Origin of the sequence: Oceanicaulis sp. UBA2681 (assembly GCF_002354675.1) — a bacterium.
Lineage (GTDB): Bacteria > Pseudomonadota > Alphaproteobacteria > Caulobacterales > Maricaulaceae > Oceanicaulis > Oceanicaulis alexandrii.
The window spans coordinates 245208-301190 of record NZ_DEMB01000016.1; the positions used below are offsets into that span (position 1 = coordinate 245208).

Annotated in this window: 57 protein-coding genes and 1 other RNA gene (1 of these 58 cut by a window edge); 26 read left to right on the forward strand and 32 right to left on the reverse strand. The window is 62.8% G+C overall.

What is annotated here, in order from left to right:
* Positions 1-775: WbqC family protein (locus B3M53_RS12500; RefSeq protein ID WP_286800496.1), on the reverse strand; the 775-nt coding region annotated here is incomplete at its 3' end.
* A gap of 121 nt (positions 776-896) precedes the next feature.
* On the opposite strand from B3M53_RS12500, the gene B3M53_RS12505 reads away from it, so the two are divergent.
* From B3M53_RS12505 to B3M53_RS12525, 5 genes are all read left to right on the forward strand, one after another.
* Complete coding sequence (locus B3M53_RS12505; protein ID WP_273019315.1) at positions 897-2129, forward strand: N-acetyl sugar amidotransferase; 1233 nt, start codon at positions 897-899, stop codon at positions 2127-2129.
* Entirely contained in the window at positions 2126-3349 is a 1224-nt protein-coding gene (locus B3M53_RS12510) for a DUF4915 domain-containing protein (RefSeq protein ID WP_273019314.1), read from the forward strand. Before B3M53_RS12505 ends, B3M53_RS12510 begins: the two co-directional genes overlap by 4 nt.
* Positions 3350-3351: 2 nt before the next feature.
* Positions 3352-4077 (forward strand): pseudaminic acid cytidylyltransferase, encoded by a 726-nt coding sequence (gene pseF / locus B3M53_RS12515; RefSeq protein ID WP_160092314.1) that lies wholly within the window; start codon positions 3352-3354, stop codon positions 4075-4077.
* A gap of 80 nt (positions 4078-4157) precedes the next feature.
* The gene (locus B3M53_RS12520; RefSeq protein WP_273019313.1) at positions 4158-5000 is read left to right on the forward strand and encodes an AAA family ATPase; all 843 of its coding nucleotides are present in this window, start codon (positions 4158-4160) and stop codon (positions 4998-5000) included.
* A gap of 11 nt (positions 5001-5011) precedes the next feature.
* Positions 5012-6199, forward strand: coding sequence for a vWA domain-containing protein (locus B3M53_RS12525; protein ID WP_273019312.1), 1188 nt, complete (start codon positions 5012-5014; stop codon positions 6197-6199).
* Between the two features lie 71 nt (positions 6200-6270).
* Here the strand turns inward: B3M53_RS12525 and B3M53_RS12530 are convergent, their stop codons facing one another.
* Positions 6271-6894 (reverse strand): glutathione S-transferase family protein, encoded by a 624-nt coding sequence (locus tag B3M53_RS12530; protein WP_160092317.1) that lies wholly within the window; start codon positions 6892-6894, stop codon positions 6271-6273.
* Positions 6895-6996: 102 nt separating this feature from the next.
* Between B3M53_RS12530 and B3M53_RS12535 the strand changes: the two genes are divergently transcribed.
* Positions 6997-7341 carry a chorismate mutase gene (locus B3M53_RS12535; RefSeq protein WP_022700009.1) on the forward strand — a complete coding sequence of 115 codons (345 nt, stop codon included), beginning with the start codon at positions 6997-6999 and terminating at the stop codon, positions 7339-7341.
* Here B3M53_RS12535 and B3M53_RS12540 read toward each other — a convergent pair.
* A complete protein-coding gene (locus B3M53_RS12540) occupies positions 7338-7652 on the reverse strand; it encodes an Hpt domain-containing protein (protein ID WP_273019311.1) in 315 nt (104 codons plus the stop codon). The two genes, B3M53_RS12535 and B3M53_RS12540, sit on opposite strands and share 4 nt — an antisense overlap.
* A gap of 155 nt (positions 7653-7807) precedes the next feature.
* On the opposite strand from B3M53_RS12540, the gene B3M53_RS12545 reads away from it, so the two are divergent.
* The gene (locus B3M53_RS12545; RefSeq protein WP_028284487.1) at positions 7808-8068 is read left to right on the forward strand and encodes a CBU_0592 family membrane protein; all 261 of its coding nucleotides are present in this window, start codon (positions 7808-7810) and stop codon (positions 8066-8068) included.
* Positions 8069-8099: 31 nt separating this feature from the next.
* Positions 8100-8552, forward strand: coding sequence for a MaoC family dehydratase (locus tag B3M53_RS12550; protein WP_273019310.1), 453 nt, complete (start codon positions 8100-8102; stop codon positions 8550-8552).
* Positions 8553-8652: 100 nt separating this feature from the next.
* On the opposite strand, the gene B3M53_RS12555 is transcribed toward B3M53_RS12550, so the two are convergent.
* On the reverse strand, positions 8653-9147 hold the full coding sequence (locus tag B3M53_RS12555) for a MarR family winged helix-turn-helix transcriptional regulator (protein ID WP_022700013.1): 495 nt from the start codon (positions 9145-9147) through the stop codon (positions 8653-8655).
* A 2-nt stretch (positions 9148-9149) separates the two neighbouring features.
* Positions 9150-10217: a 4-hydroxyphenylpyruvate dioxygenase gene (gene hppD / locus B3M53_RS12560; protein ID WP_273019309.1), complete on the reverse strand. Its 1068-nt coding sequence runs from the start codon at positions 10215-10217 to the stop codon at positions 9150-9152.
* Between the two features lie 152 nt (positions 10218-10369).
* Here hppD and maiA point away from each other — a divergent pair, with 152 nt between their 5' ends.
* Positions 10370-11014, forward strand: coding sequence for a maleylacetoacetate isomerase (gene maiA, locus B3M53_RS12565; protein ID WP_273019308.1), 645 nt, complete (start codon positions 10370-10372; stop codon positions 11012-11014).
* Here the strand turns inward: maiA and B3M53_RS12570 are convergent.
* Together B3M53_RS12570 and B3M53_RS12575 are read right to left on the reverse strand one after the other, a co-directional pair.
* On the reverse strand, positions 11011-11406 hold the full coding sequence (locus B3M53_RS12570; protein WP_022700016.1) for a gamma-glutamylcyclotransferase family protein: 396 nt from the start codon (positions 11404-11406) through the stop codon (positions 11011-11013). The genes maiA and B3M53_RS12570 overlap by 4 nt on opposite strands.
* Positions 11406-12617: a DUF418 domain-containing protein gene (locus B3M53_RS12575; RefSeq protein WP_273019307.1), complete on the reverse strand. Its 1212-nt coding sequence runs from the start codon at positions 12615-12617 to the stop codon at positions 11406-11408. The genes B3M53_RS12570 and B3M53_RS12575 overlap by 1 nt, the downstream gene beginning before the upstream one ends.
* Positions 12618-12825: 208 nt before the next feature.
* On the opposite strand from B3M53_RS12575, the gene B3M53_RS12580 reads away from it, so the two are divergent.
* Together B3M53_RS12580 and B3M53_RS12585 are read left to right on the forward strand one after the other, a co-directional pair.
* Positions 12826-13146, forward strand: coding sequence for a hypothetical protein (locus tag B3M53_RS12580; RefSeq protein ID WP_022700018.1), 321 nt, complete (start codon positions 12826-12828; stop codon positions 13144-13146).
* Positions 13147-13273: 127 nt separating this feature from the next.
* Complete coding sequence (locus B3M53_RS12585) at positions 13274-15400, forward strand: hypothetical protein (protein WP_273019306.1); 2127 nt, start codon at positions 13274-13276, stop codon at positions 15398-15400.
* A 73-nt stretch (positions 15401-15473) separates the two neighbouring features.
* Here the strand turns inward: B3M53_RS12585 and B3M53_RS12590 are convergent, their stop codons facing one another.
* From B3M53_RS12590 to B3M53_RS12610, 5 genes are read right to left on the reverse strand one after another with little or no spacing between them, the layout of a single operon-like run.
* Positions 15474-16109 (reverse strand): ABC-type transport auxiliary lipoprotein family protein, encoded by a 636-nt coding sequence (locus B3M53_RS12590; protein ID WP_022700020.1) that lies wholly within the window; start codon positions 16107-16109, stop codon positions 15474-15476.
* Entirely contained in the window at positions 16106-17062 is a 957-nt protein-coding gene (locus tag B3M53_RS12595; protein ID WP_273019305.1) for an MlaD family protein, read from the reverse strand. The genes B3M53_RS12590 and B3M53_RS12595 overlap by 4 nt, the downstream gene beginning before the upstream one ends.
* Before the next feature lie 9 nt (positions 17063-17071).
* Positions 17072-17848: an ABC transporter ATP-binding protein gene (locus B3M53_RS12600; RefSeq protein ID WP_273019304.1), complete on the reverse strand. Its 777-nt coding sequence runs from the start codon at positions 17846-17848 to the stop codon at positions 17072-17074.
* Complete coding sequence (locus tag B3M53_RS12605; RefSeq protein WP_273019303.1) at positions 17845-18999, reverse strand: MlaE family lipid ABC transporter permease subunit; 1155 nt, start codon at positions 18997-18999, stop codon at positions 17845-17847. Before B3M53_RS12605 ends, B3M53_RS12600 begins: the two co-directional genes overlap by 4 nt.
* A 49-nt stretch (positions 19000-19048) precedes the next feature.
* Positions 19049-20227, reverse strand: coding sequence for an MFS transporter (locus tag B3M53_RS12610; protein WP_022700024.1), 1179 nt, complete (start codon positions 20225-20227; stop codon positions 19049-19051).
* A 108-nt stretch (positions 20228-20335) separates the two neighbouring features.
* On the opposite strand from B3M53_RS12610, the gene B3M53_RS12615 reads away from it, so the two are divergent.
* The 3 genes from B3M53_RS12615 to B3M53_RS12625 are packed head-to-tail and all read left to right on the forward strand — an operon-like array spanning position 20336 to position 23456.
* Positions 20336-21637, forward strand: a complete 1302-nt coding sequence (locus tag B3M53_RS12615) for a glycosyltransferase family 4 protein (RefSeq protein WP_273019302.1) — start codon at positions 20336-20338, stop codon at positions 21635-21637.
* The gene (locus tag B3M53_RS12620) at positions 21634-22356 is read left to right on the forward strand and encodes a class I SAM-dependent methyltransferase (protein ID WP_273019301.1); all 723 of its coding nucleotides are present in this window, start codon (positions 21634-21636) and stop codon (positions 22354-22356) included. The genes B3M53_RS12615 and B3M53_RS12620 overlap by 4 nt, the downstream gene beginning before the upstream one ends.
* A complete protein-coding gene (locus B3M53_RS12625; protein WP_273019300.1) occupies positions 22353-23456 on the forward strand; it encodes a hypothetical protein in 1104 nt (367 codons plus the stop codon). The genes B3M53_RS12620 and B3M53_RS12625 overlap by 4 nt, the downstream gene beginning before the upstream one ends.
* Here B3M53_RS12625 and B3M53_RS12630 read toward each other — a convergent pair.
* Both B3M53_RS12630 and B3M53_RS12635 read right to left on the reverse strand, forming a co-directional pair.
* A complete protein-coding gene (locus tag B3M53_RS12630) occupies positions 23425-24057 on the reverse strand; it encodes a class I SAM-dependent methyltransferase (RefSeq protein ID WP_273019299.1) in 633 nt (210 codons plus the stop codon). The genes B3M53_RS12625 and B3M53_RS12630 overlap by 32 nt on opposite strands.
* On the reverse strand, positions 24057-24695 hold the full coding sequence (locus tag B3M53_RS12635; RefSeq protein ID WP_273019298.1) for a hypothetical protein: 639 nt from the start codon (positions 24693-24695) through the stop codon (positions 24057-24059). The genes B3M53_RS12630 and B3M53_RS12635 overlap by 1 nt, the downstream gene beginning before the upstream one ends.
* A 125-nt stretch (positions 24696-24820) precedes the next feature.
* Here B3M53_RS12635 and pip point away from each other — a divergent pair, with 125 nt between their 5' ends.
* On the forward strand, positions 24821-25795 hold the full coding sequence (gene pip, locus B3M53_RS12640) for a prolyl aminopeptidase (protein WP_273019297.1): 975 nt from the start codon (positions 24821-24823) through the stop codon (positions 25793-25795).
* 80 nt (positions 25796-25875) lie between these two features.
* Here the strand turns inward: pip and B3M53_RS12645 are convergent, their stop codons facing one another.
* The 14 genes from B3M53_RS12645 to B3M53_RS12710 all read right to left on the reverse strand — a co-directional run bounded on the left by B3M53_RS12645 (position 25876) and on the right by B3M53_RS12710 (position 40861).
* A complete protein-coding gene (locus tag B3M53_RS12645; RefSeq protein WP_160092334.1) occupies positions 25876-27231 on the reverse strand; it encodes a sodium-dependent transporter in 1356 nt (451 codons plus the stop codon).
* A gap of 126 nt (positions 27232-27357) precedes the next feature.
* Complete coding sequence (gene rodA / locus B3M53_RS12650) at positions 27358-28503, reverse strand: rod shape-determining protein RodA (protein WP_022700032.1); 1146 nt, start codon at positions 28501-28503, stop codon at positions 27358-27360.
* A gap of 3 nt (positions 28504-28506) precedes the next feature.
* A complete protein-coding gene (gene mrdA, locus B3M53_RS12655) occupies positions 28507-30384 on the reverse strand; it encodes a penicillin-binding protein 2 (protein WP_160092335.1) in 1878 nt (625 codons plus the stop codon).
* Between the two features lie 27 nt (positions 30385-30411).
* Positions 30412-30921 carry a hypothetical protein gene (locus B3M53_RS12660; RefSeq protein ID WP_022700034.1) on the reverse strand — a complete coding sequence of 170 codons (510 nt, stop codon included), beginning with the start codon at positions 30919-30921 and terminating at the stop codon, positions 30412-30414.
* Positions 30921-31766 carry a rod shape-determining protein MreC gene (gene mreC / locus B3M53_RS12665; RefSeq protein WP_022700035.1) on the reverse strand — a complete coding sequence of 282 codons (846 nt, stop codon included), beginning with the start codon at positions 31764-31766 and terminating at the stop codon, positions 30921-30923. The genes B3M53_RS12660 and mreC overlap by 1 nt, the downstream gene beginning before the upstream one ends.
* Before the next feature lie 77 nt (positions 31767-31843).
* Complete coding sequence (locus B3M53_RS12670; protein WP_009801441.1) at positions 31844-32884, reverse strand: rod shape-determining protein; 1041 nt, start codon at positions 32882-32884, stop codon at positions 31844-31846.
* Positions 32885-32940: 56 nt separating this feature from the next.
* Entirely contained in the window at positions 32941-33732 is a 792-nt protein-coding gene (locus B3M53_RS12675) for a TVP38/TMEM64 family protein (protein WP_051143364.1), read from the reverse strand.
* 127 nt (positions 33733-33859) lie between these two features.
* On the reverse strand, positions 33860-34849 hold the full coding sequence (ilvC, locus tag B3M53_RS12680; RefSeq protein ID WP_028284491.1) for a ketol-acid reductoisomerase: 990 nt from the start codon (positions 34847-34849) through the stop codon (positions 33860-33862).
* Positions 34849-35793 (reverse strand): tRNA (adenosine(37)-N6)-dimethylallyltransferase MiaA, encoded by a 945-nt coding sequence (gene miaA / locus B3M53_RS12685; RefSeq protein WP_273019296.1) that lies wholly within the window; start codon positions 35791-35793, stop codon positions 34849-34851. Before miaA ends, ilvC begins: the two co-directional genes overlap by 1 nt.
* 9 nt (positions 35794-35802) lie before the next feature.
* Positions 35803-37209: a Do family serine endopeptidase gene (locus B3M53_RS12690; protein WP_273019295.1), complete on the reverse strand. Its 1407-nt coding sequence runs from the start codon at positions 37207-37209 to the stop codon at positions 35803-35805.
* 160 nt (positions 37210-37369) lie between these two features.
* Positions 37370-38251: a protease modulator HflC gene (gene hflC / locus B3M53_RS12695; protein WP_022700040.1), complete on the reverse strand. Its 882-nt coding sequence runs from the start codon at positions 38249-38251 to the stop codon at positions 37370-37372.
* Positions 38252-38254: 3 nt separating this feature from the next.
* Positions 38255-39421 (reverse strand): FtsH protease activity modulator HflK, encoded by a 1167-nt coding sequence (hflK, locus tag B3M53_RS12700; protein ID WP_022700041.1) that lies wholly within the window; start codon positions 39419-39421, stop codon positions 38255-38257.
* 102 nt (positions 39422-39523) lie between these two features.
* The gene (locus tag B3M53_RS12705; protein WP_273019294.1) at positions 39524-40045 is read right to left on the reverse strand and encodes a dihydrofolate reductase; all 522 of its coding nucleotides are present in this window, start codon (positions 40043-40045) and stop codon (positions 39524-39526) included.
* 3 nt (positions 40046-40048) lie between these two features.
* The gene (locus B3M53_RS12710) at positions 40049-40861 is read right to left on the reverse strand and encodes a thymidylate synthase (protein WP_273019352.1); all 813 of its coding nucleotides are present in this window, start codon (positions 40859-40861) and stop codon (positions 40049-40051) included.
* A gap of 188 nt (positions 40862-41049) precedes the next feature.
* On the opposite strand from B3M53_RS12710, the gene B3M53_RS12715 reads away from it, so the two are divergent.
* Positions 41050-43305: a heavy metal translocating P-type ATPase gene (locus tag B3M53_RS12715; RefSeq protein ID WP_273019293.1), complete on the forward strand. Its 2256-nt coding sequence runs from the start codon at positions 41050-41052 to the stop codon at positions 43303-43305.
* Between the two features lie 93 nt (positions 43306-43398).
* Complete coding sequence (locus tag B3M53_RS12720; RefSeq protein WP_022700046.1) at positions 43399-43776, forward strand: VOC family protein; 378 nt, start codon at positions 43399-43401, stop codon at positions 43774-43776.
* Here the strand turns inward: B3M53_RS12720 and B3M53_RS12725 are convergent.
* Positions 43760-44347, reverse strand: a complete 588-nt coding sequence (locus B3M53_RS12725; RefSeq protein WP_273019292.1) for a hypothetical protein — start codon at positions 44345-44347, stop codon at positions 43760-43762. The genes B3M53_RS12720 and B3M53_RS12725 overlap by 17 nt on opposite strands.
* Entirely contained in the window at positions 44344-44676 is a 333-nt protein-coding gene (locus tag B3M53_RS12730) for a PadR family transcriptional regulator (RefSeq protein ID WP_022700048.1), read from the reverse strand. Before B3M53_RS12730 ends, B3M53_RS12725 begins: the two co-directional genes overlap by 4 nt.
* A 111-nt stretch (positions 44677-44787) precedes the next feature.
* Here B3M53_RS12730 and B3M53_RS12735 point away from each other — a divergent pair, with 111 nt between their 5' ends.
* The 3 genes from B3M53_RS12735 to B3M53_RS12745 all read left to right on the forward strand — a co-directional run bounded on the left by B3M53_RS12735 (position 44788) and on the right by B3M53_RS12745 (position 47475).
* On the forward strand, positions 44788-45522 hold the full coding sequence (locus tag B3M53_RS12735; RefSeq protein ID WP_273019291.1) for a DUF6624 domain-containing protein: 735 nt from the start codon (positions 44788-44790) through the stop codon (positions 45520-45522).
* 24 nt (positions 45523-45546) lie between these two features.
* Positions 45547-45904, forward strand: a transfer-messenger RNA (tmRNA) gene (gene ssrA / locus B3M53_RS12740).
* 140 nt (positions 45905-46044) lie between these two features.
* A complete protein-coding gene (locus B3M53_RS12745) occupies positions 46045-47475 on the forward strand; it encodes a methyl-accepting chemotaxis protein (protein WP_273019290.1) in 1431 nt (476 codons plus the stop codon).
* Here B3M53_RS12745 and B3M53_RS12750 read toward each other — a convergent pair.
* Complete coding sequence (locus tag B3M53_RS12750; RefSeq protein ID WP_286800507.1) at positions 47472-48980, reverse strand: ATP-binding protein; 1509 nt, start codon at positions 48978-48980, stop codon at positions 47472-47474. The two genes, B3M53_RS12745 and B3M53_RS12750, sit on opposite strands and share 4 nt — an antisense overlap.
* A gap of 362 nt (positions 48981-49342) precedes the next feature.
* Between B3M53_RS12750 and B3M53_RS12755 the strand changes: the two genes are divergently transcribed.
* From B3M53_RS12755 to B3M53_RS12780, 6 genes are all read left to right on the forward strand, one after another.
* A complete protein-coding gene (locus B3M53_RS12755; RefSeq protein ID WP_286800508.1) occupies positions 49343-49951 on the forward strand; it encodes an SspB family protein in 609 nt (202 codons plus the stop codon).
* Positions 49948-50391 carry a PaaI family thioesterase gene (locus B3M53_RS12760; RefSeq protein ID WP_273019287.1) on the forward strand — a complete coding sequence of 148 codons (444 nt, stop codon included), beginning with the start codon at positions 49948-49950 and terminating at the stop codon, positions 50389-50391. Before B3M53_RS12755 ends, B3M53_RS12760 begins: the two co-directional genes overlap by 4 nt.
* Entirely contained in the window at positions 50384-51595 is a 1212-nt protein-coding gene (locus B3M53_RS12765; RefSeq protein ID WP_273019286.1) for an MFS transporter, read from the forward strand. The genes B3M53_RS12760 and B3M53_RS12765 overlap by 8 nt, the downstream gene beginning before the upstream one ends.
* 122 nt (positions 51596-51717) lie before the next feature.
* Positions 51718-53391 carry a methyl-accepting chemotaxis protein gene (locus tag B3M53_RS12770; protein WP_022700055.1) on the forward strand — a complete coding sequence of 558 codons (1674 nt, stop codon included), beginning with the start codon at positions 51718-51720 and terminating at the stop codon, positions 53389-53391.
* A 185-nt stretch (positions 53392-53576) separates the two neighbouring features.
* Complete coding sequence (locus B3M53_RS12775) at positions 53577-54230, forward strand: hypothetical protein (RefSeq protein ID WP_022700056.1); 654 nt, start codon at positions 53577-53579, stop codon at positions 54228-54230.
* 178 nt (positions 54231-54408) lie between these two features.
* On the forward strand, positions 54409-55620 hold the full coding sequence (locus tag B3M53_RS12780) for a hypothetical protein (protein ID WP_273019285.1): 1212 nt from the start codon (positions 54409-54411) through the stop codon (positions 55618-55620).
* Between the two features lie 54 nt (positions 55621-55674).
* Here B3M53_RS12780 and B3M53_RS12785 read toward each other — a convergent pair whose 3' ends face one another.
* On the reverse strand, positions 55675-55983 hold the 3' portion of the coding sequence (locus tag B3M53_RS12785; RefSeq protein WP_022700058.1) for a RusA family crossover junction endodeoxyribonuclease. The gene runs 51 nt beyond the window's last position; the window shows 309 of its 360 coding nt (coding positions 52-360); its start codon lies beyond the right edge, outside the window; it ends in the stop codon at positions 55675-55677.

A 55983-nucleotide genomic window follows, 5' to 3' on the forward strand; every position in this document is an offset into this window, starting at 1 on the left:
CTGATGGAGGCCCCGGCTCTGCGCTCCGCTTGGCCGGGGTTTCAATCTCACCTGCCAGCGCCGCCTGCGCCACTTCCAGATCACGCGTCATCTCTCCACAGCTTCGCACCAGCCTGGCCGTGTCCGGCCCCAGATTGAACAGCGCGTCGACGATGGAGAGATTGGGCAGGAAGGCCTTGCCTTGCGTGTATTGCGGCGGTGTGAAGGCCTGCCAGTAATGGGTGACGCCCTGCGCTGAAAACCCCGCCTCATCCACATAGCTTGCCGCCCCAACATTGGAGATATAGGCGTCAGCGCCCGCGGCCTGACACAGCGAGATCAACCGGTCCTGGCTCTCGCCCTCATGGACCAGCTCCGCGCTATCAAGGATCTGCGCCTCAAGCTCCAGCACCGCGCAAAAGTGCCGGATTAGCGCGCAATTGAGGTCTGAGAGATTGGCGTAGTCCGCTTCGATCAAGGCTTCGATGGCCGGGAAGTACGCCTCAAAGTGAGGCCGCTTGCCATAGACCTGTTTCAGCGTCGTCAGATGCTTCTTGCGCCAGGGTTCGCCTGCGATTTCGGTCTGTCGGATCGTTCGGCTGAGATCGCCGGATTTTCTGACCGGCACCGACAGGAAGATCGCCTCCTTGCCATTGCGCACCCGGTTTCTTTGCTGCCAGCTATGACGCTGGAACTGCACGTCCGGCAGCAAGACGAACACATCGCTGAGGGCGATCTTGTTAAACAGGATCAGCCCCGGCAGGTAGACCGGCTGGTGGGCGCTCAATATCCGCAATGGACGGCCTTTCCCCTCAATGGTGCGCAGCTTGGGCTAAACTTAACGATTGAGGCGTTTTGTTACCCTTAAGCCCGGCGGTGATTCGTCATCGCTGACGCCCCAGCCTGAGGGAAGCGCCATGAGTGTCCAGTTCTGCAAGACCTGTTTTTATCCCAGCTCGTCAGCGGCGCCGCTGACCTTTGATGAAAAGGGAATGTGCTCGGGCTGCCGTGTGGCGGGCCAGACGGTGGACATCGACTGGGACGAGCGCTGGACGATGCTCGAAGAGCTGGTGGCAGATTACCGCAATCCTAAAGGTTATGACTGCGTCATCCCCGTGGGCGGCGGCAAGGACAGCTTTTACCAGACCCATCTGGCGGTCAAAAAGCTGGGCCTGCGTCCGCTTCTGGTCACCTATCACGGCAACAATTTCCTGCCCGAGGGCGAGTATAATCTCCAGCTGATGCGCGAGGCGTTCGACGCCGATCACATCATCTATCGCCCCGGCCTTGAGACCCTGATCAAGATGAACCTTTTAGGGTTCAAGCTGCATGGCGACATGAACTGGCACAACCATGCCGGCATCAAGACCTACCCGATTAAACAGGCCGTTCTGCATGACATTCCCTTGATGTTGTGGGGTGATCATGGCTGGGTGGATCTGGGGGGCATGTTCTCGTATTCGGACTTCCCCGAATTCACCGCCAAGACCCGCAAGGAGCATGACCTGCACGGGCTGGACTGGGATGATTTCACCGATGAGGGGCTGGAGCGTCATGGCCGCCCGGACCTTAAAATGGGCCTGACCGAGAAAGAGCTCTCTTTCGCCATGTACCCGTCCGACGAGGAGATCGACCGGGTCGGCGTGCGCGGCGTGTATCTGGGCTTTTACGAGAAATGGAACGGCAACAAATGCGCCGCCGTGGCCGAGGAAGAGTACGGCTGGAAGAAAGCCGAATACCCGTTCGAGCGCACCTATCGAAAGATCTCCAATCTCGACGACATGCACGAGAACGGAATTCACGACTATCTCAAATTCATCAAGTTCGGCTATGGCCGCGCCACCGATCACGCCAGCCAGGACGTGCGTCTGGGAGTGATGGATTACAAGACCGGGCTCGAAATGGTCAAAAAGCATGACCACGTCAAACCGCGCCGCGATCTTGAGCGCTGGCTCAAATATGTGGACATGACCGAGGCCGAGTTCGACCAGATCTGCGACACCTTCCGCGATCCGCGCGTCTGGCGCATCGAGAACGACCAATGGGTCAAGGATGACGTCTGGGGCGGATCGTCGAGCTATGGCCCGGTCTATCTTGATAAAAACGATCCGCGCCGCGAGCAGTATCTGGTCAAGGGCAAGCAAGTATGAGCCGGACGACCACAGCCGAATTCACGACCTTCGCCGATGTGAACATGCGCGGCCGGGGCCGACCCATCGTGCTGGCGGGCGCGGGCAATATCGCCGACAAGACCCTGCGCCGGATCAAGGGCGTGACCGGGATCGTCGACAACAATCCCAATCTTGCAGGCGAAACTCAGGCCGGGCTGACCATTGCGCGCCCAGACAGCCTGAAAGACGCCGCGCTCCGCCCGTTCGTGGTGATCTGCACGACGTCATTTGTGGAAGTCGGCGAGCAACTGGCGAGCTTTGGCCTTATCCCAGGTCAGGATTTTGTCGTCAGCCCGGTGCTCAATGATCTGCGCATCATCGCGGAGATGGAGAGCCTTCAAGAGACGGTGCTGTTCACCTGCGGTCTGCCGCCTCTGGAGGACCCCGAAGCCGGCGGCGGGCTTTACGAGCTTCAGATCTCCGGCGCGAAACACAGCTTCCGCAAGGTCTTCAAGGGCAATTTTCATGGCCTGCGCCCCCATGGCGAGCACTTCATCGCCATTGATGACGAGCGCGGCCTGATCATTTTTGACCGCGACTACAATATCCTGAAAAGCTTCGCCCTGCCCCAGGGCGCGCGCTGTCACGGGGTGAGCTGGTCCGAGGAGAAGCGGCAGTATTTTATCGCCTGCTCCTATCTCGACGCGATCCTCGTCTATTCCGAACTGGGCGAGGAGGTCGACCGCATACCGATCAGCCCCAAACAGGCGCGTACAGGATCGGCGCAGCATCATTGCAACGACATTCTGGTGCTGGGCGACAGCGTCTACCTGTCGATGTTCTCCGCCACTGGAAACTGGAAACGCGACGTGTTTGACGGCGTTGTGCTGGAATATGACCTGGCGGACAGAAGCTGGGTCGGACCCGTGATTTCAGACCTGTGGATGCCGCATTCCATCGACTTTGTGGACGGCTCGCTGGTGGTGCTTGATTCCCTGCGCGGGCGCCTTCTGAAGAACAACGCCCAGAGCGTGGGGCAGTTTCCGGGCTTCGCTCGCGGCCTCGCCCATGACGGCGCGCGCTTCTTCATCGGCCAGAGCCGGAACCGCAATTATTCCGCCGCCATGGGCGTCAGCCAGAACATCGCCATCGACACCGCCATCACCGTGTTTGATGAGCACACCAAGGTGTCCAAGAGCTTCCACCTGCCCTCCACGGTGTCGGAGATTCACGGCATTGCGCTCAACACGAAGCGCTGATCATGAAGATCGCGGTCATCCCGGCGCGCGGCGGCTCCAAACGGATCCCGCGCAAGAATGTGCGCCCTTTTCACGGCCAACCCATGATCAGCTGGCCGATCGCGGCGGCTCTGGAAACGGGCCTGTTTGATCATGTGATCGTCAGCACCGATGACGATGAAATCGCGCAAGTCGCGGAGGCAGCCGGCGCAACGGCGCCCTTCCGCCGCCCGCCAGAGCTGGCGGATGATTTCACCGGCGTCATCCCCGTCATCGCCCACGCCATGCAAGAGATGCAGCGGATCACGGGCCAGAGCGCCGAGCTTGTCTGCGCCATTTACGCCACCGCGCCCTTCCTCAGCGCCGCCGACATCACGCGCGGCCATGACGCCCTGATCGAGGCCCCGCAGCAGGAGTATGCGATCTCGGTGACGCCCTTCGCGTTTCCCGTGCAGCGCGCGCTGAAAGCCGTTCACAGTGAATCCGGGCCCGGCCTGGCGCCGATGTATCCAGAATTCATCGGCTCAAGATCGCAGGATCTGGAAGAGGCGTTTCACGATGCTGCGCAGTTTTTCTGGTGTCGACCCAATGCTTTAAAAGAGGAGGCTCCGGTCTTCTCCCCCCGCGCCATACCCATAATGATCGCGCCTGAACGCGTTCAGGATATCGATACCCCATATGACTGGGACCGCGCCGAGCTTATGTTCGCAGCACTGCGCAAGGATGACGGGCGGAACGCGCAGCGTTAGAGTGCGTGTAAACAGGACGGCAACCGGGTGCTGGGGGGCGCCCGAACGATACAGAACACAAAACAGGGAAAACACCCGACATGCGTTTTGAAGGCACGAAGGATTACGTGGCCACCGACGAGTTGGCCGCCGCGGTGAACGCCGCCATCATTCTCGAACGTCCGCTGCTGGTGAAGGGCGAGCCCGGCACCGGCAAGACCGAGCTGGCGCGCCAGGTCGCGACCTCTCTGGGGGCGCCGCTGATCGAGTGGCACATCAAGTCCACCACCAAGGCGCATCAGGGGCTGTATGAATACGACGCCGTGGCGCGCCTGCGCGATTCCCAGCTGGGCAATGACAAGGTCAACGACGTCAAAAACTATATCCGCAAGGGCAAGCTGTGGGAGGCGTTCGACGCCGATGTGCGCCCTGTCCTGCTGATCGACGAGATCGACAAGGCCGATATCGAATTCCCCAACGACCTCCTGCAAGAGCTCGACCGGATGGAGTTCTATGTCTACGAGACGGGCGAGACGATCAAAGCCGAACAACGCCCGATCGTGATCATCTCGTCGAACAATGAAAAAGAACTGCCGGACGCCTTCCTGCGCCGCTGCTTCTTCCACTTCATCGCCTTCCCCGACGAGGAAACGATGGAGCAGATCGTCAATGTCCACTTCCCCGGCATCAAATCCGAGCTGCTGGCCGAAGCGCTGGAGATGTTCTTTGAGGTGCGCAGCGCGCCGGGCCTGAAGAAGAAGCCCTCCACCTCCGAGCTGCTGGACTGGCTGAAGCTCCTTTTGGCTGAAGACATCGATCCCGCCATCCTGCGCGAGCGCGACACCCGCAAGCTGATCCCGCCGCTGCACGGCGCGCTTTTGAAGAACGAGCAGGATGTTCAGCTGTTTGAACGCCTCGCCTTCATGACCCGGAGAGAAGGCTAGGAGCCGAGCGCATGGCCCTTTTCCATCGCTTCTTCACCGATCTGCGCGCGGCGAAAATCCCGGTGTCCACCCGGGAATACCTCACCCTGCTTGAAGCCCTGAAAAAGGGCGCGATCGAGCAGGAGGTGGACAGCTTCTATGCCGTCAGCCGCGCGGCGCTGGTCAAGGACGAGCGCAATTTTGACAAGTTCGACAAGGTCTTCGCTCATCATTTCGAAGGCATTGAAGCGCTTGGCGATCTGTTCAAATCCGACGAGGTTCCCGAAGACTGGCTGAAAGCCCAGATGCAGCGTCATCTCACCAAGGAGGAGATGGAGGCGCTGCAGGAGATGGATTTCGACCAGCTCATGAAGACGCTGCAGGACCGGCTCAAAGAGCAGGAAAAGCGCCATGAGGGCGGCAATAAATGGATCGGCACAGGCGGCACCAGCCCCTATGGCAATTCAGGCTGGAGCCCGAATGGCGTCCGCATTGGCGGCAAGTCGAAGAACAAGAAAGCCAGCAAGGTCTGGGAGAACCGCCGCTTTAAGGATCTTGATTCAGAACGCGAGCTGGGCACCCGAAACCTGAAGGTCGCGCTGCGTCGTCTGCGCCAGTTCGCCCGTGACGGGGCGGAAGAAGAGCTTGATCTCGACGGCACCATCCGCGCCACCGCCAACAAGGGCTATCTGGACGTCCAGATGCGCCCCGAGCGCCGCAACGCGGTGAAGGTCCTGGTGTTCTTTGATGTGGGCGGGTCCATGGACCCCTATATCGATCTGACCGAGCGCCTGTTCTCGGCCGCGCGGGGCGTGTTCAAGAATCTTGAGTATTTCTACTTCCACAACTGCATCTATGAAGGCGTGTGGAAGTCCAATCTGCGCCGCCGCACCGAGACCCAGTCCATGTGGGACGTGCTGCACAAATACCCCAGCGACTACAAGGTGGTGATCGTGGGCGACGCGGCCATGTCCCCCTCCGAGATCACCCATCCCGGCGGCTCGGTCGAGCACTGGAACGAGGAAGCCGGCGGGGTCTGGCTGCGGCGTTTGAAAGAAACCTATCCGCATCTGGTCTGGCTGAACCCGACGCCCGAGGGCTGGTGGCCGCACACCTATTCGGTGCAGCTGGTGCGCGAGATCATCGGCGAGGAGCGCATGTTCTCCCTGACCCTGACAGGCGTGGACAAGGCGATGAAGGAACTGGCCAAGCGGCGCTAAACGCTCGTGGCTGAGTATGAAAAAAGGGCGGCCGAAGGGGCGCCCTTTTGTCTTGGACTTCTCAGCCTGCGCTACTCCGGGTCGCCATGGACCGCGGCCTGGCCGTGCTCGATGCCCAGCGCGCTCTCCACCCGGCGCACCCAGCCGTTCACGGCGGGAAACTCTGACAGATCAAACCCGCCCTCATCGGCGACGCGCGTATAGGCGACCAGCGCGATGTCGGCGGCAGTCATGTCTTCGCCGACCATGAAGCTTTGCGACAGCAGATTCATCTCCATCACCCCCAGGGCGCGGCGTCCCTTGGCGTAGAGGTCCGGGTCGAGATCCGCCTCGCTCGCGCCCTTGAAGCGCAAGGCGCTGCGGCGTACGGCGATATAGGGTTCATGAGAATATTGCTCCCAGAACAGCCATTGCATCATCACCGCGCGCTGGAACGGGTCGGACGGGATCAGGTCCGTGCCTTCAAGAAGGTACAACAAGATCGCATTGGACTGGGCCAGCGTGCGCCCGTCCGCCATGCGCAGGACCGGAACCTGACCTGCAGGATTCAGCGCCAGGAACGAGTCGCTGCGGGTCTCGCCGCCGAAGATGTCCACTTCCACCCAGTCATGAGGCGCCTGTGCGACTTTCGCCGCCCAAAGGGTCTTCAGACAATTGCCGCTTTCGATATTGCCGTAGAGGGTGACGGGCTGCATAGCGCTCTCCTGCAAACTTTCAGCGAGTTTTAGCTGCACCCGGCCGCGATGCAATGCGAGACAGGGGTTTGGAGCCGGGAAACTTCAGCCTATAACGCCGCCATGTCATCTAAAACGCCTGACCATTTTGATCTCGAAGATCTCAACGCTCGCACGGCTCCAGAGGCCTGCGAGACCATGGCGGACGTGCGCGATGGCGTGGACCGGATGGATCGCGCCCTTGTCGCGCTGATCACCGAACGCACGCGCTATATGCAAGCCGCCGCACGCATCAAGCCCAGCCGGGATGTGGTGCGCGATGAAGCGCGGATTGAGGATGTTGTGAGCAAGGTGCTCAAGAGCGCCGAAACCACAGGCCTGCCCGCCACGATCGCCGAGCCGGTCTGGCGTGAGCTGGTCGAGCAATCCATCGCTTACGAATTCAGGGTCTGGGACAAGACGCGCTAGCCGCGCACCGCCGCCATGGCGTCTCGCGCCCGTTCGGACGCCGTCTTCACCGCCTGCAGCGCTTCAGCATCGGGATAGCACGCCTCCGCCTTGGCGCAGGCCTCACCCAGCTCCATCGCGCCAACGCCGCGCGCGGCGCCCTTCAGGGTGTGGACCGCCGTGCGCCAGTCTTCATCAGACCGCGCGGCTTTCATCAGGCTGATGCAGGCGTCGATCTGATCGGACAACAATCCGAACAATTCTGTCTCCAGCGCCGCATCGCCAGCGGTGTACTGCTCCAGATGATCTCGGTCCAAAACGGGCGCGCTCATGGGCGTCAAAGCCTCCGTATCTCGAAGCCCCCAGCCTTAGAGCCCGCACCTTAACAGACCTTCACGCAGCCAGGCGACTTGTCCGTATGCTTAAGGAGACGTAGGGCTTGGCCTCAGACCTACCAGCCCCAACAATGCAGGGACGCAACGACTCCATGATGCTGTCAGACGTGATCGGGCTCACAGGCGTCGCCTGCGTGCTCTCCGCCTTCTTCCTCCTTCAGATCGAGAAAGTCCGCAGCGACGGGTTGGGCTATTTGCTGCTTAATCTGTGCGGCGCCTTGCTCTTGCTCGTCTCCTTGATGGTGACGTTCAATCTGGCGAGCTTCGTTATTGAAATATGCTGGCTTTCCATCTCGCTGTTCGGTCTGGCGAAATGGGTGATCCGTCGCCGCAAGGCGCGATCAGACGCTTGACCGTTAAGGCCTAAAGCGTTCAACTCGGACCATGAGCTTGCTAGACACATACAAGGCCCGTCTGGGCCAATCGCATTCGTCGGACTGGTTTGAGGTCACCCAGGATCAGGTCAACACCTTCGCGGACGTGACCCTGGATCACCAGTTCATCCATGTAGACCCTGAGCGCGCGAAAAACGAAAGCCCGTTCGGCGGCCCGATCGCCCACGGCTTTCTGACGCTGTCCATGCTCAGCCATTTCGCCGAGAAAGCCCTGCCGGCCTTCGAGTCGGGCGTGATCGGCATCAATTACGGCTTTGAGAAAGTGCGCTTTCTGACGCCGGTGCGTGTAGGATCAAAGATCCGCGGCACGTTCACTCTGGCCAATGTCATTGAACGCAAACCCGGCCAGCTTCAGCTGACCCAGGACGCCGTTGTAGAGATCGAGGGCTCTGACAGCCCGGCGCTGATCGCCCAATGGCTCAGCCTGGTGGTGGAAGGCTAGACGCCTTTTCAGCGAAAGTGGGAACCGGTTTCGCGGTTCGAAAAGGCGCCCAAGAATGCCCTAGAGCCGATTTGGTCGATCAAAGTCGACCGAAACGGCTCTAGCGCTCGAACGCCTGCCCCACTTCATCGAGTTGCGCTTCCAGCTTGTCGAGAAGGCTCATGAGCTGGTCGCGCTCTTCGTCTGAGAACGCAGCGAGTAGTTTTTGCTCGTAATCGAGCGCCAGGGGCGCCACGTCCGCGTAAATCGCCCGGCCTTCCGCCGTCAGTGAGACGTCGCTGGCGCGCCGGTCCTGCGCATTGCGAATACGAGTCACCAGGCCGCGTTCATCCAGAGCGCGGATCGCCCGGCTGACGCTGACCTTGTCCATGGCGGTGGCTTCACACACCGCTTGCGCGGTCAGAGCCGCGCCCTCGCCCAGCACCGCAATCACCCGCCATTCCCAGATCGTCAGTCCGAACCGGGCCTGATACGCCTTGGCGATCAGGCTGGACGCCTTGTTGGACGTCACCGACAGGCGATAAGGCACATAGGAGGGCAGGCGAAGGCTTCCGCCCTCGCCTGCATCCAAGGGTTTACGGGCGTCGTCGGCCAAAATTACTCGGCCGCCGGCTCGGTCTTGATCACGCCGCGGCGGATCTGATCAAGCTCGATGGATTCAAACAGGGCTTTGAAATTGCCCTCGCCGAAGCCTTCATTGCCCTTGCGCTGGATGATCTCGAAGAAGATCGGTCCGATATTGGTGGTGGTGAAGATCTGCAGCAGCAGGCCGTCGCCGGTTTCGGGATTGCCGTCCACCAGGATGTTGTTCTTCTTCAGACGCTCGAGATCTTCGCCATGGTTCGGCACGCGCTCATCGACCAGCTCGTAATAGGTCTCTGGCGTGCCCTGGAAGACGACGCCGTTCTTGCGCAGTTGCTCGACCGTCTCATAGATGTCCGGCGTGGTCAGGGCGATGTGCTGGATGCCTTCGCCATTATACTCACGCAGATATTCAGAGATCTGGGACTGATCATCCGAGCTTTCGTTCAGCGGGATTTTCAGCTTGCCGCACGGGCCGGTCATGGCGCGTGACAGAAGGCCGGTGTGCTGGCCCTTGATGTCGAAATAGCGGATTTCGCGGAAGTTGAAGACGTTCTCGTAAAAGCTCGCCCACTTGTTCATATTGCCGTTGATGACGTTGTGGGTCAGGTGATCGAGCACCTCAAGGCCCACGCCGCCCTTATCTTCGGCGCCTGCGATCGGCTCGAACAGATCATCATAGATCGTCTTGTCGCCATACGTGTCGACCAGATAAAGCGCCGAACCGCCAATGCCCTTGATGGCCGGGATCTCGTCGGTCCAGACGCCGTCGCCGAACGGTTCGGCGCCGCGCGCGATAGCGTCAGCATAGGCCGCCTTGGCGTCTTTGACCCGGAAAGCCATGGCGTTGGCGCTGGGGCCGTGTTCCTTGCGGAAGTCCGCCGCCTGGCCGGTTTCTTCCTTGTTCACCAGGAAGCTGATGTCACCTTGCTTGTAGCGGGTGATGTTCTTGGTCTTGTGCTTGGCGACAGCGGTGAAGCCGAGGCTCTTAAACAGCGCCTCGATTTTTTCCGGTTCCGGGCTCGTATACTCGACGAACTCAAAGCCGTCGGTGCCCAACGGGTTCTCAAACAGATCGGCCATGGGGGCGCTCCCTTAAATCAATCGTGATGCGCCGGCGGGCTTGATCAGCCGCTCTCCGGCGCGCATCGTCGTGTGGCGGAAGATAGTATCATTTGCAACTAAATTCACCCCCAATCTCAGCAGCCCCGCCTCAAACTCCGGAGAAATGTTTCATGAAACTCGTCCTGCACGGCTATTTTCGCTCCGGCACCAGCTATCGCACGCGTCTGGCGCTGAACTGGAAAGGCGTTGAGTATCAGTATGTCGCGGTGAACCTGGCCACGGGTGAGCAGCATTCAGACGCCTATAAATCGCTCAACCCCCAAGGCCTGGTCCCGGCGCTGGAAGTGGACGGACAGGTGCTGACCCAGTCCGTTTCGATCCTGGAATGGATTGAAGAGACCTTCCCCGAGCGGCCTTTGCTGCCTACCGCCCCCATTGAGCGCGCCCGCGTACGCGCCTTCGCGGCGGCCATCGGCTGTGACATTCATCCGCTGCAAAACCTGCGCATCCTGAAAAAGGCGCGCGAGTTGTCCGGCGATGACGCCGAGGCCGGCCCCGCCTGGGCGCGTCACTGGATCAGCGTGGGCTTTGATGCGCTGGAACAGCTGGCTGATCAGGCCGATGGCCAGAACGGCTTCGTTTTCGGCGACGGACCGACGCTGGCGGAGATTTACCTGCTGCCGCAAATGTTCAATGCGCGCCGGTTCGGCGTTGATCTGACACCCTATCCGCGACTGGTCGCAGCGGATGAAGCGGCGCGCGCGCTGCCCGAATTTGAACGCGCGGCGCCTGAAAACCAGCCCGACGCCGTCTAGTCGGTTTCGCGTTTGAACCAGTCTCCGCTGGGGATCAGGCGAGCGGTCTCAACGCCCAGCACCCAGATATAGACCCAAGCGTCCCGGTCCGGCTCGATGAGCCGGACCTTTTTTCGCACATACCGCGAGCGCGCCGGGTCTTCGGGCCAGTAATCCTCGAACGCATCCACCTTCGGCATGACCGAGGCGTCACGCACTTCAAAGAGTTCGCCGACCACCGAGCCCGCCCCGTCGACCAGCCCCGGATAGGCGCCCAGATCATAAAGCTGGCCGCGCAAGGTGCAGGGGCCGAGCGGGGCGAAGGCGTTTTCAAGCCCGAAGCGCGCAAAGCCGCTTTCTCCAGCCCGGAGCAGACCATAAACGGCGAACGCGTCGCCCGTTTGAACCTGCATCAGGCCTTGACCTTCATGATGGGCTGGAGCTGGCCATAGCTGAGGCTGCGCCACAGCCATTCAAACGGACCGAAGCGGAACACCTGCAGCCAGAGGACGGACACGATCAGCTGCACCGCCCAGATGACGACCACCAGCTGCGCCTGCTGAATACGCTCCAGCTCGCCGAACAGGCCAAGGCCAATTCCGCCCACGGTCAGGAACACCATCACGATCGACTGCGTGAGATAATTGGTAAACGCCATGCGCCCGGCCGCCGCGAACGGCGCGCGGATCAGCTTCAACCAGGGCGCCTTGCACGCCAGGTTGATCAACGCGGCATAGCCCAGGCTCACCAGAAGACTGCCGCCGTAATTTGTGGCGGTGTGAATCCACATCGTGTCCAGAGAAAAATCATGGTCGATGGCCACCTGACCGCCCCAGGCCACGATGGGCAAGCCGACGCCCAGCCCAACCGCTGCGGCGATGACGTAATGACGCACGCTCCAACGGCCCAGCAGAAAGCCGAGTTTATACAGCGCCATACCGAGCAGCATTACGCCGACGATCCGACCGCCGAAGAAAGCAAACATCAGGATATTGCCCAAGCCATTCAGGGCATTGGGAATACGGCTGGGCAAATAACCGCTCTGATAGGTGTTCACCAGCTCCGCCAGCTGCTCATCACTATACGCTATGCCCACATCCGTCGGGCCCATATCGGCCGGCAAAAGGGTGAAACTGGCGAAGATGGCGACCATCAGCAGCCCCGACAGGGCCACCCAGAACAGGCCCCAGCCGATCAGCTTGCCTGGCGACATGCGCCGGAAGAACACGATGATGAAGCCACCGATCGCATAAGTGACCAGGATGTCTCCAAACCACAGGCCGAACATGTGAATGAGGCCGATCACCAACAGCCAGGTCATGCGGGAGAAGTGCAGCTTGCGCGGAGCGTCTGGCTCTTCGCCCACCATCAGCAACATGCCGGCGCCGAACAGCGCGGAGAAAATGGTGATGAACTTCATCTCGAAAAAGACGTGCGAGATGTACCAGACCGTCAGATTGGCTCCGGTCAGATCCATGTGCGCCGGCGGGTACGCATAGGCGTTGGACGCCATGGTGAAAGCCTGCACATTCATCATCAGAATGCCCAGCACGGCGACCCCGCGCAGAACATCAAGGCTTTCAAAGCGATCCTTCGCGGCCACTGGCGCGGTATGCAGGCTCATGATGGTCCCCCAGTCCTGACAGCCCCCAATCTTAACAGGGCTTGAGTATTTGACAGGCTCGCCGCATTTCAGAAGCGGCGCAAGACTGTTATCAGTCCAGAGCCATCTAAACTTACCAAGAGTTCATGAAATTTCAGCGCAACCGACCTTGTCTCGGTCTCGCGTCAGGCGCATAAAAATTCTCGTTCGTCTTGCGCCAAGGCCCGTTATGTCGCTGCTCATCGATATCGCCCACATGATCCTCGCCGCCACCCTGTCCTTTCTGGGACTGGGGTATGAGCGCGAAGACGCTGCGCACGCCATCCAACTCGCTCCGCATCAGGTCGAGACCTTGTCCGGCGGCGCCTTGCTGACTCCGGCCACGTTTTCAGTGTCCGCTCAGAATACGCAATCGCTGTGCGCGCCGTCTCTGGTGATCGCACCGGCGGAGAGCGCGCCCGGCGCGCTTCCGGCGCACTCTACTCCGCAAATCATTATTCTTAACGATTGCGAAACCCTGTCTTTGCGGCGTGCGCTTCCCGCTCTTTGATCGACTCACACTCTGGCGTTACACACTAGGTCTGAACAAACAGGCCTGCAGTGCCGCGTGATTCTGTTAGGATAGTCGTTTCACGGCGATATCCGAACTGGATCAGCGCCAAACCAGACGAGACGTCATGGCTGCCAAGGATACAAAAGACGCTGAAAAGATTGAGGAAAGCGTGATCGCCGAACCGGCGGGCGGTGCGCTGGAAGCGATCCGCTCAACATCCCTCGCGCCTCAGATGACCGCGCCGCCTCCCAAAACAGAAGGCGGCGGCTGGCTGGCCTTTGGCGGGGCCGCGTTCGGGTTGTTGTGGTTTGGCGGCGCGGCGGCCTATCTCGCCGGATACACCGACCTGACAGCCCTGAGCCCTGCACAATTGGCGGGCCTGTCAGTCTTCGCGGCCGCTCCGGCGTTGCTGTTCGTGCTGGCGGGCCTTCTGGGACGTGAAGTGTCCCGCGCCGGCTCTCGCGCCCGCCATCTGGATGCGGCGGTCCTGCGCCTCGCCACGCCTACCGAACACGCCGAGGAAGACGCCTCGCGTCTGGCCGATGCGATCACCATGCAGGTCGATCGCGTCAACAAGGCGATGGAGAGCGCGCTGGCGCGGCTTGCGGCCATGGAAGAGGTGATCACCCACCATGCCGAAAGTCTGGAAGACGGCTCCAGCCGCGCCAAAGAGCGCGCCGAGCAGCTGACCCGCGCCCTGCGTGACGAACGCCTGCGCCTTAATGACGTGTCTGAAGGCCTCGATGACAAGGCGGCCATGATCGCCGCCGCCATACAGGACCAGTCCAAAATGGTCGCCGCCGCCGCCGAGCTGGCTGACGCCAAGGCGTCAGAGGGCGAACGCCTGATCCGGTCGGGCGCCGAGCGCCTGAGCGCCGCCGGCCAGGCCGCCGAAGAAGCCGGCGATCGGGTCGCCCTGTCGCTGGACGCGCGCGCCACCGAGCTGCGCGACTTCTCCGATATGCTGCGCAATCGCACCGACGGGCTGGAAGACGCCTATGTCAAACACCGCGACCGTCTGCAGGACGTGACTGAAACCCTGCGCAAGGAACAAGAGAAGATCGGCGCCGCGCTCGACTTCCACAAAGCCGAGCTGGAAACCATGACGCGCAAGGCGCGCGACGGGGCTGAAATCCTTGAAAGCACCGCCAAGAATTCCGGCGAAGTCTTCCTGGACGCCGTGGACAAGGCGTTGGGACAGGCCAAGGATTTGGCCAACTCCCTGTCTGAACGCAGCGAAGAAGCCGCCCGCGCCCAGGAACGTGCGCTCGACCGGATGCGCGACGCCGCCCGCGCCGCGCGCGAAGCCGCCGAGGAAGCCGGCGAGAGCCTGAAAAAACAGGCCGACGATGCTGAAGCCGCGCTGGAGCGGGTCAGCGAAAGCGGATTTGACGTGGCCCGCCGCTCGGACGACGCCTTCCAGGCGCGTCTGCGTGAAGCGGAAGACCTGACCGTCCGCGCCGAAAAAGCCGCCGAAGAGGCCGCCGAGGCGGTGCGCAAGCAATTGTCTGAAACGCTCGACGCCGCGCGACGCGAAAGCCGCCGGATCGAGGATGAGCTGTCAGGCCTGCGCAGCAAGCTCGACGATGCGCCCGACGCTGCGCGCAACGCCGCCAAGGCCATGCAACGCACGCTGGAAGATGGCCTGACCCAGCTCAATGAGACGGCGCAGACCGCTTCTGATCAGGCGCGCGATATCGACGCCCTGTTCCAGTCGCGCATCCGTCAGAACTATGAATTGCTCAGCGACTTCATCCTGCGCATGGGGTCTGTCGCTGGCGGCCACAAACCGCTGGACCTCAACATCAACGAATTGCCTGACCCGCTGAGCGGACGACGCAAGGATGAGGACGGGCCCAAAAGCGAGAAACCGGCGCGCAAGCGTACGGAAATCGCAAGCCGTGACGCTGAAAGGCGCGCCTCGGAAAACCGTGATGACGGCGAACGTGACGAAGACTGGGAAGCCTCCAAGATTGAAGAGCGCAAAGCCGAACGGGCGCGCCGCAAGGATGAAGGCAAGCCCGATCTGAAGGCCGTCCGGCCTGGCCGCTCTGACGACGATGAAGACGAGGCGGCGCTGAATGGCGATGACGAGGACCCGGTGCGCGACAGCATCCGTGACGGCGTCGAGAAAGCCCGCAAGGAAGCCAGCTGGCGCTGGCGCGATCTTCTGGCCAACATGGATTCAGACGAGACGCCCTCCGCGAACAAGGACGACCCCAAGCGCAATCGCCGCAATCGCGACAGCTAGGCGCGCCAAAGCCCGAACAAAAAAGGCCGGCCTCAGATGGGCCGGCCTTTTTTCATACGGTCAGGTGCTCTGGCTAACAGGGCGCCTCGGCGCAAACCACGCCAGACGTCCAGTTCGCCAGCGCATGAGCGGTTTCGTTGGAGGCCTGGCTGAAGGCTTCAATCAGCGCCGCCTGACGGTTGTCACTGGCCCGGACGCTGACATCAAAGCGGCGTGACGCCGCCAGAGCACGCTCCTCCCGATCAATCAGGCGGGCGACCATCCGCATCTGGATCAGCGGCGCCCGTCCATCGCCCTGATCATATTCGGCTTCAAACCGGCGCAATTCCAGTTGCAGGCGATAGCGCGCCTCCACCCCGTCTTCACTCCGAGCGGGGATCAGCTGCGGCGTCTCGCTGAGGAAGACATCCAGAATCCGGTCATGCACCAGCGTCGGCGCCGGCGACAGCCAGGCCGCGCCCGCCATATAGGCCAGCTCGCCATTGCGCAGCAGCGCCACCCGATCAACGGACAATCCGCGCGGGGCGCTGATCTGATCAATCAGTATGGTCTGCGCCTGGGCGGAAGGGGCCACTTCATCCGCCGTCAGACCGGTCAGACGATACAGCGACACCGGCTCGCTTTCCGGCAGCAAGGAGATGCAGCCCGGCGTCACCAGAAGGCTTGCAGCCCCAAGCGCGCCCAGCGCGACTTTCCCAAGAGTGCTCATCGCGGCACCTCCACTTCAGCGCCTTCAGGTTCGGCGATAAATCCGGCTGGATCAGACTCCAGCTCCAGCGCGACCCGCTCCAGCGTTGCGACCAGGGATCGCAAATCGCGCAGCGTTGCGGTCAGCTGGGTCAGCCCGTCTTCGGAAAACTCTTCAAGCCCCGGGCGGATCGCGACCAGCGCATCATAGGTCTCGACAGCGGTGCGATCGACTTCCTGCGCCGCGGCGGCGGTGTCCAGCGTCGCCGGCGTCAGGTCATCGACCACATAGCGTTCGGTGACCTGGGCGAATTGTTGCATGGCCTGAGCGGCGACAGACACGTCCGCGCCCGCCTGCTGCACACTGGTCAGCGCCGCACGCGCTTCGGTGATCAACAATTCGCGTTCTGCCAGATGGCCCGTGATCGTCTCGATATTGTTGAGCGTATTGGTCATGCTCTCGAGATTCTCATCGCTGAGCAGTCGACCGATCCGCACAAAGCTGAGCTGGGCGGATTCCAGGAGACTCTCGCCCCCTTCCACCAATTGCTCGATCTGGGCCTGTGTGGCGTAGATGCGCGGCGCGCGATCGCCGGGTCGGCTTTCAAGGCGCTCCGCATCGGGCGAGCCGGCCGAGATCTGGATATAGGACAGCCCTGTCAGGCCCTGAGGCTCGAGCTGGGCTTCGGAATCTGATTTCACCGGCGTTTCCACATTCACGCGAATACGCGCGATCACCTGACCGGGATTATCAGGATTGAGCCCCAGCTCAGTCACTTCACCGACCTGAATACCGTTGAAGCGGACCTCCGACGCCGGGCGCAAGCCCCTGACGGCGCCGTCAAAGACCACGTCATACTCGCGGAATTCACGGTCCAGCGCCGCGCCGGACAGCCAGAGTGACAACATCACCCCCGACACCGTCAGGAAAACGACGAAGAAACCGACAATGGCGTGATGCGCTTTGGTTTCCATAGCGTGCCTCTAGTCCTCAGCGGCTTGTCTTAACACGGCGCGTCCGCGTGGACCGCCAAAATATTCCTGTATCCAGGGATGCGGATTGCGGGTCAGTTCATCGAGCGGCGCATTGGCGATAATCGTCTTGTCGGCGATCACCGCAACGCGGTCGCAGATGGCGTGCAGGCTGTCGAGATCGTGGGTGATCATCACCACTGTCAGGTTCAACGTCTCTGACAATTCCTTGATCAGATCATCAAAGGCGCTGGCCCCGATCGGGTCGAGCCCGGCGGTGGGCTCGTCCAGAAACAGAATGTCCGGATCCAGCGACAGAGCCCGCGCCAACCCGGCGCGTTTTTTCATGCCGCCCGACAATTCCGCGGGAAACTTGCCGCCCGCCTCGCCCGACAATCCCACCAGGCCGATCTTGAGATCCGCCAGCTCCTTCATCAGGCTGACGGGCATGCGCACATGCTCGCGCATCGGCGCCATGACGTTTTCCTGCACTGTCAGCGAGGAGAACAGGGCGCCAGCCTGGAACAGGACTCCCCAGCGCTTTTCCAGCTCGAGCCGGTCCCGGCCCGACATTTTCGACATGGGCGCGTCGCGAAAAAGGATCTCTCCGCCATCAGGCTGTTTCAATCCCAAAATGGTGTTGATCAGCACGGATTTGCCCGAGCCTGAGCCGCCGACAACGCCCAGAGTCTCGCCCTGGCGGATCTCGAGATCGAGGTTGTCATGAACCACATGAGAGCCGAACTGGCTGCGCAGGCCGCGCACTTCGATCAAAGGCGCGTCGCTCATATATCGAGCTCCAGATACATCATGGCGAACAGCGCATCGATCACGATGACGGCGAAGATCGCCTGCACCACCGAGGTGGTCACACGCGCGCCCAGGCTCTCCACATCACCGCCCACCTGAAGCCCGTGGCGGCAGCCCACAATGGCGATCACCAGACCGAACACCGGCGCCTTGGACATGCCCACCAGGAAGTGTTTGAGATCGATGGTGTCGTGCATGCGGGTGAGGAAGAAATTGGGCGAGATGTCCAATGTCCACCAGCTGACCATCATGCCGCCCACCACCCCCGCCACCATGGCGGACAGGGTCAGAAGCGGCGCCATCAGCACACAGGCCAGAACCCGCGGCAGGACCAGAACCTCGTACGGATCGAGCCCCATCACCTTCATGGCGTCGATCTCTTGCTGCATCTTCATGGAGCCAATGGCGGCGGTGAAAGCGGAATCAGACCGCCCCGCCAGCAAGATCGCCGTAATCAGCACGCCAAATTCACGCAGGACCGCGATCCCCACCAGGTCGACGGTGAAAACCGAAGCGCCGAAGGTCTCCAGCAAGCTCGCGCCCATGAACGCCACGACGGCGCCGATGAAAAAGCTGAGCACGGTGATGATCGGCAGCGCGTCCACGCCCGCCGTTTCCATCAGATGAATGGTCGGCGTCCAGCGCATCTTGGTCGGATTGACCAGGACGCTGAGCCCGGTGGTGATGGTGCGCCCGAAAAAGGCGAAGGATTCAACGGTCTCCTTCAGGCCGTCCTCCACCCCGGCGCCGATCCGGGCGAAGGTGGCGACCACGCCGCGCGGCGTCTCCTCGGGGACCGGACAATCGGCGAGGCGCTCGCGCATTTCCCCCATCAGGCGGCGCGCCGTCTCGTGACTGCCGATAAAATGCCAGTCTGCATCCGGCTCGCCGCACCGGCTCAGCGTCCGGCCCAGCAGATAAGCGCCAGCCGTGTCGATCCGGCCCAGCTGGGTCAGATCAATCACCAGATCCTGCGGATCCGTCTCGGTTTCGATGCGCTTGAGTTGGCGGTTGAAACGGCCGACCGTCTCGATCAGCCAATCGCCGCGCGGCTCCAGCACCAGACGCGCGCCTTCATGGCGCGTGGTCAGCCCCGGCTGCTGACGCTCTGTTGCGATCGCTGCTGTCATCGTCCCCGCTTCCCCTGAGCTCCGAGGCTTAAATGGGAGTGTGGCTCCATTATGGCTGTGTTCGCGCGGTTTGCACGAGCCAGAATGCAAAGAGCAACCCCAGACCCGAGGGAATCGCCATCACTGCAAAGCCGCCTGCCCCATACGCGCTATAGGCGAATCCCGACGCATAGGCCGCCAGCGCCAGGATCAGACCGCCCGAGAAGGCGGAGTTGATCGCCTGCGCCATGGAGGCGAAGCGCTGCGGGCTGTTATCGGCGGCATAACGCAGAAAGCCCAGATAGGTGGCGCTGAAGCTGAAGGCGTGCAGGATCTGAAGCGGGAACAGCAGCCAGAGCGGTGGAGACAGGGCCAGCGCCAGCCAGCGCACAACGGAGACCGCGCCCCCCAGCATCAGAACGTTCGCAGGACTGACCCGACTCAGCAGACGGGCGGAAACGGCGAAAAACACGATCTCGGCCCCCACCCCGGTCGCCCAGAGCAGGCCCACCGCCCCCGCCGGCACGCCTTCCGCCCGCCAGGCCACGGCGGAAAAGCCGTAGTAAAATCCGTGCGCGCCCTGGATCAGCGCTGAGGCCGCAAAGGCCAGCGGCAAGCCGTTGGACAGCATGGCCGCGACCACGCCGGTCTTCGGCGCGGTGTCTGCGGCCGTTTCCGGCTTCAAACGGTTGCGCCCTTCAGGCAGCATCAGCGCGGTCAGCACCGCCAGAGCCGCGCCGATCAGCGTCCAGGCCAGGGCCGCCTCGCCGCCCAGCCAGCCGATCAGCCAGCCCGCGCCTACATTTCCGACGATGAACGTCGCCGACCCGAACGCGCGCGGCGGACCGAACGCGAAGCGGCGGCGGCTGGATTCCTGGATCGCGAAGGCGTCGATGATCGGCATGATGCCGGTGAAGGCGCCCCCGGCTATGCCCGCCAGGATGAGGATCGCCCACGGGTTGGTGGCGGGAATGAAAGCGGCGAACGCAAAAAACGACACCAGCGTATAAGACAGCACCGCCCAGCGTTTCTTTGGCGCGCGGTCCGCCAGCATGGCGCCCAGCGGCGCCGCGATGACCCGCCCCGCCATCGATGCCGCCGCCGCAGCGCCGATCATTTCCGGGCTGAGCCCCCGCCCCTCGTACCAGACCGGCATGTAGGGCAGGTATGCGCCGAACCCCAGATAGAACGCCCCGTAAAAGAGCGCGAAGCGAACAGGACGCGGGATCGAGGCGAGCACGGCGGACATGATCAGGGGCTTAGCGCGGCTAAGCGTGTGTGGAAAGCGCGTTTGACCGCACGGTGAACACTGTTTGCTCTTGGTTTCCGGCGCGGCTGGCGATAGCTTCCCGCCTTCATGAAAGACGCCGTCCTTGATCCGCCCCTGACTCGCTCCGCGCCCTTGCGTGTGCTGGTCTCCAGCTATCGCTCCGCCCCCCATGTGGGAGGGCAGGGCGTTTATGTGCGCGCCTTGTCGCGCGCCCTCGCCGATCAAGGCTGCGCCGTATCGGTGATCTCCGGCCCGCCCTATCCCGAACTTGATCCGGATGTCGAGCTGATCAAACTGCCCTCGCTGGACCTGTTCAGCGTCGACAACGCCTTTCTGACCTTGCGCTGGAACACGCTGCTTGATCGCGCGAACCGCACCGAATGGCTGTCGCACAATACCGGCGCCTTCGCCGAAATGGTCAGCTATTCCATGCGTCTGGAAGCGTGGGTCGCCGAGCATGGCGACCGGTTTGACGTGGTGCACGACAATCAGACGCTCGCCCTGCCGATGACGGGCGTGGACAGCTATCTGCCGGTGATCACCACCTTGCATCACCCTATCGCTATTGATCGCGATTTCGCGGTGGCGGGAGCGGCGAACTGGTGGCGGCGCGCCCTGACCCGGCGCTGGCATTCCTTTGTGGATCATCAGGCCAAGGCCGCGCGCGCCCTGCCGCGCTTTCTGGCGGTATCAGACGCTGCGCGGCAATCCTACGCCCAGCGATGCGGCGTCGATCCTGATCGGGTGCGCGTGGCGTTCAACGGGCTGGATCTGGACAGCTTCAAACCCGACCCCAGCGTCACGCGCGACGACGACCATGTTCTAGCGCTCGCCAGCGCAGATGTTCCCATCAAGGGGCTCGACGTGCTGATCGACGCCCTGGCGAAGCTCAAGGCGCGCGGCCGCACACCTCGCCTGACCGTGATCGGATCCTTGCGCGACGGCCCGACCAAACGCGCACTGAAAGACACCGGGCTGATCGACAGCGTCGACTTCGTCTCCGGCCTCAGCCTTGATGACATCGTGGCGCTCTATCGCAAGGCGACGGTCTTTGTCTCCGCCTCCCGCTTTGAAGGCTTCGGCTTTCCCGCCGCCGAAGCCATGGCGTGCGGCGCGCCGGTGATCGTGTCGCGCGGCGGCGCCTTGCCGGAAGTCGCGGGCGACGCCGGCCTTGTGACCGAGGTGGAAGATGCGGACGGTCTGGCGGATGCGCTGGAGCGTGTGCTGTCTGATCCGGCGCTGCGCCAGCAGATGAGCGCCGCGTGCGCAGCCCGCGCGCACAGCGCCTTTCGCTGGGACGAGCACGCTCGCGCCAGCCTGGACCTTTACGCCCAGGCGCTGGAAGAGCGCGGGCGCCTGCCTGACATAACGGAGCTTGCCGCCCAATGATGGTGACGCTGGACCTTGATGCGCTGGACCTTGAAGACGGCCAGCGCGTCCTCGACCTGGGCTGCGGGCGCGGCCGGCACAGCCATGCCTTTTACTGGCATGACAAGGCGCTGGACGTGACCATGCTCGATCTCAGCCTTGAAGACCTCAAGGGCGCGATCGACGGTTTCTTCGAACTGCCTCCGCCGCCTCAAAACCCGCCGCGCAGCGCGGTCTGGAGCGTGGGGGACGCCGGACGCCTGCCTTTTGCAAATCACAGCTTTGACGTGGTGATCTGTTCTGAAGTGCTCGAGCATCTGCCCGATGTGGACGCCGCGCTCGATGAGATCACCCGTATTGTGAAGCCCGGCGGGCGCTTCGCCCTGTCCGTGCCGCGCTATTGGCCGGAAAAGATCTGCTGGGCGCTGTCGGAAGGCTATCAGAACACGCCCGGCGGCCATGTGCGCATCTTCAAGGATCATGAGCTTCGCGACCGCGTCGCCCGTCGCGGTTATCGCCCCTATAAGCGCCATTGGGCGCACGCCCTGCATGCGCCCTATTGGTGGCTGCGCTGCGCCAAATGGGAGCGCCAGGAAGAGAGCCGGTCGGTCAACGCCTTCCGCAAGCTTCTGGAATGGGATTTGATGGAAAAACCGCGCCTGACGCGCTGGACCGAAGCGGCGTTGAACCCGGTGATGGGCAAATCCGTCGCACTGTATTTCCAGAAGGACGCGGCATGAGCCATCGCCCGCAATCCATAGGCGTGGACATCGCCGCCTGCGCAGACCGGATCGAGGATTTGCAACTCCGCGACGGCTCTATTCCATGGGTGGAGACGGGCGTCTGGGACCCCTGGAACCATGGCGAAAGCGCCATGGCGCTGGCGATCGCGGGCCGGGAAACCGCTGCCCATGCCGCGCTTGACGCGCTGGCCGAGCGCCAGCATGCCGACGGCTCCTGGCTCGGAGAGCTGGGCGCGGGCGTGCCCATGGATAAAGACGGCGAGCGGATCGCGCCGCCGGCTGATCCGGTCACCGCGCATGACACCAATTTCACCGGCTACGCCGCGGTCACGGTGCTGCGCAGCGCGCTGGCGCTCGACGAGCCGCGCCTGATTGCGCGTCATGCCGACATGATCAGCCGCGCGCTGGACTGGGTGGTCGATCACCAGACGCCCCATGGCGACGTGGTCTGGCGCAAGCCCGATGAGGGCCAGGCGCTGGAGGCGGTGGATTCGCTGAAAGCGGGCAACGCCTCGCTGTTTAAAAGTCTCGAATGCGGATTGCGCATCGCGGACGCGCTGGGCCGCAAACGCACCGACTGGGCCAGAGCGCGGCGTCAGATCGCGCACGCCTTCACCACCAAGCCGCACCGGTTTGACCGGCTGGGCGAAGACCGCTCGCGCTACGCCATGGACTGGTATTACCCGGTGCTGAGCGGCGTGGTGACGGGGCTGGAAGCCAAAGCGCACCTGCATGCCGGATGGGACCGGTTCGTGGTCGAGGATCTGGGATGCCGCTGCGTCACCGAAGAACCCTGGATCACCGCCGCGGAAACCGCCGAGCTGGCGTTGGCGTGTCTGAGTATCGGCGACACGGTCCGGGCGCAGAACCTTCTGGGCGCTTTGGCGCCCCTGGCCCGCGACGGCGACGGCTACTGGATGGGCTGGCAGTATGAGCTGGGTCAGGTCTGGCCCAAGGAACGCCCCAGCTGGACCGCTGGCGCGGTGATCCTGGCGGCGGACGCCCTGTATGGGCTTAGCGCCGGATCAGACCTTCTGATCCGGCATGCCCGGGCTGACGCCTGGCTTAAAGGCGACGCAGAATCTCGAGCGTATTGATCCGCTCCACCGGCTCGAACAGGCCTGACGCGACCGCCAGCTTCCAGATTTCATAGGGCGGGCGACCGCCGTCCTCAGGATTGGGGAAGACGTCGTGAATGGCCAGCAAGCCGCCGCGCGCCACATGCCCCGACCAGGCGCGGTAATCGGCCAGCGCCGTCTCCATGGCGTGGCCGCCATCGATGAACACAAAGCTGAGCGGACCTGACCAGCTGGCGCCGATCAGAGCGGACGGTCCGACCATGGGGATGACGTCACGTTCGAGATCAGCCAGAGCCAAAGTCCGGCGCAGGGCGGGCAGCGTGTCGACACGGCCCAGCTCGGCGTCATACAGCTCGGGGTCGTGATAGCCTTCACCCGGCTGATGTTCTTCAGAGCCGCGATGATGATCGACGGCGAACAGAAGTCGCCCCGCCGCGCGCGCGGCCCGGCCCAGATAGACGCTGGAGCGTCCGCACCAGCTGCCGATTTCAACAAAAGCGCCCGGCGCCTGTTCAGCAGCGATCCGGGCGTGTCGGGCCAAGGCCTGGCCCTCATCATCGGCGAGGAAGCCCTTGATGGTTTGCGGGTCGAGCGCGTCGCCCGGAACAGTGTGGCTCATTAACTTGCTAGACCCCGGTTGGAGTGCATCGCCCAGCGGCGTTCCGCCAAGGCGTCCGCCGCATTGGCGAGGCGCGATTTCTCGGCGTCGAGGGTTTGCATCATGGGCTCATAGCCGCTCAGCGCGCCTTCGTCATCGAGGCGGTCAGACACCGCTGTGAAGAAGTCCTGCGCCCGGCGCACACTCCCCAGCGCGCTTTCCGCCAACGCCAGATCCTGGGTCAGGCTGACCTGCCCCAATTGATGCTCCGCCGCGGCGATGCCCTCAGCCGCATCAGCGATGGCGCGCGTGAGGCTGATCAATTGTCCCAGATCAGAATTGAGCGATTGCACCATCATGTCGTCATGGGCGTCCACATAAACGCTGACAGGGTCATCCTGGGGGGCCTGCTCGCTCGCGCCGTTGATCAGCCGGCCAAAAAAGGCGCGCGCCGCGGCGGCGGGCGCAGCGCTCAGCGACCAGCCCTCATCGTCGACCAAGGCGTTCAAGGCTTGCGAGTGTGTTCTCAGTTCGGTTTGTGCAGCCAGGTTCGCCTGAGTATCAGCGCCCAGCGCAATCGGCTGGCTCGCGCATCCTGACATCAAGATGCAAGCGCTCATAACGATACCTAGGCCCAGAGCCCGGACGATCGTATTCATACCGAAGCGACCCTTCTCAACGCAGACCGGTTTCCCCTCCGAACCCGGTTCCACACAGTGATAAAACGACATAGTGTCACGGTAAACAGAACTTGAGGGTTAATCGGCTGATTACCGCACGAAAAATGGACACATTCCGCTCCCACCGCCGTCTGGGCCTGTATCCGCCCACGACTCCGGCGCACACCGGCTTTCTGGATGTCGGACAGGGCCATAGCCTCTATTATGAGGATTGCGGCCGCCCCGACGGGATGCCCGTCATCACCTTGCATGGCGGGCCGGGCGGCGGCGCCGCCCCCGCCATGCGGCGGTTTTTCGACCCGCGCCGGTATCGCATCATCGTCTTTGACCAGCGCGGCTGCGGGCGCTCACGCCCCTATTCCTTGCTGGAGCACAATACGACCGCCCATCTGGTGAACGATATAGAACAATTGCGGTCACATCTGGGCATCGACAAATGGCTTGTGTTCGGCGGCTCCTGGGGGGCCACGCTGGGGCTGGCCTATGCCCGCGCCTGTCCCGAACATGTTCTGGGGCTTGTCTTGCGCGGCGTCTTCGCCTGCACCCGCAAGGAGCTGGACTGGTTTTACCGCGACGGCGCCAACCGGCTGTTTCCGGACGCCTGGGCAAGGCTGACCGAACGTCTGGCCCCGGCCGAACGCGATCAGGTCATAGCCGCCTATTACGAACGCCTGGCGTCCGGCGCCAGCATGGATGAACGCCGCGAGGATGCGCTGGCCTGGTCCAGTTGGGAGAGCGCGTTGATCTCGATGAGCGCCTCGCCTCACCATGTGAACCCCGACCCGCACCGCTCTGACGCGCTGGCCCGGATCGAAGCGCATTATTTTCATCATGGCGGGTTTTTCGAACGCGACGGGGTCTTGCTCGAAGACACCGCGCATCTGGCTGACATTCCTGGCGTCATCGTTCAGGGGCGATATGACATGGTCACCCCGCCGCGCACCGCCTGGGAATTGGCCAAGGCCTGGCCCGGCGTGCAACTGAACTTCGTGCCGGACGCGGGTCACGCTGCCGGCGAGCCGGGCACAGTGGACGGGCTGGTGCGCGCCACCGACATGTTCGCGCGACGCTTCGGCTAACCCGCTCCCCGCTGAACCGTGCATGAAAAAAGCCCCGGTCCATACGGACCGGGGCTTTTGTCGTCAGGCGAAACCGCCGCCTAGTTCAGAAAGGGCAGGTCAAAGCCAAAGGTGCTGGCCAGACCCGTCACGATGATCAGGCCCACAGCGACCGGCGCCAACCAGCGAATGCTGAAGCGCCAATAGGCGAAGAACTTCGCACCCGCATCAGGCAGCTCTTTCTGCATGAGCGCCTTGGAGACGACCCAGCCCGTGAAGAGCGCGATGAGGAAGCCGCCCAGCGGCAGCAAGATCGTGCCCGACACCTTGTCCAGAATATCGAAGAACTCCCCGGAGAAAGCCGCCGCGATGCCGAACATGTAGATGATCGCGCCAAAGAACAGCGCCGAGCCCACACGGCCGAAATCGGTGTGCTCCTCGCCAAAGGCCACAATCACCTGCAACAGCGAAATCGAGCTGGTCAGGGCCGCGATCAGGGCGAGGAAGAAGAACGCCCCGCCGACCCATTGGCCGCCCGGCATCTGCGCGAAGGCCGACGGCAGGGTCTGGAAGAACAGGCCGGGGCCTGCATCCGGGCTCAGCCCGAAGGCGAACACGAACGGGAAGATCGCCAGACCCGCAATGATGGCCACCATCGTGTCGGCGCCCGCAATGATGACGGCCGATTGGGGCAGATTGTCATCGCGCGAGAGATAGGAGCCATAGGTGATCATGATCGCCGAACCGACGCCGATCGAGAAGAAGGCCTGCCCCAGCGCTTCCAGGAAGGTCTGGGCGGTGATCTTGGAGAAGTCCGGCGCGAACAGATACTCGATCGCGGCGCCCATATCCGCCGTCAGACCCGCGTACACCACCATGCCCACCAGCATCAGGAAGAACAGCGGCATCAGGATCGAGACCGTGCGCTCAATGCCCTTGATCACGCCAAAGCACACAATGCCCACAGTGACGATCATGAAGGCGGTATGCCAAAGGATGACCGTGCGGGTGTCGCCCACAAGCTGACCGAAGGCGTCAGAGACCACAGACGGCTCCATGCCGACCATGCCGCCTGACAGCATCTTGAAGACATAGGCGGCGACCCAGCCCGCAACGACCGAATAAAAGCACAAGATCATCACGCCGCCGGCCATGCCGACCCAGCCGGTGATCGACCACATCTCGGAGGCGCCGGCGTCAAACGCCATCTTGCGGGTGGATCCCACGGCCGACCGGCGGGCATGGCGGCCCACGCTCAGCTCCGCCATCAGGATCGGAAAGGCGATCAACACCACGCAGACCAGATAGATCAGCACGAACGCCGCGCCGCCATTCTCGCCTGCCGTGTAAGGAAACCGCCAGAAATTGCCCAGCCCGACCGACGACCCGATCGCCGCCATGAGAAAGCCGAAACGGCTGCTCCAAGTCCCGTGCGCGCTCGCGCCGCCCATCGCCATAGGTGCAGTCTCCTCCCCTCAGCCGCGCCTGACCGACGCACGCTTTAAATCTGTATCCGCCCTGCGACGGTTTGGCGCGGGAGGTTGGTCGATCCGCGCCCTGCGGTCAAGTTGGGCAATGCGGTGTTAACCAAACAATCCTGCGCCCTTGGGCGGTTCGGTGTCACGGTGGACGTGAGCGCCCAGGATCAGGCCCAGCCCGATCAGGACCGTCATCATCACCGTGCCGCCGTAAGAGATCATCGGCAGCGGCACGCCCACCACGGGCAACATGCCCATCACCATGCCCACATTGATGAAGACGTAGAGCGAGAAGGTCGTCGCCACTCCCATCACCACCAGGCGCAGGAATACCGAGCGACACGACGTGGCGATCATCACGCAATTGGCCAGGATCAACGCATAGAGACCGAGCACCACCAATCCGCCGACAAAGCCGAACTCCTCGCCCAGCATCGTGAAGATGAAATCGGTCTGTTTCTCAGGCAGGAAGTTCAGGTGCGCCTGAGTGCCTTCCATATAGCCCTTGCCGGTCATCCCCCCCGACCCCAGCGCGATCTTGGACTGCAGGATGTGATATCCCGCGCCCATGGGATCGTCTTCAGGATTGATGAAGGTCATGATCCGCCGGCGCTGATAATCCTGCAGCCCGTACTGGAAGAAGAACCCGCCGGCGACGCCGCCGAGAACGCCAGACCCGATGATCACCTTCCAGCTCAGCCCCGCCAGAAACACGATCGCCACCCCGGTCGCCGCCAGCAAGAGCGAAGTGCCAAGGTCGGGCTGCTTGACGATCAGCCCCATCGGCAAGGCGATCATCAGGGCCGGTATGATCAGCCCGCCCAGCGAGGAGACCTTTTCCTCGGGCAGGTCGTGATAATAACGCGCCAGCGCCAGAACCAGGGCGATCTTCATGATTTCAGAGGGCTGCATCCGGATCGGGCCGATATCAATCCAGCGCTGCGCGCCCATCGCCGTGGCGCCGATCAGCTCCACCCCGACAAGCAGCACCAGTGCGCCCAGATAGGCGGGGTAAGCGAGCCCCATCCAGAACCGCGGCGGGAACAGCGCGATGACCACCATGATCATCAGCCCGACCCCCAAACGCAAAGCATGGCGTGAGGCGTAGGGATTCCAGGCGCCGCCCTCCACCGAATACAGCATGCCGACCCCGATCAGGCCGACGAGCAGGATCAACAGGACGAAGGCCCAGTTGATCTCAAACAGCTTGCCCCGAAAGCCGCGCGGCGCGGACTGGGTGAAAACGCCCATGCTCTAGCCCTCCGTGGTCGGACGCGCCGCCGAAGCGAGCATGTCCGGACGGGTGTTGGAGGGGTCGCGACGCACCAGGTCGCGCAAAATGGCCTGGGCGGGGATCGCGGCGCGGGTGCCGCCGCCGCCATGCTCGATCACGACAGTAACCACATAGCGCGGCGCGCTGACCGGCGCGTAAGAGACGAACAGGCCGTGATTGCGAAGACGCCAGGGCAAGTCATCCTGGTCGCGCACGCCCGCAGCGCGTTCCTCTGTGGAGATGGAATAGACCTGAGACGTGCCGGTCTTGCCCGCCATCTCAAGCCCGTCCAGATCCAGTCCCCGTGTGCCCAGCGGCCAATAGGCGGAGCCGCCCGGCTCGTTGACCACGCCTGACATGGCCTGGTTCACAAGCTCCAGGTGCTCCGCATTCCAGCCCATGGAGGCGAAATCGGGAGCGGCGCCGGTCGCACGCGTCAATGTCGGCGTCACCTGACGCCCTGTCGCGATGCGTGCGGTCATCACAGCCAATTGCAGGGGCGACGCCAGCAGGGCGCCCTGCCCGATGCCCACATTATAGGTATCGCCCGTCGTCCAGGGTTCATTGCGGCGGGCGCGCTTCCAGGCGGGGCTGGGCACCAGGCCTTCCGCCCGGCGCGGGAACGGCAGGCCGATATCAAAATACTGACCCAGACCGCAGCTCAGCATCATCTCGCGATAGCGTTCAATGCCCAGCCGGTTCGCCATCTCGTAAAAGTAGATATCGCAGGACTGCTTGACCGCCTCATGCATATTCATGCGGCCATGGCCCTGGCGCCGCCAGCAATGGAAATCGCGATTACCGAGCCGCGTGGAGCCGCCGCAGTAAATCGTCTCTTCAGGGTCTGTCACGCCATGCTCGAGTGCGGCGAGCGAGGACATCACCTTCACTGTGGAGGCTGGCGCATAGAGCCCCGTCGTCGCCTTGTTGAACAAGGGGCGATAAGGGTTGTTGTTGAGGGAGGCGAACGCCTCTGTCCCGATGCCCAGAACAAAGGCGTTCGGGTCAAAGCTGGGGGTGGAGGCGAGCACCAGAACCTCGCCGGTGATCACATCCAGCCCCACCGCCGCCGCGCTCTGATCGCCCAGCGCTTCCATCGCCGTGCGTTGCGCGCGGGCGTCCAGCGTCAGGGTGACGTCCTGGCCGGGAACGGAGGGAATGGATTGTTCGGGGATCTCGCGCATCACCCGGCCGGTGGCGTTCACCTCGACCTTGAGCTGGCCCGCCGAACCGCGCAAACGGTCTTCGTGCTGCAGCTCCGCGCCGGTGCGGCCGATCCGGAAACCCGGATGCAGCAAAAGCGGATCGTCATTGGCCGCTTCAGGCGGCGCCGCCTGCACATAGCCGGTCACATGCGCAAAATCATAAGGGCGCGGGTAGGTGCGCACTTCGCCCACATCAGGGGTGATGCCGGGCAAGTCTGGCAGGTGCAGATTGATTCGCGCAAACGTCTCCCAGTCGAGATCCTCAGCCACGGTGACCGGGGTGAAGCGCGAGGTGCGCGACACGGCGCGCAAGATGCGTTCAATGCGCGTTTCGCTGATCGGCATGTAGCGCGACAGGCGCTCCAGCGCCGCGCGTGGATCGCCGGCCTGATCGCGCACGATCATCAACCGGTAGCTTTCGCGATTTTCCGCAATCGCTTCGCCAAACCGGTCCAGAAGCCGCCCCCGCGCAGGCGGTTGCAGGCGGAAATTGAACTGGTTTTGCTCAGACAATAGCCGGTAGGCGTCCTGCTCCAGAACCTGCAAGCCGTACATGCGCGCGCTCAAGGCGGCGAAAGCCCCCGCCCCGAGCCCTGACAACAGAAGGGACCGGCGGGTGAACTGGGCTTGGGCTTCCTGCTTGTCGCGACGCATTCGCGCTCTTTCTCAGCCTGGGCTGCCTTAGGAGAAGGTGCTGCGTTCCTTTCGCCGGGCGAACAACCAGGCGAAGATCGGAAATAGAAGGATGGTCAGGATCGCTTCAGTAATCAACGGTCCAGGCGCCACCGGGGCGCCGATGGCGAACGAGCCCGCCCCCCAGGCTGCGCCGAACGCCACAATCGCCGTCAGGGTGAACCGCAAGGCCAAAGGCCCGATCTCACCGCCTGCGCCATCGGCCTCACGCAGGCGCATGACGCTGAATGCGACGAGAAACGCGAACGCCCAGACGCCCATGGGCGCGCCCGCCAGCAAATCCTGCATAACGCCGACCAGAAGTAGAACAGGCGGAGCGATAAACCAGGGCTGACGCACCGACCAGATAAACAGCGCAATCAGGGGAAAGGCCGGCGCAAGATCCGGCCCGCCGCCCAGACGGCTGGGCAAAGCGTGCAGGATCAGAGCCACCAGCATCGTAACGATGAACACCACCAGATCGGTGGTGGCGTTATTGCGTTCGACCGATGGGCGCATCAGTTCGCCTCCTCTGGCGTGGAGAGCTCAATGACCGGGTCCGCCTCAGGCTCCTGAACAGGCTCGAACGGCCAGATCCAGATCAGATCAATCGGCGCGGTCCGGCTGAACAACGCCACCCGCCAGCGCCCGTCACGATCGCGAACCGCCTGCCCCACCGGCACGCCGCGCGGCATGACATTGTCATCGCCGGAGGTGACGATGCGGTCGCCTTCGCGCAAATCGGGCTCGGCGCCCAGATATTCAAGACGCGGAAACTCGGTGTTATCGCCCACCAGCAAAGCGCGGGCGTTGGACCGGTCCGCCATCACCGCGACACGGGAGTTGATGTCCGTCAGAAGCAGAATCCGGGTGGAGCTGCGCCCCACTTCAACTGTCCGTCCGACAAGGCCGTAAACATTCACCGCCGGATAGCCCGGGCGCACCCCGTCTTCATGGCCAGCGTCGATCAGGCGCGAGCGCACGAAGGCGTTGGACCGGTCCGCCACGGTCCAGGCGCTGATCCGCGCCTCCGCAGCGTCCGCCTGCAGGTTCAGCGCTTCGCGATAGCGGGCGTTGCGTTCTTGCAAGGACAGGGCGGCGTCACGCCAGGCGCGCATCTCGGCGGCCTGCATGCGCAGATTGCGGTTTTCATCGGCCAGCTCGAACTGGCGCTTCCACCATGGGCCGATATTGGCGAGCCCGCGGAAGGGGCGAACGCTGAGATCAAGCACCGGCGTCGCCAGATCATTGAAGCCGGCCCGCAGGCCCGTCAGGGCTTGCGGTCGGCTTTCAGGCCGGTCGATGTAAATCAGGAAACAGCTGACCAGAATGCAGATGATGAACAAGAGAGGCGAAAACCGCACTCCCTCATCCTGTCTTCGTCTGGAACTCCGCCGTTGAGCCACGCTGGGTAGCCTCCCTCGCAGGCTCGCTTACACGCTTAAACCGCTTCCGCCAGGATCGGACGCCACAGGCGCAGATTCTCGACCGCTTTACCGCAGCCCAGCACCACGCAAGACAGCGGCTCGTCCGCCAGGCTGACCGGCAGGCCGGTGCGATCGCGCAGCTCGGTGTCGAGATTGCGCAGCAAGGCGCCGCCGCCGGTGAGCACGATGCCCTTGTCGACAATGTCCGCCGCCAGTTCAGGCGGGGTCGCTTCCAGCGCCTGCTTGACCGCTTCCACGATCTGCTCGACCGGCTCTGAGAGCGCATCGGCGATCATGGCTTCAGTCACGACGATTTCACGCGGCACGCCGTTCATCAGATCGCGGCCCTTGATGTCCAGCGTCAGGCCTTCGCCTTTTTGCGGCGGGGTGGCCGAACCGATTTCCTTCTTGATCCGCTCACCCGAGGTTTCGCCGATCAGAAGGTTCGCCGAGCGGCGAATATAATTGATGATGGCTTCGTCCATCTTGTCGCCGCCCACACGGACCGAGCGCGAATAGACGATGCCCGACAGCGACATCACGGCCACTTCGGTGGTGCCGCCGCCAATGTCGACGATCATGGAGCCAGTCGGCTCGTCGATCGGCAGGCCAGCGCCGACCGCAGCCGCCATCGGCTCGTCGATCAGATAGACCTTGCGCGCACCGGCGCCGACGGCGCTTTCATGAATGGCGCGGCGTTCCACGGCGGTGGCGCCGGACGGCACGCAGATCACGACCTGCGGGCTGACGAAGGTCTGACGATTGTGCACCTTGCGAATGAAGTGCTTGATCATCTCTTCGGCCACGTCGAAATCGGCGATCACGCCGTCACGCATGGGTCGGATGGCTTCCACATTGCCCGGGGTCTTGCCCAGCATCAGCTTGGCTTCTGCGCCGACGGCCTGAACATGCTTGCGGCCCTTGTCCACCTTGTAGGCGACGACAGAAGGCTCATTCAGAACGACGCCGCGGCCCTTGACGTAGACCAATGTGTTCGCCGTCCCCAAATCGATGGCGATATCCGCGGAAAGGAGACCGAACACGCTGGAGAACATTCTCTGCCTCTTTATCTGTCAGGCGCAGCAGGCGAGTCGCCGCGCTGGGGCAAGTATCATGACTCCTTGTGCGATGCTGCGTCACCGATTGCAAGCCGCTCACCCGTCTCAGCCTCAGCGTCAGCTGAGTCTTCCACGGGATTTTTTAACTCTGTTTCAGGTCCGCGCAGCCAGCGCCGCGCCAACAGCATGAACACAATCCAGAGGGCCGCAATCCCAACCAGGGCAAGGATTGCGAGCCATCCGCCACCGGATAAAAGCGCCATCAAGCCGCCGCCTGCAAACACCACCAGAGCGGTTTTTGGCAGCACGCCGATGGCCAATCCGCCGATAAAGGCAAAATAACTCATATGCGAAACACCCGCCGCCATATTGACCACGATGAAGGGCGCGCTCGGAACGATTCGCACGATCATGGAGGCGAAAAACCCGTTCCGCCCCACAAATTCGGAAATACGATTGACCGTCTGCCCGCCATAGCGGCGCACCGCGTCCGCGCCCGCCAGACGTCCGGCGTAAAAGGTCACGGTCGCCGAAACGAGCGTCGCGACCCACGAATACAAAAATCCCTGCACCGGGCCGAACGCGAATACGGCAGCCCCGATCAGCGCAAACTGGGGCGCGCCGACAAAGGCCAGCACCGTGAAAATGACGATGGTCGCCGGCAGGGCGTACCATTGGTCCGCCGCGCTCTCAAACCAGGTCCCGATCTGCCCCGGCTCGATGTTCAGCACGAACTTGCCGGTCAGGAAAATCGCCAGGACCAGAGCAAACAGCGCCAGCGAAATGTAGATCGCGCGAGCGGCGCGGGCGTCCATACGAGTGAAAAAGCGAACAAGCGGGTTCATGGCGATCATATCCGGCAAAGGGTCAACGCCGCGCCTCAAGGCTGTTTGGCCAGCGCGGAGCGGCGGTACGCATACGCTTTTTTACACCGCTGGCAATCGGTTGGCGCAATCAATTCGATTAAGCGCTTCAGTCACCAAAGTTCGAAGCCCGGCGGATCAATCGCCCGGTCTCTTCCAGCTCGTGCTCGGCCGCTTTGGCGCGCATGGCTTTCAGACCCGCCCGTCCCTGCTCGTAATCGGCCACCCAGCGCTTGGCGAAGCCGCCGGCGGTGACATCCTTCACGATGGCTTCAAACACGGGGCGCACCGCATCACGGATCGGGCCTTCCACTTCGTGCGCGCCAAATTCGGCGGTGTCTGAAATGGCTTCACACATGCCGGCGATGCCGCGGCTCTGGATCAGGTCGGCGATGTATTTGATCTCATGCACGGTGTCGATATAGGCCATGACCGGACTGATCCCCGCGGCGACCAGCTGTTCATACCCTTCGCGCGCCAGAGCGCACATGCCGCCCACCAGCACCGCCTGCTCGCCCAGAATATCGGCCAGAGCCTCCTCGCCAAAGGTCGTGGCGTAGACCCCGGCCCGGCCGCAGCCCAGCCCGCCCAGATACGCTTTCGCCCGCGCCTCGGCCTGACCGGTATAATCCTGATGCACCGCCCAGAACCCGATCAGGGAGCCGCCCTTTTCAAAGCTCGATCGCACCGCGCCGCCCGGCCCCTTGGCCGCGGCCAGCACGACGTCAATATCGGCAGGCGGCTCGATCACCTTGTACTCAATGGAAAACCCGTGGCAGAGCAACAAGGTCAGGCCGGGGCGGTAATGCGGCGCGATATGCTCGCGCCAGATCTCGCCATGCGCCTCGTCCGCCGCCAGCAGCGACAGCATATCCGCGCGCCGCGCGGCCTCCGCCATCGACACCACTTCAAATCCGTCCGCCTCGGCCTTGGCGCGCGAAGGCGAGCCCTCTCGCAAGGCGATCAGGATGGAGCGCGCGCCCATGTCGCGCAGATTGAGCGCATGCGAACGCCCGTGATTGCCGTAGCCGATAATGGCGAGGGTCTCGCTCTCAAGAGCGCTGAGGTCGAGATCAGCCTGATACAACGGTTCAGCCATCATCCGGCTCCGAAAAAGGGTTTGAGAAGAATGTCGTCCAGCTCGGCGCGCGCGGTGACCGGATCCAGGGATTGGACGCGCTTCCAGTCGGGGTGCTGGTTGGAAAACCAGGTGTACTGACGTTTGGCGTAGCGGCGCGTGTCGCGCTTGGCCAGATCAATGGCCTCATCGAGCTCCAGTCGCCCCTGAACATGGGCGATTAGCGGCGGCAGGCCCACCGCTTTCATCGCAGGCAGGTCCGGCGACAGGCGGCGCTCGGCGATGGCGCGGGCTTCTTCCAACGCGCCATGGGCCACCATCTGGTCAAAGCGCGCCTCGATCCGGGCGTACAGCGCCTCGCGATCCGGGGCGATGACCACGCCGATGGCTCGCTTGGGATCAATCAGCGGGCGCGTCTCGGCCTGGATGTCCGACAGCGGGCGTCCCGCGACGCGCGCTACGGCGATCAGGCGCATCAGGCGCTGCCGGTCGCCCGCCTCGATCCGCGCTGCGCCCACCGGGTCAAGCGCCTCCGCTTCGGCGCGCAAAGCCTCCAGCCCGCCGCGCTCATAGAGCGCCGCAACCTCATCGCTGATCGCTTGCGGCACCTCCGGCGTCGGCGCCAGCCCCTCCACCAACGCCTTGAAGTATAGCCCTGTGCCACCGACAAACACGGCGCGCTTGCCGCGCCCGGTGATCTCACGCACGGCGTCGACAGCCAGCTTCGCCCACGCCCCGACCGAGCACCGCTCGCCAGGGTCCATCACGCCGAACAGATGATGGGGCACGCCCGCCATCTCATGCGGTTCGGGGCGCGCAGTGATCACGCTCAGCCCGTCATAGACCTGCATGGAGTCCGCATTGATGATCTCGCCATCCAGCGCCCGTGCGGCATGAAGCGACAGCGCGCTTTTTCCGGACGCGGTCGGGCCGGCCAGCAGCAGAATGTCGGGCGTGACGGCCATCAAGGCGGTCTAGCTGCGCAAGGTTTCAAGCACGTACTGACCCTGCCGGTTCAGGCTGAACAGCACGGGCGCGCCGTCCTCGCCAGCCCGGGCGACCAGATCGCGGGCCTGATCCAGGCTCTCCACCGGGGTCCAGGCGATCTCTTCCACCACATCGCCGGGACGGACCTTGCCGGCGGCGTCGCTGTCAGGGTCCACCGCCGTGACCACAAGCCCGCTGGCGTCCGCGTTGATGCGATAGCGCCGGCGCAGCGAGTCGGTGATGGGCTCGAGCGTCATGCCGAACAGATCGCCATTCAGGACATCGCCGCGGCCATCGCCGTCTTCATCAAGCTCGGCGCCGACGGGCGGGGTGGGCCGTCCCTCTTCCTCAAGGCGTTCAACCTCCAGCACCAGGGTCAGGGATTCGCCACGGCGAAACACTTCCACCTCCACGCTGGAGCCCGGCTCCGTCTCGGCCACGATGCGCGGCAGCACCCGGTCGTCGGCCACTGGGCGGCCGTTGAAGGCCAGGATCACATCGCCGGTTTGAAGCCCGCTGTCTGCGGCGGGGCCCTCGGGATCAATACGGGTCAGGACAGCGCCGCGGGGCATGTTCAGCCCCATCGCCTCAGCCATGTCGCGGGTGACTTCCAGCACGTTGACGCCGATCCAGCCCCGGCGGGTCTCGCCATACTCGATCAGCTGGTTGATCACCGGTTCGGCGATGGCGCTCGGCACGGAAAACGAAATGCCGACCGACGTGCCGGTGGGCGAGAAGATCGCCGTGTTCACGCCGATCACATCGCCGTCCATGTTGAACAAGGGCCCGCCGGAATTGCCCCGGTTGATCGCCACGTCGGTCTGCAGGTAATCGTCATAGCGTCCGCCGATCTCGCGGCCGCGCGCGCTGATCACGCCAGCGGTCAGCGAGCCGCCCAGGCCGAACGGATTGCCGATGGCGACCACCCACTCGCCGACCCGCGCCGCTTCGCTGTCGCCAAAGGCGACCACGGGCAAGGGCGTCTCGGACTGCACGCGCAACACCGCGATGTCTGTGGCCGGATCGCTGCCGACAACCGTCGCAGAGAGAATGCGGCCGTTTTGCAGGACGACCTCCACTTCATCCGCGCCGTCGATCACGTGGTGATTGGTGATCACCACGCCGTCCGCGTCGATGATGAATCCAGAGCCGAGCGAGCGCTGCATGCGCAGGCGATTGCCCGACAGATCATTATAGCGTTCCAGCGGAGTGCCTGGCGCAAACAGGGGCGAGCCGTCCTCATCGCCAACCCGCTGGGCGGTGGCGATATTGACCACGGCGGGGCTCAGCCGGTCGTTGAGATCGGCGAAGCCCTCATTGGGCTGGGCTGCGGCCTGGACGGCGCAAACCGCCGCAAGGGCCAGAGCAAAGATCACAGCGCCAAGCACGCGCATCGGCATTCCCCGTTGTCTGTTTGGTCTTTCAATCAGGCCAAGAGTCTTAACGGCGCCGCACCGGCGCCGCCAAGCGCTGACCTGTGTTTGAGAGCCAAAAAGTGAAACGGCCGGGCGTTTTGCGCCCGGCCGGTCCAGTTTCCGCTCTCAGAAATACCGGTTAACGGCCTCTCTGGGATCCGAAATAGTCAAAGAAGGCGCTGTCAGGTCCCATCACGATGGGGGTGCCTTCACGCAGCGCCGTCTCATAGGCGATCATGGAGCGATAGAAGCGGAAGAATTCTTCGTCCTGCCCGTAGGCGGCGGCGTAGATCGCATTCCGCTGAGCGTCGCCCTCACCGCGGATACGGTCCGCGTCGGCGCGGGCGTTGGCGAGAATAACCGTCGCTTCACGATCCGCAGCGGCGCGAATCTCACGCGAGCGCTCTTCACCTTCAGCACGGATGCGGGAAGCTTCCTGCTGACGTTCAGACCGCATGCGCAAGAACACACGTTCTTCCACTTCATTGGGGAGATCGGCGCGCAGGATGCGCACGTCGATGACCTCAATGCCGAGATCAGCGCGGGTCACGGCGGCGTCCACCGAACGCTCCACCCGGTCCATCAGCTCGGCGCGCTGGCCAGAGATGACGTCCTGAGAGGAGATCGAGCCGACCACGGCGCGCAACGCATCTTCCATGATCGAGCCAAGGCGGGCGTTCGCGCCGGCCTCATTGCGAACAGTCTGGAAGTAGCGCAGCGGATTGACGATCCGGTAGCGCAGGAAGGCGTCCACTTCGAGGCGTTCCTGGTCGCCGGCCTGCAGTTGTTGCGGACGCATGTCGAACTCGACATTGCGGCGGTCAAACAGCAGGACCTCTTCCCAGGGCAGCTTGAAGTGCAGCCCGGCTTCGTCATCGCCGATATCGTTGATGACGCGAACCGGATCACCGAAACGCAGCACCAGGGCGGAGCGAGTCTCGGCGACCGTATAGGTGGCGGTGGCCACGGCGATCAGAAGACCGCCCAGAATGACCACGAGGGCGATTGTCAGAAATCTCATGATTTAACCTCCCTGCCCTGAGCCTGCGGCGCGATTGACATCGCCCCGGTTACGACCCAGCTGATCGAGCGGCAGATACGGAACCGCCCCGTTCGCGGCGCCGTCCTGATCGAGAATGATCAGGTCGGACCGGCCCAGAACCTGTTCCATGGTCTCAAGATACATCCGCTCACGCGTCACGGCCGGAGCCTGGGCGTATTCGGTGTAGATCGAGTTGAAGCGGTCCGCCTGACCCTGGGCCTCGGCGACCACCTGGTCACGATAACCGCGCGATTCTTCCAGAAGACGTACGGCGTCGCCGCGGGCTTCAGGAACAACGCGGTTGGCGTAGGCTGTGGCTTGCAGAGCAATGGCCTCGGCGTCCTGCTCGGCGCTGATCACGTCCTGGAAGGCTGCAATCACCTCTTCAGGCGGCGCGGATTCCTGCAATTGCAGACCCACGAGCTGAATGCCGGACTCATACAGGTCGAGCGTGTCCTGAATGATCTCTTCAGCGCGCTGAGCCACTTCGCCACGACCCGTACCGATGATCGGCTGCAGGTCGGAGGTGCCCACCACTTCACGCATGGCGCTTTCAGACACCGCGCGAACCATGGAGGCCTGATCACGAACGTTGAAGACAAAGTCCCGAACCCGGGTCGGATCGACTTGCCACTGAACGGTGAAGGACAGGTCCACGATGTTTTCATCGCGGGTGACCATCAGCGCTTCTTGCGGCGTCGAACCGATCGTCACGGAGCGGATCTCGGTGACGTTGACGGTTTCAACCGTCTCGATCGGATAGGGCAGCTTGATGCGAAGACCAGCTCCGGTCGTGCGCACGTATTCGCCAAAGCGCTGCACCACGCCCGCTTCACCCGGACCGACCTGATAGACGGACGCTGCGGTGATGACGCCGATGGCGATCAGACCCGCCACCACGCCGACCAGGCCGCCGCCTGAACCGCCTTTGCCAGAGCCGCCACGGCCACCGCCGCGCGGACCCTTGCCGCCGAGCCATTGCTGGAACCGGCGCACCAGTTCCTCAAGGTCAGGCTCCTGACCCCCGCCGGACGGGCCACGGCCCGGCCCGTTGGGGCCGCGGCCCCAGGGGTTGTTGTTATTGTTATTCTGACCGCCGCCGCCGGAGCCCCATGGGCCGCCGCCGCCTGCATTGTCGTTCCAGGGCATGGATCTCCCCGCTGGTTAAGTGGTTTTTTGGGTTCTTAGGTATACCAGTATGTGGCCGGTCACACGCTCCGGTTCAAGTAAAACCGGTATCAGGGTGCTGCGCTAAACTGCCCGCGTCCGGTCGAGCACCCTCAGGGTGAACCCGGCATCGTCTTTTTCAGACGCCTCAACACGTTCAGAGCTGATTTCACGCCACTCCGCCTCATCAAGGGGCGGAAAGTGCGCGTCGCCTTCGGGCGCCAGATCCACTTCAGTGAGATAGATGCGGTCCACACGCGGCAGCAGGTCGGCGTAAAGCTGAGCCCCGCCGATCAGGCAGACTTCGTCTGTTCCGGCATCCACCGCCGCGGCGCGCGCCTCATCAAGGCACGCATCCACATCCGCGAACACGTAAGCCCCGGCCGCCGCCGTCATGGAGTGGCTGATGATAAAATTCGCCCGCCCCGGCAGCGGCTTGCGCGGCAGGCTGTCCCAGGTCTTGCGCCCCATCACCACCGGCTTGCCAAGCGTCACTTGCTTGAAGCGTTTGAGGTCGGACGGAATGCGCCAGGGCAGATCGCCCGCGCGCCCGATGACGCCGTTTCTGGCGACCGCGACGACAATGGCGAGCTTGGTGTGGGTCATCGCCTACACCGCCACCGGCGCGGAAATCCGCGCATGGGGGTCATACCCCTCGATCGTGATGTCCTCGTATTCGAACGCGAACAGATCGGTCACGTCCGGGTTGAGCGTCAAAGTGGGCAAGGCGCGCGGATCGCGGGACAGCTGTTCGCGCACCTGGTCGAAATGGTTTGAATAGATGTGCGCGTCGCCGAAGGTGTGCACGTATTCGCCCGGCTCATAGCCGGTCGCTTGCGCGACCATGGCCAGCAGCAGCGCATAGCTGGCGATATTGAACGGCACGCCGAGGAACATGTCCGCGCTGCGCTGATAGAGCTGCAGGTGCAACCGCCCGCCCAGAACCTTGAACTGGAACAGGGTATGACAGGGCGGCAGCGCCATGGACGGCACGTCGGCGGGGTTCCAGGCGCTGATCACATGACGGCGGCTGTCCGGGCTTGTCTTGATCTGGTCGATCAGGGCGGCCAGCTGGTCGATCTCCTCGCCATTGGGGCCTTCCCAGCGACGCCATTGCTTGCCGTAGACGGGGCCGAGCTCGCCGTTCTCGTCCGCCCATTCATCCCAGATGCTGACGCCGCGCTCTTGCAGCCATTTGACGTTGGTGATGCCCTTGATGAACCACAACAGCTCCACCGCGATGGATTTGAAATGGACCTTCTTGGTGGTCAGCAGCGGGAAGCCGTCGGCGAGGTCACAGCGGATCTGGCGGCCGAACACGCCGCGCGTGCCGGTGCCGGTGCGGTCGGTCTGGTCTTCACCCGTCTCCATAATCTCGTGAAGCAGGTCGAGATAGGCGCGCTCGATGGGGGAGCCGAGCATCGGCGTCGGAGTTTCGGCGAGCGCCATGGCGGCCTCCTGAGATCAAATACCGCGAGTGAGTTTAACCTCGCTGACGATTCGGAAAAGGCCAGCGGCGCACCCATCGTCCGGTCTTACGCGGATAAACCGCATCTGTTTCGCACCGTCAGACACTTGCATATGACCCGCTCAGGGCCGATCTCAACGCCATGACCCAGACCGCTCCTCACTCCGCCCTCACCCTGTCACTGTCCGGCCTGACCTGCGCAGGCTGCGTGCGAAAGGTCGAGACAGCTTTGTCAAAGACCGACGGCGTTGAACGCGCCAGCGTCAATTTCGCGACATCGCGGGCGCAAGTCACAGGCGAAACCTTGGACGAAGCCACGCTGATAGCAGCGGTGCAAAGCGTCGGCTTCCAGGCCGAACGCTATGATCCCGCGCCGGATCGCGCCGCCCGTGAGGAAGCAGACAAGGCGCGTGAGCGCGCCGATCTCAAACGCCAGCTGATCCTCGCAGCCGTTCTGACCTTGCCAGTCTTCGTGCTGGAGATGGGCGGGCACATGATCCCCGGCTTCCATCATTTCATCATGAACACGCTGGGCCAAACTCTCAGCTGGTCGATCCAGTTCGTGCTGACGACCCTGGTGCTAGCCTTCCCCGGTCGCCGCTTCTTCACGCTGGGCGGCCAGGCCCTGTTCCGGCTGGCGCCGGAAATGAATGCGCTGGTGGCGCTCGGCGCCGGCGCAGCCTGGGCCTATTCCACTTTGGTTCTTGTGGCGCCCGAGCTGTTCCCGGTTGAGGCGCGCCACATTTATTTTGAAGCCGCCGCGATGATCACCACCTTGATCCTGGCGGGCCGGTATATGGAAGCGCGCGCTAGGGGCCGCACCAGCGCCGCCATCCGCAAGCTGATCGGCCTGCGTCCGCAAACCGCGCGGGTGGAGCGTGACGGCGAGATCGTCGAGCTGGCGCTGGACGCGATCATCCCCGGCGATCAGGTTCATGTGCGCCCCGGCGAGCGCCTGCCCGTAGATGGGACAGTGGCGGACGGCCAGTCCTATGTGGATGAATCCATGCTGACGGGCGAGCCGGTTCCGGTGCTCAAATCAGAAGGTGACGCTGTCGTCGGCGGTTCGATGAACACCAATGGCGCGCTGACCATCCGCACCGAACGGACAGGCGCGGATACGGTGCTGAGCCAGATCATCGCCATGGTCGAACACGCCCAGGGCGCCAAACTGCCGATCCAATCGCTGGTCGACCGGGTGACGGGGGTTTTCGTGCCCGCCGTGATCGCCATCGCTCTGATCACCTTTTTCGTCTGGCTGATACTGGCCCCGGATGCGGGGGTGAGTGAGGCGCTGGTGAAAGCCGTCGCCGTGCTGATCATCGCCTGCCCGTGCGCCATGGGGCTGGCGACGCCCACCTCGATCATGGTGGGCGCGGGCCGCGGCGCCGAACTGGGCGTGCTGTTCCGGCAGGGCGAAGCGTTGCAATCACTGGCGGGGGTGCGCGTCGCCGCCTTTGACAAGACCGGCACGCTGACCGAGGGCCGCCCGGCGCTGACCGCGATCCATACAAGCGGCGATCAGGGCGAAGACGACGCGCTCGCGCTCGCCGCCGCACTGGAACACAAGAGCGAGCACCCGATCGCCCGCGCCGTCCTCAAAGCCGCAGAGGAGCGTGCGATCTCCCTGCCTGCGCTGAACGACTGGCGCGCCGAAGCCGGGTTCGGCGTGACAGCTGTTCTGGACGATCAAAGCGTCGCGCTGGGCTCCAAACGCTATATGACGCGGCTCGGCGTGGATCTCGATCCGCTGGCGCCCGCCATCAAGGCGCTCGATGAGTCCGGCGTCACAGTGATCATCCTCGCGCGGGACACCCAGGTTCAAGCCGTCTTCGGCGTCTCCGACCCGATCCGCTCCGGCGCTTTTGAAGCTCTTGAGGCCTTACGCCGTCAGGGCGTCAAAATCGCCATGATCACCGGTGATGGCGAGGCGCCGGCGCATGCGGTCGGACAGGCGCTCGGGATTGAAGATATCCGCGCCGAAACGCCGCCAGACGAGAAATACCAGGCCGTCGCATCCCTGCGCAAAGCCTACGGCCCGATCGCCTTTATCGGCGACGGCATTAATGACGCCGCCGCCCTCGCCGAGGCCGATGTGGGCGTCGCCATGGGGTCAGGCTCTGACATCGCCGTGGAAAGCGCGGACGTCGTCCTGATGCGCGATGATCCCGCCAGAGTGGCCGCAGCCCTGGGGCTGAGCCGGGCGACCCTGAACAATATCAAACAGAATCTGGTCTGGGCGTTTGGCTATAACGCACTGCTGATCCCGGTGGCGGCGGGCGTGTTCACGCCCGTCTTCGGCTGGTCGCTGTCGCCGATCTTCGCCGCAGCCGCCATGGCGGCCTCCAGCGTTTGCGTGCTGACCAATGCCTTGAGGCTGCGAGGCTTCAAGGCCTGAGCCTTGGGTTTTCCACGGATCTGACCGGAATTTCACTTGCCGCGATCTGGGCGGCATGGTTCATTGTCGCTCCGAACAAATGGGGAACGCACTATGATTGGTTATGTGACTGTCGGAACGAATGATCTTGAGAAAGCAGCGGCGTTTTATGACCGCATCGCGGAGCTGCTCGACACGCCGCGCATGATGGAGGATCCGGGCAATTTCATCGCCTGGGGCAAACCTGACGGCGGCGCCGGGATCGGGCTGACCAAGCCGTTCAACGGCGAACCGGCCAGTGTCGGCAATGGCGTCATGGTCGCGCTGGCGGCTCGTGACGAAGCCCATGTGGATGAGATCTACAAGACTGCGCTGGAACTGGGCGGAACCTGCGAAGGTGAGCCGGGCTGGCGCGGTGACAGCTTTTACGCCGCCTATTTTCGCGATCTGGACGGCAACAAGCTCAACGCCTTCATCATGAAAATGGGCTGACATTCCCGCGTTTGCGCCATCCCGTAATGGCGCTCCAGACACCCGACCTGGCGCTGGCCCCTATCAGGAAAGCCAGCGCCAGGGACAGGGCGACCGGAACGGTCCAACCTCCCAGCACGTCTTTTGACACCTCCTGACCATTCACGGTGCCGACGAGCCATGAACCGTCTGCAAGCTGGAAAAGGCCGACAGAGGCCGGATCGCTCAAACGGGCGAAGGCCGCCGCCAACATCAAAAGCCCTATGACAATCGATACGCCGCGCGCCAGGCTGCCGGCCAGTCTGGCGATCTTCTGGCGTGCGCCATTCTGCGACGATACGAGTGAAGCGCCGCTCCACTCCGCGGCGATTTCCTCAGGGGCGCCGAGACGCGCCAGGGCTTCATCCACCTGCCGCACGCTAGCGCTCGCATCGTCGTGGAGCGCCTCAATCAGATGGGTCTCCAACTGGTCCCGCGCGGTCTTTCGCGCTGCCGACTCTCCCGCATAGGCCGCCTCAAAGCGGTCAAACCACGCTTGTGCATGCTCTCGCGCCGTTTTGTCGGCAAGATCGTGAATTCGAGCCAGTTTCATGAAAAACCCTCCTTGATCGCGCCAGCCAGCAGCTCGAAGCGCGCCCTGAAGCGCTGCAGCGCCTCGCGTCCGCTCTCCGTTATGCGATAAACCTTGCGCGCGGGTCCCGGGCGCGTGGTGTCCCATTCCGTACCGACCCAACCCTCCTCTTCAAATCCGGAGAGCAAGGGGTAGAGCGTGCCTTCAGGAACAGACGCGCCAAACAGCGCGTGCAGGGTTTGCGCAAGCGCGTAGCCATGCTGGGGCGCGTTCGCCAGCGCAGACAAGGCCGCCACACCCAGCAAACCCTTGCGCATTTGTCGGTCCAGCTTCGCTTCAGCGTCTGTCATCGCACCCCGCAATTCCCGTTTCTGTCCATGACCGGATACCACTTAAATCGAAAACTTGAATACCTTTGTTTTCGAGGTATTGTTGTAACAATAATAACTCAGGAGACTGGTATGAGCTCGTTTTCACACACCACCCTCGCCTTCCTGATCGGGCTGAGTGCGCTTCTGGGCGCATGTTCGGCGCAGGCCGACCCCGGAGACTCAAATCCTCCCAGCGCAGACGATATGTTTGACGCCTATCTCGAAGAGGATCGCGCTCTGGCGTCCAATCTCAGAGCCATAACACCGGACGCCACGCTGGAGATCCTGCGACAACGCACGGAACGCGATCAGCGTGTTCGCATGCTGATGCTGGACTTGCTCGAGACCCCTGGCGCAGGCCCGAATGAGGCCACGCTGACCTGGCTGCGTCTGATACGACACATGAACGGCATAGATCGGGACAATGCGACCTGGTTGAAGGCCCGCCTTGTGGATATCGACTGGTTCACCCGTTCAGACTATGGCGAACAAGCCGACAATGACGCCTTCCTGATCGTACAGCACGCCACACACGATCCGGAGTTCATGCGCGATGTTCATGCCCGTTTCGCACGACTGACCGTGACTGGAGAGGTTGCACCCGACAATTACGCCTTGCTGACCGACCGTCTGGCCGTGATGGATGGAGCGCCGCAGCCTTATGGTTCGCAGTTTGAGTGCGCCGATGGCGAGCAACGCTTGCAAACGCCCTTGGCGGACCCGGAACCTGTCGTGGACCAGCGTCGCGCCGAGGTCGGACTACCTCCCTTGGCGCAGTACATCGAGCTGCTGCCAGATTGCAGCACTCTTCCCGGCGGCGGATAAGCAGGGGCGCCTTCAATGCGCCCGCCCCTTTAACGGGGCGCGTGCGTCGCCTATATTATGTTTGTTCGCTCCGGCGGACTATGGCGATAAACGCGCGTGTAATAACTAGACCGGACCCGGGTGCGAATCCCGGCGGCTCCACCAAATCTTCCTCCGCACGTTGGGCGGCGAGCATGGGGCCGAATAGGATCGACGGATGGCTAAAGACGTGGCTTTCGCCCGAATGGGCTTCGTTACCAGCCCATATATAGTAGTTGCCAACGACAACTATGCTGAAGAGGTCGCTCTCGCTGCATAGCAGCGCGGGTATCTCGCACTTAAGTCCTAATCTCTAGCAAGGTTAGGCGGGGTTCGGAGGCGCCTGGCAACAGAAGCCTCCACTTTCCCCCATCAGCTCCAGCGCCCCGCATCTACGACTAAAGGAGGGGGCTGCATGTCGCGACCGAGCGCGCGGCTGGAAGGTTTTATTAATATTCACGCGCCGATGCTGTGATCCCAGATTCGTTCTGCACTGGAACCGGCATGTCTACACGGCCTGATCCCGCCGCCGCTTCCGAACACCAAGCCGCTTCAGATCAACCGGACCCCACCGGATCTGAAGCGCTCTCCGCGTTTGGCGTATCCATGGCCGATGTATCGGGGGTCATTGACGAGACGTCCCGCACCATCCTGAGCCTGAAAGAGGCGTTCGCCGCACTCGATCAGGACGCCCGCGCGACGCTTGACCAGAGCCGGTCCATCCTGGCCGTCACCCAACAGACGCAAGCGCATTCGCAAAGCGCCGCGACCGCCATGACCGATGCAGACACGGCGCTGGGGCAAACAGGTCAGGACATCGCCACCCTGGTCAAAACCGTCGGCGCAATGCAGGGCCAGGTCGGCGTGCTGCTGGATGCGCTCAATCGTGTGGGCGACATGTCCAACACGATCGAACGCATCGCCAGCCAGACCAATTTGCTGGCGCTGAACGCCACCATCGAGGCCGCCCGTGCGGGCGAAGCCGGTCGCGGCTTCGCCATTGTGGCCGGCGAGGTGAAAGCGCTGGCCAGTGAAACCGCTAACGCCACCTTGACCATTCAGGGTCTGCTCACCGCAATCCGGGGCGAAGGCGATACGCTCGTCAATCTGGGCGAAACCGCCGCCAAGGCCGGGGATGAAGTCAGCCAGTCCACCGGACATCTCAGCACGCTGGTCCAAGGCATGGCCGACGCGATCACCGGCATGTCCCGCTCCAGTGTTGAGGCGGCGCGCGATGCAGGCGAAATCCAGCAACGCACAGAACACCTGACCGAACAGGTTCAGACGCTCAGCAGCGTCATCAGCACGTCCTCCGACCAGCTTGACCAGTCTGCGGCCCAGATCAGCCAGACCGTGGATGATGCCGACGCCATGGTCGTACAGGCCGCGCTTGATGGCGCACAGACACGCGATGGCGTCTTCATCGGCATGGTGCAATCGGCCAGAGATGAAATCATGGCGGCGTTCGAGAACGCCTTGGCGGCCGGAGACGCTCAGCTGGAAGACCTGTTTGACGAGGTCTACACGCCGATTGAAGGCACCAATCCGCAGCAAGTCATGACCCGTTTCACAGCTCTGACTGACCGCCTGCTACCGCCCATTCAGGAACGTGTCGCCAGCCAGCATCCTGACATCGTGTTTTGCGCGGCCGTGGACCGGAACGGCTATCTGCCCACCCATAATCAGAAGTTCTCACAGCCCCAGAGCCCGGATCCGGACTGGAACGCCGCCAATTGCCGCAACCGCCGGATCTTCAATGACCGGGTCGGCCTACGCGCCGGCCAGAACACCAAAACCGTTCTGCTGCAGACCTATCGCAGAGATATGGGCGCCGGTCGTTTTGTCATGATGAAGGATCTCAGCGCCCCCATTTACATTGCGGGGCGGCACTGGGGCGGGCTGCGGCTGGCGTACCGGATTGCTTCAGACAGCTAGGCGGACCGGGCGGGCAAGGCCGCGCATTGCGCCGCCAACGCATCAGATATCGCCTGTATCAACACGTCCTGGCGCAAGGGCTTGGCCAGAGTGTCGGTGAAGCCGGCCTCGATATAGCCTTCCACCTGATGGGCCATGATATTGGCGGTCATGGCGATCACCGGCGGCATGGAGCGGCCATCGTCACGGCGCGCCGATTTCAGGTCGCCAAACACTTGCACGCCATCCCGTCCCGGCATGCGGATATCCAGCAAAACCAGATCAAAATCATCCTGCTGGCATTGCTTCAGCGCGGCCTCTCCACTGTCAGCCAGAACCACTTCAACATCACAGGCGCGCAGCAATCCCGCTGCAACGGCCTGATTGGTCTCGCAATCGTCGACCACCAGCACTTTCAACCCCTCAGGAATGACGCCGCAGCATTCGCACTCTGTATTGTCGAGATCCTGGTCGTCTTCTGACTTCACCGACCGGAACGGCAAATACACGGTGAACAGCGTGCCGACATCGGGCTCGCTTTCGACATCAATGCGCCCTTTCATGATTTCCAGCAGACGCTTGACGATCGACAGGCCCAGACCGGTGCCGCCATATTCGCGCGACGTCGATGCATCCGCCTGGGTGAACGGCATGAAGACGCGATCGAGCTGCGCCGCCGTCATTCCGCAGCCGGTGTCACGCACCCTCAGGATCAGTTCTTCGGCAGCCTTGTCCTCAGTGAAAATCAGGCGCACGCCCCCTTTGCGGGTGAACTTGATGGCGTTCGAAACAAGATTATGGACAATTTGGCTCAGACGCGTCGGGTCTCCGACCCGCAGGCTCTGAGCGCTGACGCCATTTTCATAGCGCAGGGAGAAGCTGAGACCGGACTCTTCAGCCTGGGGCGCGTACAGCGACTCAATCTGCTCAGCGACTTCACCCAGGGTGAATTCCACGGTTTCAACATCCATCTGACCCGCATCGATCTTGGCCAGGTCGAGTATGTCATTGAGCGTTGAGAGCAAATGATCGCCTGACGTGCGGATCACCTCCACCGCCTTGCGCTGACGATCATCCAGCTTTGATAGCGCCAGAACCGCTGTCATGCCGAGAACACCATTGAGCGGCGTCCGAATTTCATGGCTCATATTGGCCAGGAAATGGGATTTCGCCTGGTTCGCTTGCTCCGCCTTGACCTTCTCAGCCTCAAGCGCAGCCACAGCTGTCATCATGCTGGCGCGGAAAAAGCCCGCTGACAGAAAGACGAACACCTGAGACAGAACCAGACCGGCATAAAGCGTATCCAGCGACAGTCCGGCGTCTCCGCCCAACCGGGTCATGAAATAGGTGGCTGTGTAAACGCCGATGCTGAACAGGGCGATCATCAGACCGTCCATCACGCCCAGCACCAGGCAGACCGTTAACACCGCCGGCACCAGGCCCAGATTGCTGACATTTATCAACTCGCCATTGAGTAGCGACAGCAAGCCCAGAAACGCCACGAACGTCACGCCGACAACGCGCATCCGCATTTGATAGTGCGGCCGGCCGTTAATCAGGTACGGCCCTGCGAGAATGAGGAAGGACACAGCAAAACCGGTCAGTATTTCAAAAGCGAAGTCTGGAAGAAAATGCAGATTGATGACGTTGACCGCCAAGCAGCTGAGCCCGCCGAGCACGCTGAAGACGGATAAAACTCGCGCAGACGCCACGCTGAGAGGGTCATTGGCATCAGGCGACGGCCAATAGCGCCTATAAACAGCTCGCAGAACAGCTCGCATCCACAGTCTCCCCCACCATCCCGTCCCGTCCCGGGTCTCGACGGTGCTGATAATGGGAGCACAGTATACCAAAGACCTTAGGGTTTGGTTTCGAAAATCCTACTCAGGTGATCAAGCGCCATGAACACGCGCCGGTCGCCGAGTTTCAAATGACTTGCAGCCGGCGAGGCACAGGTGTGTCCGACCGCCACGACCGATTGACGCACCGCTGGGAACAAGTACCCTTCGTGACTGATTGCCGCGGCTGGGAAAGGGCGATGCAGGTGACGAAAGACCTGATGCAATATGAACGGCTCGCACAGGATGCTTTGCGCGATGTGGTTCGAAAGTCTCTTGAACGGGCGGCAGGCGACGGCCTCCCGGGGGCCCACCATTTTTACATCACCTTCCGCACCACCGATCCAGGCTGCGATATCGATGAATCTCTGGCCAGCGCCTACCCGGAAGAGATGACCATTGTCCTGGAGCATCAGTTCTGGGACCTGGAAATTGATGATGTCGGGTTTGAAGTCACGCTGAAGTTCGGCGGCGTTCCGAAATACCTCAAGGTTCCCTGGCGTGCAGTGACGCGTTTTCATGATCCCAGCGTCGGCTTTCGTCTTCATTTTGATTACGCCACCCCCGCTCCCGGCGATACGCCGGGCGACGGTTCAGGCGAGGATGAAGTTCATGAAGGCACCGTGGTCAGCCTTGAAGCCTTCCGGAATAAAGAGTGAGCGCGTCCCGATCGCGTCGGGACGAGCTGACGGCGCTATTCTCTGACCCCGCTCATTTGCCTGCGGTCACAAGGCATTTCGGCTTCTCGCTGATTGATCTCGACCCGGAAGCACACTGGGTCGAAGCCTGGTTTGAAGCCCGGCCGGACTTTCTCAACCCTAACGGCTCTGTTCAGGGCGGCATCGTCACAGGCTTTCTGGACGAGGCCATGAGTTTGTCGGCCTTCATCGCTGGCGATCTGAAGATCGCCGTGCCGACCCTGGAAATGAAAACCAGCTTCTTACGGCCCCTGATGACGGATCGGGCGCGCGCCCGCGGCCAGGTCGTCAGGCTGGGCTCCAGCGTCGCCTTCACGGAAGGCTGGCTTTGGAATTCCGAAGGCGTGTTGTGCGCAACCGCGTCGGCGACAGCCGCGCTGCGCCCGTTCGAGCATGGCTGACCTGTCGGGCAAACCGCGTCATCTGGCGCTGATCGCCCTGTCTCAGGTGCTGGCCTTGTCCGTCTGGTTCGCCGGCGCCGCCGCCCTCCCCGCTTTGCAAGACACCGGCGCCTTGACCCCGTTCGCCGGCGCCGCCCTCTCAAGCGCGGTCCAGCTTGGCTTCGTGCTCGGGGCGCTGACCAGCGCCGTTCTGGGCGTGGCGGACCGCTATGACGCCCGTCATGTCTTTGCGGCGGGCGCGGGCGTCGCCGCCTTGATGAGCTGGGCGGCCGTGCTGCTGGAGCCAGGCTCTCTTCTGATGCCTTTGACACGACTGGGCGCGGGCGCGGCGCTCGCCTTCGTCTATCCTGTGGGCATGAAACTCGCCGCCAGCTGGGCCAAGGGCGATACCGGGCTGTTGATCGGGCTGCTGGTCGGCGCATTGACGCTGGGGTCAGCCAGCCCGCATCTGGCGCCTGTGGTCACCGAAAGCCTGGGATGGCGCGCGCCCTTCGCCCTGTCAGGGCTGGCCGCGCTCGCCAGCGCCGCTTTGATCCTGACCGCGCGGGCGGGACCGGCCTTCAAACGCGCAGCGCGATTTGACCCTCGCGCCATCAAGCTTAGCCTCACAGACCCGGCGCTGGCGCGCGTCAATCTGGGCTATCTGGGCCATATGTGGGAGCTCTATGCGTTCTGGGCCTGGGTGGGCGTCTTTCTCACCATCTGGTCCGAACAGACCGTCGTCTCTTCAGCGTTTTCAGCACCCGTGACCACTTTCATCATCGTTGCGGCAGGGGCGCTGGGCGCCTTGGGAGCAGGCTGGCTCGCAGATCGGGTCGGGCGCACCCTGGTGACAAGCGTCGCTATGGCGCTCAGCGGCGGTTGCGCCCTGCTCAGCGCCTGGGCCTGGTCAGGCCCTGCCGCGCTGATGATTGGCCTGCTTGTGATTTACGGCGTGACGGTGATAGCGGATTCCGCGCAATTTTCCGCCGCCGCCGCCGAACTGGCGCCCCCGGACAAGGCGGGCTCCATTCTGACCTTGCAAACCGCTCTGGGCTTCGCCCTGACCCTTGTCACGGTTCAGCTTCTGCCTGTCTGGGCCGACTTCACGGGATGGCGGTTCGCCTTCTGGCCGCTGGCTCTTGGCCCCATCATTGGCGTCTGGGCGATGCTCAGCCTCAGATCGCAAGACGACGCCGTGAAAATCGCCGGCGGCCGCAAGTAAAGCAGCCCTCTTGTGCAAACATATATTAACGCGGTCATTGCTAAGCATGGTTAAGGATTGCGGCCCAAACGCCAGGGTTGTGAACAAGTCGCGCAATCCCATAGCCAGCCAGGGGGCCCCCTATGATCCAACAGCTTGATCAGTTCTCCATGACGACGCGTCTGCGCATGATCGCGGGGGCGTCCATTATCCTGATGCTAAGTTATGTGGGCGCGAACTTCCTGATGGGCGTGTTCAGCCAGCAGGCGGATAACCGCGCGACCCAAGCCACCGAAAACCTGGTCGCTGCGAGCGGTCTCGAAAAAGATCTCACCTCGCTCCTGCGCGACACCTATCTGATGGCCAGCTCGCCCACGGCTGATCGCCGGGACGCAGCGCTGGGCAACCTCACCGATTTCGAGATCGCGCTGACGGATGTGGAAGCCATCGTCACCAAGCCTGAATTCCGCTCCGCGCTCGCCGCGATCCGCGCGGATGTGCCGGGTCTGAACGCGCTGATCCAGGGCGCCGCAGCCAACATCGCGACTTATACCGACGTCGAGATGCAGCGTTTCATTGATGAACTCGCTGTCTATGACGACCGGATGGACACCAATATCGAGATCGTTCGGGATGGTGAGCGCGAGCTGCTGGACGCCGCCTGGGCCAGCCGCGACCAAATGGCGTCTGTAGCGCAATGGGTCAGCCTGATCGCCCTGATCCTGACGGCTGCGGGCCTGATGGCGATGACCCAGATTATCGGCGGCAGCATTCGCCGCTCGGTCAGCTCGATCCAGTCGCTCGTCGGCAAGCTGGCGGACGGCGAACGCGACATGAAGATTCAGGAGACTTCACGCAAGGATGTGTTTGGTGATCTCGGACGAGCGCTCGCCACCTTGCAGGAGGCGTTGAGCAATGCCGACCAGGTCCACGCCAACCAGGCCAGCGAGGCGTCCCAGCGCCTGCAGCGCCAGAAAGATATTGAAGAGGCGGTGCTGCGCTTTGAGACCAGCTCCACAGAATTGCTGAGCTCGGTGATGGCCGCCTCCCAGCAATTGTCCTCCTCCGCCTCGCAAATGCAAAGCTCGTCCAGCGAAGCGTCCGGCCTGTCACGTGACGCGCAAACCGCGTCTGGCGCAGCGGCGTCCGGCATTCAGGCCGTCGCCGCAGCTTCAGAAGAGCTGGCGGCCTCGATCCGCGAAGTCTCCGAACAGGTCACGCGCACCAGCGAGCTGTCCAATGAGGCGAGCACGGAAACCGAGCAAAGTTCAACCGTGGTGACCCAGCTCTCTGAAGCGGCCCAGGCCATTGGCGAGATCGTCACGCTGATCGAGACCATTGCGGACCAGACCAATCTTCTGGCGCTCAACGCCACCATCGAAGCCGCGCGCGCCGGCGAAGCCGGTAAAGGGTTTGCGGTTGTGGCCAGCGAGGTCAAGGAACTGGCCGAGCAGACCAGCAGCGCAACCCAGCAGATCTCCGCTCAGATCAACGCCATTCAGTCCGCGTCTGAAAAGACGGCGGCGTCCACGGACCGCACCTTGCAGGCCGTGCGTCAGCTGGGCGAGCTGGCGACCAGCTGCGCAGCCGCCATCGATCAGCAACGCGTGGCCACCACCGAAATCGCCGAATCTGCACAGCGTGCGGATTCAGGCTCCAGCGACGCCGCCTCCAGCGTCGCCAAAGTGGTGGAGTTCACCCATCAGACCGACCAGATTTCCAAATCCGTGCTCTCCGCCGCCCAGGAAATGGCGGACCGGCATGAGGCCTGGAAAGAAGAGTTCGAAAGCTTCGTGCAGCTGATGCGCGCTTCGTAACGCATCTCAAATACGGTCAGCAAAGGGGGCGCTCCGGCGCCCTCTTTTTTTGTCTCCGCCCTCCCCAATCTGAAGACCAAGACACACGCTAAAGGATGCATTAATAGAGCTGGCGCCAATTTAGGGGAATTCTGATTGCGCATTCTCGGATAACGCGAGGCGCGCATCTCAACGGAGGCCCCGCCATGCCTGCCTTGACGTCTGCTCCCTCTCCTCTGGTTGGCAAGGCGCTGCCAAGCCTGGCCCTGCTGCTCCTGCTAACCTACGCTGTGATCAGCATCCTGATCGGCGCGTCCATTCGGCAGTTTGAAACCCAGTCACGGCTGAATACCGAACGCATCTACGCCGCCGCGACGCTTGATAAGGAGCTCAGCTCTTTGATGCGGGACGCCCATGCGATGATCAGTGCGCCGTCCCAATTGCGGATGCAGGCCGTACTGATCAATCTTGAAGAGTATGAGGTTGGCGTGGACGCCATGAGCGCTCTGGCGACGCCGCGCTCAAACCTTCAAGCGCCGCTCGACGCGCTGGAGCAGGCTCTGCCCGCCATTCGCAGCCTGACCCTGCAAGCCGCACGGCTTGATACGGACCGCTCAACCTCGGCCGTTCAGGATCAGGTCTTGGCGATGACCCGGCTCGATACCCAGATGCGGGCGCAAATCACTGACATCAATGAGGCCCTCGCCGCCGCCCCCGCTGTTTCATCCGCCATGGCCGGGCGCCTGCGCATCCTGTCCTGGATCATCAACAGTCTGGCCGTGCTCGCGGTCCTTGGACTGATCTACGGCGCGCTCAAATCAGCACGCCCTCGCCTCCGCGCAGTGCAGGCCGTCGAGTAAGCTTGCCCCTCAAGCCCTCTGCCAGAGAGCCAATTTCAAGTGGAGGCAGGGACCAGCATTTGTCCTGAACACCTGACTAACCAAAATTGAAGTATTTTTATTCTTAATAGCCCCAGACACAGGCCGCTCAGAACCGGGCAGCCGAATATTTTTTAGTTTTCGACCGATGGGGCTGGACATGAAATCTTCTCAACTCTCCCTGCTGCTTGGCGCAGGCGTGGCTCTAGTCCCGCAAGCCGCCCTGGCTCAGTCCGCCGAAGTCTTCGGCGATTTCCGCGCTCGCTACGAAACAGTGGAACAGACCGGCAAGCTGGATGCGGACTCCCTCACCTTGCGCAGCCGGGTTGGCGTGCGGTTCAAACCCGCGGATGATCGGTTCACCTTCCTCGCAGAAGCCGAGAACAACATCACGCTATCCGGTGATGACCGGAACACCAGTCTGGATCCGCGTCCCCAGTTCGCCACGATCAACGATCCCGACTTCACCGAGCTCAACCGCGCCCAGCTGACGTTCAGCCCGGACGAAGCCTGGTCTTTCACTGTGGGGCGGCAATATATCGGTTTTGACGGCAACCGCATCATCGGCTCGCCCGGCTGGCGTCAGGACAAGAACTCCTATGATGCTGCGGTGGTCAATTTTGAGCGCGGCGCCCTGGAAGCGACTTACGTCTATTCATGGCAACTCAATCGCGGTCCCGGCACAGACTTCAACTGGGATATGAGCTCTCATCTCCTGAATGCGAGCTTTGCGGTCAGTCCTGCCCTGAAACTTGCGGGATTTGTCTATCTGATCGATATCGAAGAAACGGGTCGTGAAAACCTCTCCAACACAACGTTTGGCGCACGGCTGACGGGTTCGACCGAGATCGGCGAGTTCGGCGTCAGCTATGATCTGATGGTCGCAACGCAGACCGATTCCGGCTCCGCCACCGCCAGTTATGACAATACGCTGATCGACAGCGGCGTCGCGTTCACACGGGGCGGCGCACGCTTCGCTCTGGGCTATGACGTGATCACCGGCGATGGCACGTTTGCTTTCGCCAATCCGCTTGCCGGCAATCACGGCACAGCCGGCTGGGCTGACGTGTTCCATGGCGGAGGCCGCTCGTCCCCCGCGGACGGGCTGGAAGATTTCAACGTGGAGGTCAGCTATGGCGCCAGCGTGGAGTCTTCAGCCATCGAAGGCTGGCGCGCGGGCCTGATCTGGCGGGATTTCAGCTCTGAAAACACCGGCAATGATCTGGGTGAAGAGCTGGACGCCTATCTGCGGCTGAGCTTCGCCAATGATGTCAGCCTCTCGTTTGAAATGGCCGATTATGACGGCCCGGACGCCAGCTACGCCCCTGCGGACAAGACCAAATACTGGGTCACGCTGGGCTATAAATTCTAGGCGGCCCAAACACGCAGTCAGAAACGCCAGGGCTTCGGCCCTGGCGTTTTTCGTTCAGGCGGCGTCTGCATGCATGTCCTGAGTCAACGCGGCGACTGGCCGGGCCCGCACCTTCACCCGGACGCGCTCGCCCAGAACCTTTTCCACATGCAGGCGCTGAACCTGGCTGTCATCGTGAAACACGATGCCGGTCAACGCCTCGACGACGGCCCGGGCCACAGCGTCCACATCGTGAACAGGGCTGTCAGCGTTATGCTCGATCTCGATCACGATTTCGAACGCGCCATATTTGGGGCCCACACGCTTGAACTCGGTGCGGAAATACGCGGCGATCAGATCCTTGAACTTGGCTGACTGTGAGGT

Coding starts and splice junctions, on each gene's coding strand:
- B3M53_RS12505 (WP_273019315.1), top strand. CDS start 897: ATGAGTGTCCAGTTCTGCAAGACCTGTTTTTATCCCAGCTCGTCAGCG.
- B3M53_RS12510 (WP_273019314.1), top strand. CDS start 2,126: ATGAGCCGGACGACCACAGCCGAATTCACGACCTTCGCCGATGTGAAC.
- pseF (WP_160092314.1), top strand. CDS start 3,352: ATGAAGATCGCGGTCATCCCGGCGCGCGGCGGCTCCAAACGGATCCCG.
- B3M53_RS12520 (WP_273019313.1), top strand. CDS start 4,158: ATGCGTTTTGAAGGCACGAAGGATTACGTGGCCACCGACGAGTTGGCC.
- B3M53_RS12525 (WP_273019312.1), top strand. CDS start 5,012: ATGGCCCTTTTCCATCGCTTCTTCACCGATCTGCGCGCGGCGAAAATC.
- B3M53_RS12530 (WP_160092317.1), bottom strand. CDS start 6,894: ATGCAGCCCGTCACCCTCTACGGCAATATCGAAAGCGGCAATTGTCTG.
- B3M53_RS12535 (WP_022700009.1), top strand. CDS start 6,997: ATGTCATCTAAAACGCCTGACCATTTTGATCTCGAAGATCTCAACGCT.
- B3M53_RS12540 (WP_273019311.1), bottom strand. CDS start 7,652: ATGAGCGCGCCCGTTTTGGACCGAGATCATCTGGAGCAGTACACCGCT.
- B3M53_RS12545 (WP_028284487.1), top strand. CDS start 7,808: ATGATGCTGTCAGACGTGATCGGGCTCACAGGCGTCGCCTGCGTGCTC.
- B3M53_RS12550 (WP_273019310.1), top strand. CDS start 8,100: ATGAGCTTGCTAGACACATACAAGGCCCGTCTGGGCCAATCGCATTCG.
- hppD (WP_273019309.1), bottom strand. CDS start 10,217: ATGGCCGATCTGTTTGAGAACCCGTTGGGCACCGACGGCTTTGAGTTC.
- maiA (WP_273019308.1), top strand. CDS start 10,370: ATGAAACTCGTCCTGCACGGCTATTTTCGCTCCGGCACCAGCTATCGC.
- B3M53_RS12570 (WP_022700016.1), bottom strand. CDS start 11,406: ATGCAGGTTCAAACGGGCGACGCGTTCGCCGTTTATGGTCTGCTCCGG.
- B3M53_RS12575 (WP_273019307.1), bottom strand. CDS start 12,617: ATGAGCCTGCATACCGCGCCAGTGGCCGCGAAGGATCGCTTTGAAAGC.
- B3M53_RS12580 (WP_022700018.1), top strand. CDS start 12,826: ATGTCGCTGCTCATCGATATCGCCCACATGATCCTCGCCGCCACCCTG.
- B3M53_RS12585 (WP_273019306.1), top strand. CDS start 13,274: ATGGCTGCCAAGGATACAAAAGACGCTGAAAAGATTGAGGAAAGCGTG.
- B3M53_RS12590 (WP_022700020.1), bottom strand. CDS start 16,109: ATGAGCACTCTTGGGAAAGTCGCGCTGGGCGCGCTTGGGGCTGCAAGC.
- B3M53_RS12595 (WP_273019305.1), bottom strand. CDS start 17,062: ATGGAAACCAAAGCGCATCACGCCATTGTCGGTTTCTTCGTCGTTTTC.
- B3M53_RS12600 (WP_273019304.1), bottom strand. CDS start 17,848: ATGAGCGACGCGCCTTTGATCGAAGTGCGCGGCCTGCGCAGCCAGTTC.
- B3M53_RS12605 (WP_273019303.1), bottom strand. CDS start 18,999: ATGACAGCAGCGATCGCAACAGAGCGTCAGCAGCCGGGGCTGACCACG.
- B3M53_RS12610 (WP_022700024.1), bottom strand. CDS start 20,227: ATGTCCGCCGTGCTCGCCTCGATCCCGCGTCCTGTTCGCTTCGCGCTC.
- B3M53_RS12615 (WP_273019302.1), top strand. CDS start 20,336: ATGAAAGACGCCGTCCTTGATCCGCCCCTGACTCGCTCCGCGCCCTTG.
- B3M53_RS12620 (WP_273019301.1), top strand. CDS start 21,634: ATGATGGTGACGCTGGACCTTGATGCGCTGGACCTTGAAGACGGCCAG.
- B3M53_RS12625 (WP_273019300.1), top strand. CDS start 22,353: ATGAGCCATCGCCCGCAATCCATAGGCGTGGACATCGCCGCCTGCGCA.
- B3M53_RS12630 (WP_273019299.1), bottom strand. CDS start 24,057: ATGAGCCACACTGTTCCGGGCGACGCGCTCGACCCGCAAACCATCAAG.
- B3M53_RS12635 (WP_273019298.1), bottom strand. CDS start 24,695: ATGAATACGATCGTCCGGGCTCTGGGCCTAGGTATCGTTATGAGCGCT.
- pip (WP_273019297.1), top strand. CDS start 24,821: ATGGACACATTCCGCTCCCACCGCCGTCTGGGCCTGTATCCGCCCACG.
- B3M53_RS12645 (WP_160092334.1), bottom strand. CDS start 27,231: ATGGCGATGGGCGGCGCGAGCGCGCACGGGACTTGGAGCAGCCGTTTC.
- rodA (WP_022700032.1), bottom strand. CDS start 28,503: ATGGGCGTTTTCACCCAGTCCGCGCCGCGCGGCTTTCGGGGCAAGCTG.
- mrdA (WP_160092335.1), bottom strand. CDS start 30,384: ATGCGTCGCGACAAGCAGGAAGCCCAAGCCCAGTTCACCCGCCGGTCC.
- B3M53_RS12660 (WP_022700034.1), bottom strand. CDS start 30,921: ATGCGCCCATCGGTCGAACGCAATAACGCCACCACCGATCTGGTGGTG.
- B3M53_RS12670 (WP_009801441.1), bottom strand. CDS start 32,884: ATGTTCTCCAGCGTGTTCGGTCTCCTTTCCGCGGATATCGCCATCGAT.
- B3M53_RS12675 (WP_051143364.1), bottom strand. CDS start 33,732: ATGAACCCGCTTGTTCGCTTTTTCACTCGTATGGACGCCCGCGCCGCT.
- ilvC (WP_028284491.1), bottom strand. CDS start 34,849: ATGGCTGAACCGTTGTATCAGGCTGATCTCGACCTCAGCGCTCTTGAG.
- miaA (WP_273019296.1), bottom strand. CDS start 35,793: ATGGCCGTCACGCCCGACATTCTGCTGCTGGCCGGCCCGACCGCGTCC.
- B3M53_RS12690 (WP_273019295.1), bottom strand. CDS start 37,209: ATGCGCGTGCTTGGCGCTGTGATCTTTGCTCTGGCCCTTGCGGCGGTT.
- hflC (WP_022700040.1), bottom strand. CDS start 38,251: ATGAGATTTCTGACAATCGCCCTCGTGGTCATTCTGGGCGGTCTTCTG.
- hflK (WP_022700041.1), bottom strand. CDS start 39,421: ATGCCCTGGAACGACAATGCAGGCGGCGGCGGCCCATGGGGCTCCGGC.
- B3M53_RS12705 (WP_273019294.1), bottom strand. CDS start 40,045: ATGACCCACACCAAGCTCGCCATTGTCGTCGCGGTCGCCAGAAACGGC.
- B3M53_RS12710 (WP_273019352.1), bottom strand. CDS start 40,861: ATGCTCGGCTCCCCCATCGAGCGCGCCTATCTCGACCTGCTTCACGAG.
- B3M53_RS12715 (WP_273019293.1), top strand. CDS start 41,050: ATGACCCAGACCGCTCCTCACTCCGCCCTCACCCTGTCACTGTCCGGC.
- B3M53_RS12720 (WP_022700046.1), top strand. CDS start 43,399: ATGATTGGTTATGTGACTGTCGGAACGAATGATCTTGAGAAAGCAGCG.
- B3M53_RS12725 (WP_273019292.1), bottom strand. CDS start 44,347: ATGAAACTGGCTCGAATTCACGATCTTGCCGACAAAACGGCGCGAGAG.
- B3M53_RS12730 (WP_022700048.1), bottom strand. CDS start 44,676: ATGACAGACGCTGAAGCGAAGCTGGACCGACAAATGCGCAAGGGTTTG.
- B3M53_RS12735 (WP_273019291.1), top strand. CDS start 44,788: ATGAGCTCGTTTTCACACACCACCCTCGCCTTCCTGATCGGGCTGAGT.
- B3M53_RS12745 (WP_273019290.1), top strand. CDS start 46,045: ATGTCTACACGGCCTGATCCCGCCGCCGCTTCCGAACACCAAGCCGCT.
- B3M53_RS12750 (WP_286800507.1), bottom strand. CDS start 48,980: ATGCGCGTTGTCGGCGTGACGTTCGTGGCGTTTCTGGGCTTGCTGTCG.
- B3M53_RS12765 (WP_273019286.1), top strand. CDS start 50,384: ATGGCTGACCTGTCGGGCAAACCGCGTCATCTGGCGCTGATCGCCCTG.
- B3M53_RS12770 (WP_022700055.1), top strand. CDS start 51,718: ATGATCCAACAGCTTGATCAGTTCTCCATGACGACGCGTCTGCGCATG.
- B3M53_RS12775 (WP_022700056.1), top strand. CDS start 53,577: ATGCCTGCCTTGACGTCTGCTCCCTCTCCTCTGGTTGGCAAGGCGCTG.
- B3M53_RS12780 (WP_273019285.1), top strand. CDS start 54,409: ATGAAATCTTCTCAACTCTCCCTGCTGCTTGGCGCAGGCGTGGCTCTA.